The following is a 56,457-nucleotide window of genomic DNA, read 5'->3' as shown; positions in this document are numbered from 1 at the left end:
CCCACCGCGCGTACCTCGGTTTCATGTGGTCCCACCCCGGCAAGCAACTCCTCTTCATGGGACAGGAGTTCGCGCAGGGCGCCGAGTGGTCGGAGGCCTATGGGCCCGACTGGTGGCTGCTGGACCCGTCGTACGGGGCGGAGGCCGAGCACCGTGGCGTGCGCGACCTGGTCCGCGACCTCAACCGGACGTACTCCGCCACCCCGGCCCTGTGGGAACGGGACACCGTGCCCGAGGGCTTCGCCTGGGTGGCCGGCGACGCCGCCGAGGACAACGTGTTCGCGTTCCTGCGGTACGACGCCGACGGCAGCCCGCTGCTCGCGGTGTCCCACTTCTCGCCGGTCGTCCGGCACGACTACCCCATCGGCGTGCCGGACGACGTGGTCGCCTGGGCGGAGGTCCTCAACACGGACGCCGCCCGTTACGGGGGCAGCGGCATCCACCACACGGAACCGCTGAAGCCGGAGGCGACCGGGCACCACGGCCGGCCGGCCTCCCTGCGCGTCACGCTGCCTCCGCTGGCGACGGTCTGGTTCAGGCCGGCGTGACGGACCGCGCGAAGGAGAGCGGCTCGGTGTGCACCAGGCCGAGCCGCTGCGTGGCCCGGGTGAGCGCCACGTAGAGGTCGCCCGTGCCGCGCGGGGAGCCGGACCCGATCAGGTCCGGCTCCGCCACGATCACCGTGTCGAACTCCAGGCCCTTGGCCTGGTGCGGGGCGAGCAGGACGACCGGGGCGGTGAGATCGGGCTCCGTACCGCACGAGGCCTGTGGCAGCGCTTCGGCGAGGGCGGGGAGCAGGGCGGCCGGGGCGACGACGGCCAGTCGTCCGCCCGCCTCCACGGACGCCCGCGCCTGTGCGACCGCGTCCGCGACCGCGCGGGGCAGGTCCTCGGCGGTGGTCTGCCGGGTCCACGGGGGCACGCCGGTGGAACGTACCGAACTCGGCGGCTCGAAGGACGGGTCACTGGCGCGCATGACCTGCGCGGCGAGTTCCATGATCTCGGCGGGGGTGCGGTAGTTGACGCCGAGCCGGGTGTGTTCGTAGCGGTCCCCGACGTACGGGTCGAGGATCTCCTGCCAGGAGCCGCAGCCCGCCGCGTCGCCGGTCTGCGCGGGGTCGCCGACCAGGGTCATCGAGTGGGTGGGGCAGCGGCGCATCAGCAGCCGCCACGCCATCGCGGACAGTTCCTGCGCCTCGTCGACGATGATGTGGCCGAACGCCCAGGTGCGGTCTGCGGCGGCGCGCTGGGCGGCGCTGCGGTGGTCGGCCTCGTCGTGGCGTTCGGCGAACCGTTCGGCGTCGATCAGGTCGTGTGCCGAGAGCACTTCGGACTCCTCGTCGTCGAGGTCCTCGAACTCGTAGGTGCGCGAGCCGTACGACACGTCCAGCACGCCCTGTGCGTACGCGACCCGCTCCTCGTACTCGCGGACGGCGGCCGCGCGGGCCGCGTGGTCGTCCTGGCCGAGCAGTGCGGCGGCTTCGTCGAGGAGAGGCACGTCGGCGGGGGTCCACGCGCCGTCCTCCCGGCGGACCGCCGCGGCGTCCTCGGCGGAGAGCCGGGTGCCGGGGTCGGCGAGGAAGTCGGAGACGAGCTGCTGCGGGGTGAGTTCCGGCCACAGGCCGTCGATCGCCGCGGTCACGTCCGGGTTGGCGGCGATCTCCTTGCCGAGCTGCTCGATGTCGGCGGCGCTGAGGATGTTGCCCTCGGGGATCTCCTCGCCCAGCTCCTCGGCGATGGCCTCGTACGGTTCCCGGCCGATGCGGTCGGCGAGCTGCGCGGTGAGCGCGTCCAGGACGTACCGGCCGAAGTGCGGACGGGCCAGGTTGTGCGGGAGTTTGGTGGTACGGGCCTGGTGGCGGGCGTCCTCGGCGATGGCGCGCTCCAGGTGCAGCGTCCACTGCTCGTGCGGGATCTCCAGCCCGTCGTCCGGGACGGTCTGCTGTTCGCGTACGACGCGGGCCAGCACGTCCGCCATGCCGGCGCGGCCCTTGACCACTGCCGCCTCGGGGGTGTCGGTGCCGGTGGCGGTGACGCCGGGGAAGAGTTCGCCGGTGGTGGCGAGGAGGACGCCGGTTTCACCGAGGGAGGGCAGGACGTCGCCGATGTAGCCGAGGAAGGCCGGGTTGGGGCCGACGATCAGTACGGCGCGGCGGGCGAGCTGCTCGCGGTGGGCATACAGGAGGTAGGCGGCGCGGTGCAGGGCGACGGCGGTCTTGCCGGTGCCGGGGCCGCCCTCGACGACGAGGACGCCGCGGTGCGGGGCGCGGATGATGCGGTCCTGCTCGGCCTGGATGGTCTGCACGATGTCGGCCATCCGGCCGGTGCGGGCGGAGTTCAGGGCGGCGAGCAGCACGGCGTCGCCGCTGGGGTCCTCGTGCCCGGTGCGGGTGGTGTCGCCGAGGTCGAGGATCTCGTCGTGCAGGGCGGTGACGGTGCGGCCCCGGGTGGTGAGGTGGCGGCGGCGGCGCAGGCCCATCGGGGTGTGGCCGGTGGCGAGGTAGAAGGGGCGGGCCACCGGTGCGCGCCAGTCGACGAGCAGCGGGGTGCGCTCCGCGTCGTCGCGGCGGATGCCCGTACGGCCGATGTGGTGGGTGGCGCCGCCTTCCGCGCTGCCGAAGTCGAGGCGGCCGAAGCACAGGCCCGATTCGACCGAGTTCAGCGCGGCCAGCTCGCCGGAGCGTTCCGCCACGGTCACCTCGCGCTCGACACGTGCCTGGAGGCCGTTGCCCCTCTGCGCGAACGACCCCTGCACCAGCTCCTCGGCCTCGCCGCGGAGCTGGTCGAGGCGTGCGTAGAGGCCGTCGATGAACTGCTGTTCCTGCCGCAGTTCCCCGGTTGACAATTCCTCGGTTGACAAGGCTTCCCCCACTGGGCTAGTCTGTGGTCATGGCGCTTCTCCATGGCCTTTTTTGGATGCAGTCATGGAAACGCCCAATATACGCACAGAAATACCCCGGCTGTCAACGCGCCGGGGTATTTCCTTTTCGCCCGGGACACCTCCGGGGCGGCGTTCTCGGGGTCCGGGTCAGGACAGCGACGGCTCCGGGAGCTGCTCGACAAAATCCAGCGGCGGCCCGACGTCCACGTACCGCAGGATCCTGAGTGCCTTGCGGTTCGGGCAGTACACCGTGAACTCCCCTCCCCAGCGGGCCACTTGACGCCGCACCCGGATCAGCAGGGAAAGGCCGCTGCAGTCCAGGAAGGTGACCCCGTGCAGATCGGCCACCGTGCGCGGCGGGCGCGCCACCAGGGCCCGGTCGATGCGGGGCCCGTGGTGGAGGGCGGCGTGGAGGTCCAGTTCGCCGGCGATCCTGAGGACGAGGGAATCGTCCGTCCGCAGCGCTTTCAGTGACGGTCGGGCAATGAGTTCGGGCATGCGTTCCACCCCAGGTGATCGGAGACTGCTGCGCTCTCTGGCGGACTCACCGGGGTCTGGGATGGCCCCCACGAACGTATGCGGTCGGCACTGAGCAGAATCGGTTACCCATGCAGGGTCGGCCCGTACGAGTGAATACCCCTCGGTTCGCTTGACCCGCGGCGCCGGTGGGGGCAGGTGACCCCGAATCCTGCCGGTGCGGCCGGCCCGGCGCTAGGCGCCGGGCCGGCCGCACCCTTGCGGAGGTGCCGCTACTTCCGGCCCGCGCGGCCCGGCAGCAGCAGCGCCACCAGCACCGTGCCCGCACCGAGCACCACCGCCCCGACGAGGCTGGTGTGGGCCACCGCGTCGGAGAAGGCCGAGCCGACCGCGTCGGCCATGTCCCGTGCCCCCTCGGCCAGTTGGCCGGCCTGCGCCTTGAGCTGGGCGGCCCGCTCGGGGGAGGTCGCCTTCGCGGCCTGCCCGGCGAGTGCGTGCGCCTTCTCGCCGATGCCCTGCGCGACCGCGTACCCGGCCCCGACGGAGTCCTGCGCGGTGTCGAGCGCGGAGGCGGGCAGCTTCGTACCGCTCACTCCGTCCGACAGGTGCGAGGAGTACGAACCGGCCAGTACCGAGCCGAGGACCGCGATGCCGAGCGAGCCGCCCAGCTCCAGCGACGTGTCGTTGACCGCGCCGCCCACGCCGAGCTCCGACTCCGGGAAGGCGCCCATGATCGCGTCCGTGCACGGCGAGAGCGCCAGCCCGATGGCCAGGCCGAGGACGACCAGGGACGGGACGAACTCGCCGTACGAGGAAGCGGCGTCGACGCGGGTGAGCAGGGCGAGCGCGACCGTGCCGCCCACCATTCCGGCCGTGACGGTGACCTTCATGCCCAGGCGCGGGGTGAGGAGGCCGGTGAGCGCGGAGCCCACGAAGACCGCTCCGGCCAGCGGCAGCATCCGTACGCCCGTCTCCAGCGCGTTGAAGCCGAGCACGAACTGGAGGTGCTGGGTCAGGAAGTAGAACGCGCCGAAGACCGCCAGGAAGAAGAGCGCGACGGCGAGGTTGGAGCCCGCGAAGCCGCGGTCGAGGAAGCGGCGGACGTCGAGCACGGGACGCGGGTGCCGCAGCTCCCACAGGACGAACAGGAGCAGACCGACGCCCGCGGCGACGGCCGCGCCGATGGCCTTGGCGCCCCAGCCGAAGTGCGGTCCCTCGATGATCGCGTAGATCAGCGCGGCAACCCAGACGACGGACAGCAGCCCGCCGACGTAGTCGATCCGGCCGTGCACGGACGCCTTGGACGGCGGCACGAGGGTGAAGGCGCCGACGATCGCGAGGGCGGCGACGGGCACGTTGATCAAAAAGGTGGACGCCCAGCCATGGTTCTCCAGCAGCGCGCCCGCGACCAGCGGTCCGGCGGCGATGGCGAGCCCGGCGGTGGCGGTCCAGATGACGATCGCCTTGGCGCGTTCGCCGTGCGGGAAGGTCGCGGCGAGGAGGGACAGCGTCGCAGGCATGATCATCGCCGCGCCGACGCCCATCACCGCGCGGGCGGCTATGACACCGTCCGCGCTGCCGACGAGCGACCCGGCCACCGCACCGCCGCCGAAGACGAGCAGCCCCAGGACGAGCGCGCCGCGTCGGCTGTACTTGTCCCCGATCGCACCGAGCAGCAGCATCAGCGCGGCGTACGGGACGGTGTAGCCGTCGACGACCCACTGGAGGTCCGCGCTGTCCAGCCCGAGGTCCTTGGTCATGTCCGGAGCCGCCACGGTGAGGGCGGTGTTCGCCATCACGATGATCAACAGGCTGAGACAGAGGACGAGCAGGGCCCACCAGCGTTTCGGATAGGGCCGGTCCATCTCCTCGACCGGCTGGGTCGCGAACAGACGACGCACGCTTTTCCACCTCTTTGTTCCCACATGGCTTTTCTTTTGCACACCATTGTGCAATTACACAGTTGTGTGCAAGTTACGTGACTGCACAGCTTTGTGCAAAATGGAGGCATGACCACGGGTAGCTCAGGCAACGGCGCCGGCTCAAGCAGGGCGGACGCGAACCGCCGCCGCATCATGGACGTCGCGCTGATGGAACTGCTGCGCGATCCGGACGCGAGCATGGACCAGATCGCACGGGCGGCGGGCGTCGTACGGCGCACGGTGTACGGGCACTTCCCCAGCCGGGAGGCACTGATCGCCGCACTCACCGACGGAGCGGCCGAAGCGGTGATCGCCGCCCACACCGCGGGGCGGGCCGGGGTCGACGACCCGGCGGAGGCGCTGGCCAGGGCGATGCTCGCGGTCTGGGAGATCGCCGACCGCTACCGGCTGCTGGTCGCGATGGCGCAGCGGAGCGTCACGATGGAAGGCATCAAGCAGCGCCTGACGCCGGTGCGGGAGGACTGCGTGGCCCTGCTGCGGCGCGGCCAGCAGGAGGGCGTCTTCGCGTCCCGGGTGCCGGCGGCGGCGCTGGCGTACGTCCACGAACAGTCCCTTTTCGGGCTGATGGAGGCCGTCAACGAAGGCCTCCTCCCGGCGGAGGACGCGGGGCGCGCGGCGGCGGAGACGGCGCTGCGGGCGGCGGGGGTCCGGGAGGAGAGGGTGGGGGAGCTTCTGGGTCTGGTGTTGGGGGGCGGGGGGTAGGGCGGGGGCTGCCCGCGGGGAGCGGGGTTGTGATGCGGGCGCGGGGCAGCCGAGGGGCCGTGGTGCGGGGCAGGTGGGCGCGGGCGCGGGGTGCACGTGGGGGTGGCGGGCGTGGGGTGAGGGGACACCGCCCGGTGGGGGCCGCCCCCTTGCCCGCCCGGTTCCGCCCCCGGGGGGCGGCCCCGCCGCCCAGGGGGCTGACGGGGGGGGTGGAGGGCGGCCCCGCCGCCCAAAAGGGCTACCGGACGTGGGAGCGGGGCCTTCGGCCATGGGGGCCGGCGGCGGGCCGGGGTCAGCTCGTTGACTTGGCGGGGTGCGGTACCGGGTGTTCGGTGGGGTGGTCGTCCGGGTCGGGTCCTTCCTCCGTCAGCGTCTGTTCGTCGAACGGCAGTCTGCCGCCCAGCACCAGTCCCACCCGTTCGCGGTCGATCTCCTTCGTCCACGTCCCCACGAGGACCGTCGCCACCGCGTTCCCCGCGAAGTTCGTCAGCGCCCTGGCCTCGCTCATGAACCGGTCGACGCCGACGATCAGTCCGACCCCGTCCACCAATTCGGGCCGGTGCGACTGGAGGCCGCCGGCCAGCGTGGCCAGCCCGGCACCCGTCACCCCCGCCGCGCCCTTCGAAGCGATGATCATGAAGCCGAGGAGTGCGACCTGCTCGCCGAGGTTGAGCGGGTCCCCCATCGCGTTCGCGATGAACAGCGACGCCATCGTCAGGTAGATCGCCGTGCCGTCCAGGTTGAACGAGTACCCCGTCGGCACCGTGATGCCGACCACCGGCTTGCTGACCCCCAGGTGCTCCATCTTCGCGATCAGCCTCGGCAGGGCCGTCTCCGACGACGAGGTGGACAGGATCAGCAGGAACTCCCGGCCCAGGTACTTGAGGAGCTTGAAGATGTTCATGCCCGTGCACAGCTTCAGGATCGCCCCGAGCACCACGAAGACGAACAGCACGCACGTCACGTAGAAGGCGATCATGATGACGGCGAGGGCCTGCAACGCCTTCGCGCCCGTCTCGCCGACGACCGCCGCGATCGCGCCGAACGCACCCACCGGCGCCGCCCACATCACCATCGCGAGGATCCGGAACACCAGCCGCTGCAGGTGCCCGATGCCGCGCAGCACCGGCTCACCGGACCTGCCCATCGCCTGGAGCGCGAAGCCCACCAGCAGCGCGACGAACAGGGTCTGGAGCACCGAGCCCTCGGTGAACGCGGACACCAGCGTCTTGGGGATGATGCCGAGCAGGAAGTCGGCCGTCCCCTCGCTCGCGCCCTCGGCCTGCTTGGCGCCCGCGCCCTTGTGCGCCTCCAGGTCGAGGTCGGTGCCCGGATGGATCATGTTGCCGACCAGCAGACCGATACCGAGCGCGACCGTGGACATGACCATGAAGTAGCCGAGTGCGAGACCGCCGACAGCACCGACCTTGGCGGCCTTGCGGACCGAGCCGATGCCCAGCACGATCGTGCAGAAGATGATCGGTGAGATCAGCATCTTGATCAGGTTCACGAAGCCGGTGCCGATCGGCTTCAGATCCTTGGCCACGCCCGGGAACGCGAAGCCGACGGCGATGCCGAGGACGACGGCGAGGATGACCGCCAGGTAGAGGTAGTGCGACCGGTCCCGCTTCGTGCGGGCCGACGACGGAGGCCGGGCCGCCCGCTCCGCTTTCGATCCTGTATCCGCTGCGGCCACTGGGAGCCCTCCTCGTCGTCATCGCTGCGCGCACGTCGGCGCACGTCCCGGCGACTATGCACCAGCGCACCTTCCGGCGTTCGCTTTTGGTCGTTGAGTTCACAAAAGGGCCCATGTTGGCGCTCTGGACGTTCCCACGACGGGTGATCTCGTGGGAACGCACCGTAGCCAGGGTCCGCCGCGGGCCCTACCGTGGGCCCGGTGCCCCTGCCCTCTGCCACTCCCGCCCCGGACGCCCCGCCGCCCTTCGACGCCCTCGCCGCACGCCGGCTGCGGGAGGCGCTGGGGATGACGCACGGCCATGTCGCGTACGGGCTGCAGTCGCAGTACGGACTCGACATCGGCCCGGACCTGGTCGCCGCGTGGGAACGCGGACTGCGCACGCCCACCAGTCGCGAGGTGAGCGCGATGGCCGGGGTGCTGTGGTGCTCCCCCGCCGAACTCCTGCTCGCCGCGCGCACATTGCGTGAGCACCGCACGGCGCACGGGCTCGGTGCCGACGACATGGCGCGTCGGGTCGGACTCGGGCTGGACGCCTACCTGAGGATGGAGGAGGCCGGCCGGTGGCGGGGCAACGACCGCCAGACCGCCGCGCTCGTCGCCGAACTCGGTCTGTCCCCCGCCCAGTTCATCACCGCGGCCGGCCGGGAGGAGGAACTCGCCGAACTTCTGCGGAGCGCGGTGACGACACGCTGGCAGGCGTATGTACGCCCCCTCGTCAAGCTGCTTCCGGGGGGCCGGGCCGCGCTCCCGAACCCGCCGGAGGACGTCCTGCTGCGGCTGCACGCCGACTACCAGTCACGGATGGTGGCGACGCTGGGGTGGGGCGGCGGCGTGGGGGACGCGGGCGACGGCGCTGCCGGGCGGGAGTTCCTGAAGAGCATCGTGGAGCGTTTCTGGGAGCGCGCGGAGGCGACTCGCCAGATGTGAGACCGCCGGGCGGACGCGGCACCGTCCCGGTCGTCCGCGGGAAGAGACGACCGCGACTCCTCTCGGGGCGCTAGAAGACCGACTCCGCCTCGTCCATCCGTTCGGCCGGGACCGTCTTCAGCTCGTGGACGCCCTCCGCGAGCGGCACCATCTCGATGTTCGTGCCACGGAGCGCCGTCATCTTGCCGAACTGCCCGGAGTGCGCCGCCTCCACCGCCTGCCAGCCGAACCGGGTCGCGAGGACGCGGTCGTACGCGGTGGGGGTGCCGCCGCGCTGGACGTGGCCGAGGATGACCGGGCGGGCCTCCTTGCCGAGCCGGGCCTCCAGCTCGACGGCGAGCCGGGTGCCGATGCCGGTGAAGCGCTCGTGTCCGAACTGGTCGATGACGCCCTTCTCGTACGGCATGGTGCCCTCGACCGGACGCGCGCCCTCCGCGACGCAGACGACGGCGAACTTCTTGCCGCGCGCGAACCGCTCCTCGACCATCTTGACCAGTGAGTCGACCTCGAAGGGCCGCTCGGGCAGGCAGATGCCGTGGGCTCCGCCGGCCATGCCGGACTCCAGGGCGATCCAGCCCGCGTGCCGGCCCATGACCTCGACGACCATGACGCGCTGGTGCGACTCGGCGGTCGTCTTCAGACGGTCTATGGCCTCGGTCGCGACACCGACGGCGGTGTCGAAGCCGAAGGTGCGGTCGGTGCCGTTGATGTCGTTGTCGATGGTCTTCGGTACGCCCACCACCGGCATGCCCGCCTCGGACAGCATCCGGGCGGCGGTCAGCGTGCCCTCGCCGCCGATCGGGATGAGGACGTCGATGCCGTACTTGGTGGCCAGTTCGGCGCAGTTCTCGGCGGCCTCGCGGAGTCGGTCGCGCTCCAGCCGGGCCGAGCCGAGAATCGTGCCGCCGCGCGCCAGGATGCCGCTGACCGCGTTGAGGTCCAGGGGGCGGTAGTAACCGTCGAGGAGGCCCTTGAAGCCGTCCTCGAACCCGATGACCTCGTCGTTGTGTCCGGCGACGGCGCGATGCACGACCGACCGGATCACTGCGTTCAGCCCGGGACAGTCGCCGCCTGCCGTGAGAACTCCGATACGCATCGTGCTGTGTCTCCTGCTCTTGGTGGTACTTGTGAGCCCGATTTCGATTGTTCCACGATCCGCATGTCACCCGCGCTCACGGATACTCGCAGGTGTCTCGCCCGGGCGGGCGCTCTAACCATGCCCAAAGGTATTGTCAAGGGTGCAAGATCACCCTATCCGTACAAACTCAGCAAATTCACTGCTCACTGCGGCAGGGAGCGGCAGACCGGGTACGAGTCCCGCACGAGCCGCAGTGGTGGACCGACGACGAGACGGAGAGCACGCGTGACACGCAGCGTGTACGTGACCGGCATCGACCGGGGGGACGGCCGCCAGGTCGTCGAGCTGGGAGTCATGGAACTCCTGACCCGCCAGGTGGACCGAGTGGGTGTGTTCCGCCCCCTCGTGCACGACGGCCCCGACCGCCTCTTCGAGTTGCTGCGGGCCCGGTACCGGCTGTCCCAGGATCCGGGGACGGTCTACGGGATGGAGTACGGACCGGCCTCCGCCCTCCAGGCGGAGCGGGGCACCGACGAACTGGTCTCCCAGCTCGTCGACCGCTTCCACCAGGTGGCCCGGGACTACGAGGTGGTGCTCGTCCTCGGCACGGACTTCGCGGACACCCAGCTCCCGGACGAGCTGGCGCTGAACGCGCGGCTGGCCAACGAGTTCGGCGCGTCCGTCATACCCGTGGTCGGCGGCCGGAAGCAGCCGGCCGAGTCGGTGCGCGCCGAGGCGCGCAACGCGTTCCGCGCCTACGCCGGCCTGGGCTGCGACGTACTGACGCTGGTCGTGAACCGGGTCGCCCCCGCCGACCGCGCCGAGATCGCCGAGCGCCTCAACGACAGCCGGCTGCCGGTTCCCGCGTACGTGCTCCCGGACGAGCCCGCGCTGGCGGCGCCGACGGTCGCCCAGATCACCCAGTCGCTGGGCGGAACGGTTCTGCTCGGCGACGACGCGGGTCTCGCGCGCGATGCGCTCGACTTCGTCTTCGGCGGCGCGATGCTGCCGAACTTCCTCAACGCACTGACCCCGGGCTGCCTGGTCGTCACCCCCGGCGACCGCTCGGACCTGGTGGTCGGCTCGCTGGCCGCGCACAGCGCCGGTACGCCGCCCATCGCGGGCGTCCTGCTGACGCTGGACGAGCGGCCCGGCAAGGAGATCCTCACCCTGGCCTCGCGGCTCGCGCCCGGCACGCCGGTGATCTCCGTCCCGGGCAGGTCCTTCCCGACGGCGGGCGAGCTGTTCGCGCTGGAGGGCAAGCTCAACGCCGCGACCCCGCGCAAGGCCGAGACCGCTCTGGGCCTCTTCGAGCGACATGTCGACACGTCGGATCTGCTGGACCGGATGTCGGTGGCCCGCAGCGGACGCGTCACGCCGATGATGTTCGAGCACGAACTGCTGGAACAGGCCCGCTCGGACCGCCGTCGCGTCGTCCTGCCCGAGGGCACCGAGGAACGCGTACTGCGCGCCGCCGACGTGCTCGTGCGCCGCGACGTCTGCGACCTGACCCTCCTCGGCGACGTCGACGTCATCCGCAAGAAGGCAGCCGACCTGGGCGTCGACCTCTCGTCGGCCGAACTCATCGACCCGACCAACTCCGAGCTGCGGCAGCGGTTCGCCGAGCGGTACGCCGGACTGCGCGCGCACAAGGGCGTCACGGTGGAGCTGGCGTACGACGTGGTCGCCGACGTGAACTACTTCGGCACCCTGATGGTCCAGGAGGGCCTGGCGGACGGCATGGTCTCCGGCTCGGTGCACTCCACGGCCGCCACCATCCGCCCCGCCTTCGAGATCATCAAGACCAAACCGGACGCCAAGATCGTCTCCTCGGTCTTCTTCATGTGCCTGGCGGACAAGGTCCTGGTGTACGGCGACTGCGCGGTCAACCCGGACCCGAACGCCGTGCAGCTCGCGGACATCGCGATCCAGTCGGCGGGCACCGCGGCGCAGTTCGGCGTGGACCCGCGGATGGCGATGCTGTCGTACTCCACGGGCACCTCGGGTGCGGGCGCGGACGTCGACAAGGTGCGGGAGGCGACGGAGCTCGTCCGGTCCTCGCGCCCCGACCTGCTGGTCGAGGGGCCGATCCAGTACGACGCGGCGGTGGAGCCCTCGGTGGCCGCGACCAAACTGCCCGGCTCCGCGGTCGCGGGCCAGGCGAGCGTACTGATCTTCCCGGACCTCAACACCGGCAACAACACCTACAAGGCGGTACAGCGCTCGGCGGGTGCGGTCGCCGTCGGCCCGGTCCTCCAGGGCCTGCGCAAACCGGTCAACGACCTGTCCCGCGGCGCGCTCGTCCAGGACATCGTCAACACGGTCGCCATCACCGCCATCCAGGCCCAGTCCCAGAACTCCTGACCGACCCGTGGCACCCCCGCAGCCCCCTCGGGCGGCGGGGCCGCCCCCGGGGCGGAACGGGCCGGCAAGGGGGCGGCCCCCACGCGGAGCGTCCCGCCCCCGCCCCTACGCCCGCCCACCCCGCGACCTCCGCACCCCACCCCGACATCCACCCCCGCACGAGAAGGCCCCCCGTGACCCCCACCCGCATCCTCGTCCTCAACTCCGGCTCCTCCTCCCTCAAGTACCAGCTCCTGGACATGCGCGACCACTCCCGCCTCGCCCTCGGCCTCGTGGAGAAGATCGGCGAGCAGACCTCCGCGCTCACGCACACCCCCCTCCTCGGCGAGGACGCCGGCAAGAAGCGCGTGCACGAGACCCGGTTCGCCGACCACGACGAGGCCCTCCAGGCGGTCGCCCTCGAACTCGCCGCCGACGGTCTCGGCCTGGACTCCCCGGAGCTGGCGGCGATCGGTCACCGGGTCGTGCACGGCGGGCTGAGGTTCAGCGCCCCGACCGTGGTCACGGACGAGGTGCTGGCGGAGATCGAGCGCCTGGTCCCCGTCGCACCGCTGCACAACCCCGCCAACATCACCGGCATCAAGACCGCGCAGGCCCTGCGCCCGGACCTCCCCCAGGTCGCCGTCTTCGACACGGCCTTCCACACGACGATGCCGGAGTACGCCGCCCGCTACGCCATCGACGTCGAGACCGCCGACGCGCACCGCATCCGCCGCTACGGCTTCCACGGCACCTCGCACGCCTTCGTCTCCCGCAGGACGGCCGCGCTGCTCGGCAAGGACCCCTCCGAGGTCAACGTCATCGTCCTGCACCTGGGCAACGGCGCCTCCGCGTCCGCCGTCGCGGGCGGTCGCTGCGTCGACACCTCGATGGGCCTCACCCCGCTCGAAGGCCTCGTCATGGGCACCCGCTCGGGCGACCTCGACCCGGCGGTGATCTTCCACCTGGAGCGGGTGGCCGGAATGTCGAGCGAGGAAATCGACACGCTCCTCAACAAGAAGAGCGGCCTGGTCGGTCTCTGCGGCGAGAACGACATGCGGGAAATCCGCCGCCGTATCGACGAGGGCGACAAGCAGGCCGAACTCGCCTTCGAGATCTACATCCACCGGCTGAAGAAGTACATCGGCGCGTACTCCGCCGTCCTGGGCAAGGTGGACGCGGTGGCCTTCACCGCGGGCGTCGGCGAGAACGCGGCCCCGGTGCGTGAGGCGGCCGTGACAGGCCTGGAGGAGCTGGGTCTGGCGGTGGACGCCACCCTCAATTCCGTACGTTCCGACGAACCCCGGATCATTTCTCCGGAGTACGCGCGGGTTGCCGTGGCCGTTGTACCGACGGATGAGGAACTGGAAATCGCCCACCAGGCGTATGACCTGGTGCGCGAGAGCGACTGAGCGCGTCTGAGCACCCGCGCGCCCATTTGTACATTCCACCAGACGGAATATTCCGCAGCGAAACAAACCGATAGGATCCGCCTTATGCGCCGTTCCAAAATCGTCTGCACCCTTGGCCCCGCCGTCGACTCCCACGAGCAGCTCGTCGCTCTGATCGAAGCCGGCATGAGCGTGGCCCGATTCAACTTCAGCCACGGCACCCACGAGGAGCACCAGGGCCGGTACGACCGCGTCCGCCGGGCCGCCGCCGAGACGGGCCGTGCGGTGGGCGTGCTCGCCGACCTCCAGGGCCCGAAGATCCGCCTGGCGAAGTTCGCCGAGGGCCCCGTCGAGCTCGTCCGCGGCGACGAGTTCACCATCACGGCCGAGGACGTCCCCGGCGACAAGTCCATCTGCGGCACCACGTACAAGGGCCTGCCGGGCGACGTCCAGAAGGGCGACCCGATCCTCATCAACGACGGCAACGTCGAGCTGAAGGTCGTGGCGGTCGAGGGCCCGCGGGTCAGGACGATCGTCATCGAGGGCGGCGTCATCTCCGACCACAAGGGCATCAACCTGCCCGGCGCGGCGGTCAACGTCCCGGCCCTTTCGGAGAAGGACGTCGAGGACCTCCGCTTCGCGCTGCGCATGGGATGCGACCTGGTCGCGCTGTCCTTCGTACGGGACGCGGACGACGTCAAGGACGTGCACAAGGTGATGGACGAGGAGGGCCGCCGGGTCCCCGTCGTCGCCAAGGTGGAGAAGCCGCAGGCCGTCGAGCACATGGAGGGCATCGTCGCGGCCTTCGACGGCGTCATGGTGGCCCGAGGCGACCTGGCCGTGGAGTACCCGCTCGAAAAGGTCCCGATGGTGCAGAAGCGCCTCATCGAGCTGTGCCGCCGCAACGCCAAGCCGGTGATCGTGGCGACCCAGATGATGGAGTCGATGATCACCAACTCGCGCCCGACCCGCGCGGAGGCCTCGGACGTCGCCAACGCGATCCTCGACGGCGCGGACGCGGTCATGCTCTCCGCCGAATCCTCGGTCGGCGCGTACCCCATCGAGACCGTCAAGACGATGTCCAAGATCGTCGTCGCGGCCGAGGAGGAACTCCTCTCCAAGGGCCTCCAGCCCCTGGTGCCCGGCAAGAAGCCGCGCACCCAGGGCGGTTCCGTCGCCCGCGCGGCCTGCGAGATCGCGGACTTCCTGGACGGCAAGGCGCTGGTCGCCTTCACTCAGTCCGGTGACACGGCCCGCCGCCTCTCCCGCTACCGCGCGGCCCAGCCGATCCTCGCCTTCACCACCGACGAGGCCACCCGCAACCAGCTCGCGCTGAGCTGGGGCATCGAGTCCTTCGTGGTTCCGCACGTCGACAACACGGACGCCATGGTCGACCTCGTCGACGCCGAGCTGCTCAAGCTCCAGCGCTACAACAACGGCGACACCATGGTCATCACCGCCGGTTCGCCCCCCGGCATCCCCGGCACCACGAACATGGTCCGGGTCCACCACCTGGGCGGCGAAGAGGCCTCCGCCTGACGGCAGTCGGCGTTCGCGTGCGTACCGGAGCAACACGTACGTGAGCGGCTCGTACGTGAGCACGCGAGGGAAGGGCGGGCCCCGGGTTTCTCCCCGGCGCCCGCCCTTCCCGCATGGTGCGTACGGAACTCAGCCGGCCGCCCGGCCCGTACCCGGGCCCGTGAAGTAGTTGTGCAGGCCGGGGACCGTCAGCGTGCCGCCGAACTGGCCGGCCTGGGTGACCTTGACGTCGGTGAACATGGCGATCGGCACGTTCAGCGGCGGCGGGGTCCGAGGGCTGAAGGTCACCGGGATGAGGCCGAAGAGGTTGCCCTTCAGCTCCTCCGTGTACATCGTCACGGTGCCCCGACGCAGGGTGGAGGTGGAGCCCTTGCGCGCCTGGACGTGCCCCGTGGTGCCCGCCGGGCCGACGGTCATCTGGTGCAGGTCCTTGATGTCCGTCTCCTTCGCGGTGAACTTCAGGACCTTCTTGATCCTGCCGCTCGCCGTGCGGACCTCCACGACGCCCGCGTAGTCCAGACCGCGCAGGGTGAGCATCGAGGTCTCCAGGACCCACGGGTCGTCCGGCAGGTCCGGGATACCCGGCTCCAGCTCGGCTTCCGCGAGCGCCCGGGGGTCGGCGGTGGGGCAGGGGAAGGGGATCGTGCCGTCGGCGTTGGGGGCGAGGTCGGGCTTGCCGTCACCGTCCTGGTCGAAGTCCGCGACCTCGATGCCGAGCTTCGCGGCCGCGTCGCGGATGGCCTTCTCGGTCCTGGCCGCCGCGGCTTCCGCCTCCTGCTTCGCCTTTCCGGCCGCCTCGTCCGCCTTTTCCTCTGCGTCCCTGGCGTCCTTGCCCTTCTTTGCCTCCTCGGCTGCCCCGGCTGCCTCGGGGGTTGCCGCGCCGGACTTGGGGCCGGCGTCCTTAGCGCCCTTCGCCGCGTCCTTGCCGGGGACGGTGCCGCCCGCGTCGGCCGGGGCGCTCGTCGTCGCAGGCGTGGGCACGGCATCGCCGGCCGTGCCGCCCTCGGGGGCAGTCGGTTTCGCGGTGCCCGTCGGGGCGGGAGGCGACGGGCGGGCCGGGGGCTCGTCCTTCTTGGCGCCGAGGCCGTCGAAGAAGTCCTTGATCTTGGGGCCCACGCCGAGCGGGTCGAGGGGGTTGTGGGTCTCCTTCTCGGCGGGGGCCGGCGTGGGGGTGGAGGCGGGTGGGGCGGCCGGGGGCTTGGCCCCTGTGGTGGGACCACCCGACGGAGTCCTGGCGTCCGTGCCGGCGGGGGGCTCGGTGGCGCCCGGAGCCGGAGCGCCCTTGTCCATGCCGGGTTCCCCGTCCGCGCCTGCCTCGGCGCCCTTGTCCGCGCCCGCGTCCTTTCCGGCCTCCGCGTCCGCCTTGCCCCGGGAGTCCGCGCCCTCCGCTTCGGCGCCCCTGTCCGGCGTGCCGTCGCCGTTCTTGTCCGGCTCGTCCGGCTGCGTCACGCACGGGCCCGGGGCGAACGGGTTGGCCGGCTCACCGGCGGCCATCGCCGGCTTCGGTGTCAGGCTCATCCCGACGAACACCGCGGTCGGCATCGCCGCGAGGGCCAGGGCCTTGCCCGCGGGCAGCTGGAACCTGGTCAGCAGCGACTTCTTGGGGGCCGCGTGACGCGGCCCCCCTCTGCGACGGGGCGCCACTCCCCCACCCGCGGCCCCCTGGGCCTCTTCACCCCGCACTGTTCCTCCTGCCATCGGCGTCGACAGACGTATCGGTCGTGTCCGTCCCGCGGGACGGGGGCGGAGCGGGGAGGTGCGTATCGGCCGCGGTTCCCTCGGGCTTCGAGAGGTCGAGCGCCGTCGTCCGCCCGGTTGCCGGAGCGACCGCGGCGGGGTCCGCGGCCGGAGCAGCGGCCGGGGCGGAAGACGCGCCGCCGTATCCGCCCGGCTCCGTACCCGGCGCGACGGCGTAGGGGTGGGCGTCCGTCCTCGCCGGGGCCCACGCGATCGACATCGCGCCTCCCACCATGGAGAGCAGGAAGCCGAACAGGAAGCCGCCGAGGTTCGACACCGGTATGGAGACGAGGGCGAGCAGGATCGAGGCGACGCCCGCGAAGATCCGCACGATGGAGTGGAACCACATCGTGAGGCCCAGCGTGACCAGCAGGACGCCGATGATCAGCGAGCCCGCGCCCGCCGTGGTCGCCATGGTGATCGTGAGCGCGCCCATTTTCACGTCGTTGTAAGGGAAATACATGATTGGGACGCCACCGACGAGGGTGAGGAGTCCCGCCCAGAACGGCCGGACGCCTCGCCAGGCGCGGAAGCGCAGCCGCCAGTAGTGGACATCGCGGCCCTGGCTCGGAACCGTGGTCTCGGCGCTCATGAAAACAGCTCCCTGGAACCGGTGTTGCTGTACAGAAGAGGAGGGAGGAAGGGGAGCGGGCGGGACGCCGCGGCGACGCGCGACGGCATCCCGGCCCGCAACGGGGTGCCTAGTAGCACTCCTTGACGCCCTTGTGCAGACGCAGGTTGAGGCCGCTGAGCTTGAAGGTGCCCGCCGACGTCGCCCAGGCGCGCTGCTTCACCTTGGTCAGCACGGCCGTGTCCGCCTGCTGGGCGAACCCGAACTTGTTCGCCTCGGTCTTGGGCTGGATGCCCGGACCCTTGTCGGCGCTGCCGGCCGCGACGCCGATGTCGATGTTGCTGAACTCGGCGTCGGCGTCGAGCTCGGCGACGTCCAGGTAGATGTTCTCGGCATGCACCGGTGTGCCGCCGGTACCGGCCCTGAGCATCAGGCTGACACTGCCGAAGACCGGGACGTTGGGCGTGACGACCGACTGGCACATGTTCGTGATGTCGGCCGTCTTGAAGCCGGAGACCGCGACCGGGTGCAGGGTCGGCTTGCCGTCGAGGTCGTTGCCCTTGGCGAGGCTGCCGTACTGCACGAAGCCCGTGGCGTCCAGCTTGTCGGCCGTGACCTTGAAGTCCTGGCCGGAGACGCTGAACGAAGCCGCCAGCGCGCCCTGGGCCATGGCGACGCCTATCGCGGCGGTCGCGGCGACGGTCGGCACCATGACGACCGCGAAGCGACGCCATCTGGTTCCACCGCGTACTTGGGAGCTCATGTACTTTCCTCCTTCTCGGACGTACGTCTCCGGTACGGGCAGGGCCCGTTCCGGGAGGGGAGAAGTGCTACGTCCTCGGAGTACGAGAGCCCGCGTCGGCCGTCAGGCGTGAGCCACGTCCGAACCACCGGCGCCCACCCCCGAGCGACAACCACTGGGCCACGCGTTCGCGCAACCTGCTGGACAGGCCCCGCCGCGCGGCGGAGACCCCCCTGTCCGGAGCCGGCACCACTGCTGCCGGCCCACCCGGTGGGGACCCTCGGAACCGTCGCCCCGACTGGCTTCCGGGACGCGTTCGAAGGACCGGGCGTCGCCGATCGTGGTGCATGCACGGGCGTGGGCACAAGGGGTTCGTTACTCACTGGTAACGCCTTGATCACCAGGTCGCTGCCGAGCGGTCTCGCAGGGTGGCGGACGGGTGCGGCCGGTGACCCGGAAAACCGGGTGATTGCCGCAACAAGGCGGACAGAAGGCCGAGTTCCTGTTACTTCAAGTAACAGCGACCGCGATTGCCAAGTTCGGCAAAGCGCGGCCGCGTTTTATCACTGTGTCGCCAAATCACCGCGATGCGGAGGGACATCGCGGATGCGGGAGCGGCGGTACGGGTTCTGTCCCGCCACCGGCCCGGAAGGAGGGCCGGCGGGCGGGCTGCTAGAAGAGCACCCGCGCCAGCGCGGTACGGGCGGCGCTCACCCGCGGGTCGTCGGCGCCGACGACCTCGAAGAGCTCCAGCAGCCGGACCCGCGCCGCGTCCCGGTCGTCCCCTGCCGTCACGCGCACCGTGTCGACGAGGCGGGAGAACGCGTCTTCGACGTGGCCGCCCGCCAGGTCCAGCTCGGCCGCGGCGATCTGCGCGGCCGGATCGGCGGGCCGGTCGGCGGCGTCCTTGCGGGTCTGCTGCGGGTCCAGCTTCGTGACCCGCGCGAGGAGTTCGGCCTGGACGAGACCGGCCTTGGCGTCCGGGTTCGCCGGGTCGTCCGCGAGGACGTTCTTGTACGCCTGGACGGCACCCGCGAAGTCGTTGGCGTTCAGCGCGTCCATGGCCGCGTCGAGCAGCGCGTCGTACGGGCCGACCGGGGCCGGCGTCTCCGCCACGGGACCGTCGGCGACCTGGATACCGGTCAGCCCGAAACGCTCCTCGCCGACCTGGATGAGCTGGTCGAGGGTGGCCCGGACCTGCTCCTCGGGCGCGACGCCCTGGAAGAGCGGCAGGGCCTGGCCCGCCACGACCGCGAACACGGCCGGAACGCCCTGGACGGCGAACTGCTGCCAACAGCATCGGGTTCGTCTCGCCCTCGACCTTGGCGAGGACGAACCGTCCCCGGTACTCCTCGGTGAGACGGGCCAGCTGCTGCGTGAGCTGCTCGCTCTGTTCGGAGCGCCGCGACCAGAAGGCCACGACGACCGGGACCTCGGAGGCGAGCTGGAGTACTTGGGTCTCAAACCGGCTTCGTCGACGTCGAAGACGAGGTGCGAGGCGGGCGCGGCGGGCGCTCCGCCCTGCCGGGCGGCCTCGGCACGCGCCTGCTCCGCCTTCTGCCGGGCCTCGTTGGCCGCTTTCACCGCGGCGAGGTCTACGACGCCGCTCATGGACATGTTCCTAGGCTGCATGCGTACATCCTCCCCCCTCGGCGGCCCGTTCGGAAAAGCGCCCGGAAAGCACCCCGGTTGCCTTCGGGAAGTGCCCGAAAGCAACCGGGAAGTGCCCGAAAGGGCCCTCTGCCCGCACGCGGGTTCTTACGAGGGCCCGAGGGCGGTACTGCTTGGCTGGTGCCGGGTCCCCACCTGGCACCGGTGGTTGTCGCTCGGCCCATGTCCGGGTGACCGGCGCGGGCTTTCGCTACAGGCCGTAGCGTAACTCGACCGGCCGGGCGGACGACAGTGATCCGCCTCACGACCTGCTGCCAGACCCTGCGTACCGGCCGGTATGGTCTCGGTCATGCCGCCTCCCGCCACCCCGCCGCACCCCCGCACCGGACGGCCCCGCAGCGCCGCTGCGGACGCCGCGATCCTGGTCGCGACCCGGGAGGCGCTGGTGGAGCTGGGCTGGCCGAAGCTGACCATGGGCGACGTGGCGCGGCGCGCCGGGGTCGCCAAGACGACCCTGTACCGGCGGTGGGCGCACAAGAGCGAGCTGGTCGTGGACGCGGTCGCGGTCCTCTTCGACGAGCTGGAACTCCCGGACCGGGGAAGCCTGCTGGAGGACGTACAGGGTGTCGTCCTGCAGTTCGCCGCACTCCTGGAGCGCCCCGAGACGAAGACCGCGCTGATGGCGGTGGTCGCCGAGTCCACCCGCGACCCCGCCCTGCGCGAGCGCATCCGCTCGGCGATCGTCGAGCGTCAGAAGCGCCTCGTGCTCCTGGGCCGGGAGCGCGCGCAGGCCCGCGGCGAGCTGCCGTACGAGGAGTCCCCGGTGCAGGCCGCCCGCGACGCGGACCTGATCTTCGACGTGATCGCGGGGGCCGTCGTCCACCGGGCGCTGGTGAGCGCGGAACCGGTGGACGAGGCGTGGGCGCGCAGCTTCACGTCGCTGCTGGTGAGCGGTCTGGGCGGGGGCCGGGGCCGGTAGGCGTCGGACCTGGCAGCGGTCCGGCGCGAAGAGGTGGACGTTCTCCGCTCCTCGCTCGCTGGTCCGCCTCAGCCCGTCCTCCGGGGACGTCTGCGGCTCCCGGCCCGCCCACGCGCGCGCCCTCGTGTTGTCGGACAGCAGCCGCTCCACCTCGCTGCCCGGGGGCCCCAGCCGCGCCGGGCCGACGACGACCTCGGCCTCCCGGCCGGACACGGCGATGAGCGCGGCGGCCAGCCCACCGATCGCGATCTCGCGCCCGGCGCCCAGGTTGACCGTCTCGCCGAACGCCCGGCCGCACGCGGCCATGGCGAGGATGCCGCGCGCGGTGTCGGTGACGTTCTCCATACCGACGGCGTCGGTCTGCACGTACGCACCGGGCGAGGCGTAGCTGCAGGGGACGCCGATCAGGGCGGCGAGGCGGAAGACGGCGTCCGACACCCGGCCCGCGTCGCGCACGTCGCCCGCGAACATCTCGACCTGTGCTTGAGGAAGGCCTTCTCGGCGTGCGGCTTGCAGTGCACGAAGGCCCGGATCCGGCACCCGTCGCCCTCGCGGACACCAGTGTCAACTCCCCCTGCCCGTCTCCGCATTCCCCATTGCGATGTGACTCTTCACCAGCTGCTCCCACCTTCTCCCGCGCCCCGCCATGGCCCCATACTCCGAGTCGGCATCCGCCAGGACGCCCCCGTCGACGACCCGGAGGACTTGCATGCCCGACCGCCCCACCCTCGCCGCAGCCGCCGCCGGGACCTGGAAGCTCGGTGGCGAGCTGTCCGTCCGCCGTCTCGGTTACGGCACCATGCGCCTGCCGCAGATCGGGCCGGCGCTCGACACCGCCTCCGCGCCGCGCGACCGCGACCAGGCCGTCGCCCTGCTGCGCCGTGCCGTCGACCTCGGCGTCAACCACTTCGACACCGCGGCCTTCTACTTCTCCTCCGCGCACTCCGCCAACGAACTGCTCCGCGCGGCCTTCTCGCCGTACGCCGAGGACCTCGTCATCACCACGAAGGTGTGGCCGGCCCGCACCCCCGCCGGGGACTGGCGGTACGCCGAGCCCCATCAGCTCCGTGACCAGGTCGAGGAGAACCTCCGCCAACTCGGCCGCGACCACCTCGACGTCGTCAACCTGCGCGTCCCGCGCAGCAGGTCGACCGGCTCCATCGCCGAGCACTTCGGCGCCCTCGCCGAGCTGCGCGAGGCCGGGCTCGTCCGGCACCTCGGCGTCTCCAACGTCACTTCGGCCCACCTCGCGGAGGCCCGGAGCATCGCGCCGGTGGTCTGCGTGCAGAACCCGTACGGCCCGGGGGCCGCGGCCGAGGACACGGCGCTGCTGCGCAGCTGCGGCGAACAGGGCATCGCGTTCGTCCCCTTCTACGCCATCGCCGGCACGGGCCGCGAGACCGGTGCGACGGGCATCGAGGAGGAGCGGGTCCTGGCGGTCGCCCGCGCCCACGACGCCTCGCCCGCGCAGGTACGTCTGGCCTGGACCCTGCAGCAGGGGCCGCACGTGCTGGCCATCCCGGGGACGGGCGACCCCGCCCACCTGGCGGCGAACGTCGCCGCCGCCTCGCTGCGGCTCACCGCGGAGGAAAGGGCGCTGCTGGAATCGTCCGACGCCGTCCCGGCCTAGCGGGTCCCGCCGCGCCCCGGCCGGTGGTGCGGCTCGGGGCGGGCGGCGAGAACGGCCGACGGGGGTGCGGGCCGCCGGGACGGCCGACAGCGGGGCGGGGGCCGACGGGACGGCCGACCGGGGATACGGCGGCCTCCTGCCAGGTCTGTGTGCTCTGCTTCGCGTTGGCCGTCATACGGCGCAGCGACGCCACGGCCTCAGGAGCGGTTGAGGTCGTGGCGTCGCCCGTGGACCCAACTCCGGTCAGAAGCCCGGGGGTTCGACGTAGACGCCCCACTCGTCCCGCAGCACTCCGCAGATCTCGCCCAGCGTGGCCTCGGCCCGCACCGCCTCCAGCATCGGCTCGATCATGTTGGAGCCGTCGCGGGCCGCGGCCAGCATGGCGTCCAGTGAGGCCCGTACCTTGGCGTCGTCGCGGCGGGCCCTGCGCTCGGCGAGCACCCGCACCTGCTCGGTCTCGACCTCGTGGCTGACCCGCAGGATCTCCAGGTCGCCGGTGACCGAGCCGGTCGCGGTGTTCACGCCGACGACCTTCTTGTCGCCCTTCTCCAGCGCGCGCTGGTACTGGAAGGCGGACTCGGCGATCTCGCCGGTGAACCAGCCGTCCTCGATGCCGCGCAGGATGCCCGAGGTGATCGGACCGATGGGGTGCTGGTTGTCGGGGTGGGCGCGCAGGCCGCGTTCCCGGATCTGGTCGAAGATCTTCTCTGCTTCGGCCTCGATGCGGTCGGTGAGCTGCTCGACGTACCAGGAGCCGCCGAGGGGGTCGGCGACGTTGGCGACGCCGGTCTCCTCCATGAGGACCTGCTGGGTGCGCAGCGCGATCTCGGCCGCCTGCTCGCTCGGCAGGGCGAGGGTCTCGTCGAGGGCGTTGGTGTGCAGGGAGTTCGTGCCGCCGAGGACGGCGGACAGTGCCTCCACGGCCGTGCGGACGACGTTGTTGTACGGCTGCTGCGCGGTGAGCGAGACACCGGCGGTCTGGGTGTGGAAGCGGAGCCACTGCGCCTTGTCCGTCCTGGCGCCGTACACCTCCTTCATCCACCGGGCCCAGATCCGGCGCGCGGCGCGGAACTTGGCGATCTCCTCGAAGAAGTCCAGGTGCGCGTCGAAGAAGAAGGAGAGGCCGGGGGCGAAGACGTCCACGTCCAGGCCGCGGCTCAGGCCCAGCTCCACGTAGCCGAAGCCGTCGGCGAGGGTGTAGGCCAGCTCCTGTGCGGCCGTCGCCCCGGCCTCGCGGATGTGGTAGCCGGAGACGGAGAGCGGCTTGTACGCGGGGATGCCCGCCGCGCAGTGCTCCATCAGGTCGCCGATCAGACGCAGGTGCGGCTCGGGCTGGAAGAGCCACTCCTTCTGGGCGATGTACTCCTTGAAGATGTCCGTCTGGAGCGTGCCGTTGAGGAGGCCGGGGTCGACGCCCTGGCGCTCGGCGGCGACCAGGTACATGCAGAAGACGGGGACGGCCGGGCCGCTGATGGTCATGGAGGTCGTGACGTCGCCCAGGGGGATGTCCCCGAAGAGGACCTCCATGTCCGCGGCCGAGTCGATGGCGACGCCGCAGTGCCCGACCTCGCCGAGAGAGCGGGGGTCGTCGGAGTCGCGGCCCATGAGGGTGGGCATGTCGAAGGCGACGGAGAGGCCGCCGCCGCCGGCGGCGAGGATCATCTTGTAGCGCTCGTTGGTCTGCTCGGCGTTGCCGAAGCCGGCGAACTGGCGGATGGTCCAGGTCCGGCCCCGGTAGCCGGTGGCGTGCAGGCCGCGGGTGAAGGGGTACTCGCCGGGCCAGCCGATCCGCTCGAAGCCCTCGTACGTGTCGCCGGGGCGCGGCCCGTAGACCGGCTCGACCTCGTCGCCGGAGAGGGTGGTGAAGTCGGCGTCTCGCTTGCGGGCCTTGTCGTACCGGGCCTGCCAGCGCTGGCGGCCCTGTTCAATCGCGTCGGCATCCATACGGTCAATTTACTAGGACGTCCTAGTAAAAGTCGATGGACAACCGCCGTACGGTTCGGATCCGTACGGCGGCGGAGTGGGACGCGTTACGGCTTGCTCATGACCGGGCCCTCGTCCTTGACGAGCAGCTTGGCCTCGCGGGTGATCTTGGGCTCGACGAAGAAGCTGGCCACCGGGATGCAGCCGGCCGCGAGCACCCACAGGAGCTTGCCGAAGGGCCACTTCGCCTTGGTGCCGAGATCGAAGGCGAAGATCACGTAGATGATGAAGAGCACACCGTGGATCTGGGAGATCAGCATGGTGTCGCCGGTGTCGAAGCCGTACTTCAGGACGATGGCGACGGTGAACACCAGAAGCCACACGGCGGTGACGTAGGCCATCACCCGATAACGGGTCAGCACGCTCTGTTTCATGCCGTCGAGCGTAACCGGGCAGGCTGGGCGATCTTCCGGCGGGCCAGGCGTGCGCGACGGCCTGCGCGAGGCGCCCGGAAAGGGGACGGGGCCGGGTACGGGACGGGCGCTCAGGCCTCGTCGAAGTCCTTCGCCGCCACCCGCAGCGGCCTCAGCATCGCGAAGATCTCCGCACACTCCTCCGCGTCGTACACCCCGAGCCCGAACTCCATCGCCATCAGGTCCCGGGTCGCCGCCTCGACGACCTCGCGGCCCTTGTCCGTGATGGACGCGAGGGTTCCGCGCCCGTCGTTGGGGTTCGGGCGCTTGTCGACCAGGCCCGACCTGACCAGCCGGTCGACGGTGTTGGTGACCGACGTCGGGTGGACCATCAGCCGCTCCCCGATCTTCGACATCGGCAGCTCGCCCGCCTTGGAGAAGGTCAGCAGGACCAGCGCCTCGTACCGCGCGAAGGTCAGCCCGTACGGCTTGACGACGGCGTCGACCTCGGCGAGCAGGATCTGCTGGGCCCGCATGATCGAGGTGATGGCGGCCATCGACGGCACGGGGCCCCAGCGCTGCTGCCAGAGTTCGTCGGCGCGCGAGATGGGATCGAAGGGGAGGCTGAGCGGCTTCGGCACAGACCGACCCTACCGGTCGGTCACATGCTGGTCAGCTGCGTCTCGCGGTTCGGTACGCGGACTTCCGTGCGTCCCGGGCGGTCGGACATGTCGCTCACCGCCGGGTCGTAGCCCTGTGCGAACTGTGCGTTATGTCAGGATTGGGCGGTTCCGTGTCTGCGCGGCACCAGGGTCCGTTTCCGCCGTGAGCAGTCGTCACTCGTCCCGAGGAGGCTGGATGTCCGGCCGAAGGTTGTCCCGTAAGGCCCACTGCGCGGTGGCCGCGCTCCTGGTGGCCGGCGTCGCCGCGTGCTCGTCGCCGGACACCCCGGCCCCCGCCGAGGAGACCGTCTCCGCACCGTCGGCCCCGGCCCCGGCCCCGGCCTCGCCGTTCTGGGTGGATCCCGACTCCAGCGCAGCCCGGCAGGTCAGGGCGTGGACCGCCCAGGGGCGTACCGAGGACGCGAACACGCTCCGGAAGATCGCCGACCGGCCCGTCGCCAACTGGCCCGCCGGGGACGATCCCGTGCCGGACGTACGGCGCGTCACGGCGGAGGCGGCGAAGGAGGGGCGCACGGTCGTCCTCGTCGCGTACAACATCCCGCACCGCGATTGCGGGCAGCACAGCGCGGGCGGGGCACCGGACGGGAACGCGTACCGGGCGTGGCTGGACTCCTTCGCGCAGGCGATCGGGAACGCCTCCGCCACCGTCGTCCTCGAACCGGACGCCGTCCCGCACATCGTCGACGGCTGCACCCCGCCCGAGCACCACGACGAGCGGACCCAGCTGCTCGCGCAGGCAGTCGAGCGACTGAAGCGGCAGCCGAGGACGAAGGTGTACATCGACGCGGGGAATCCGGCGTGGATCGACGACCCGGGCAAGCTGGTCGGCCCGCTGACGCGGTCCGGCATCGCGCGGGCCGACGGATTCTCGCTGAACGTGTCGAACTTCCAGCGGAACGACGTGGTGAAGGCGTACGGGGCGCAGCTGTCCGGGCTGCTCGGAGGCGCGCACTACCTCGTCGACACGAGCCGGAACGGAGCGGGCCCGCTGCCCGGGGCCCGCGCGGACGCCTGGTGCAATCCGACCGGACGGGCGCTGGGGACCCCGCCCACCGACAGGACCGGCGACCCGCTGCTCGACGCCTACCTGTGGATCAAGCGCCCCGGCGACTCGGACGGCGAGTGCCGGGGCGGCCCCACGGCCGGAACGTGGTGGCCGGACTACGCGCTGGGGCTGGCGCGCAGGTCCTCCTGACGGGTGGCCAGCCGACCCGGGTCTGCCGGGTCCCGCTGTCCGCGAGCCACCGGGGCCAGACCGGTCCCGGTGGCCTGCGATCCCGCGACCGGGCCCCTCGGGCCCGCTGGGCGGCGGCTACTTGACCTGGATCCACTTGGCCTCGGACGGGACTCCGTCCCTGTCCGTGACGAAAAGCATGTACCAGCCGGCCGGGACCAGCGTCCGGTCGGCGGGCACGGTGACCGTCACGCCGTTCCTGTCCTTCTTCAGGACCAGTTCGACCGAGCGCTGCTCGACGTCGGTGGTGTGGGTGACGGCGCTGGGACGCATGAGGCGCGCCTTGACGATGCGGTCGGCGTCCTTGGTCCGGTACGAGGCCCGGGAGGACTGGAACGCGTCGGGGCCCTTCTCCAGGACCGGACGGGCCCTGCCCTTCTCCAGGTAGGGCGGGGTGAAGATCTCCACGCGCTGCTCGAAGGCGCCGAGCTTGGTGTTGTCCTCGTCGCCGTAGAGCGGGTCGGAGCCGAAGGTGGCGATCCGGCCGTCGGGCAGCAGGAGCGCCTCGGAGTGGTAGTTGCGGCCGACGGTGGGTTCGGCCGCGTCCCGGAACGCGTTCGCCTTCGGGTCGTAGAACTGGGCCGTCAGGATGTCGCTGCCGCTCCGGCCCCGGTAGTCGCGGGAGCCGCCGCTGGTGAAGACGGTGTCGTCGGGCAGCAGGACGGAGGACAGGTAGCGGGTCCCCTGGGTGAGCGGCGGGCCGGACGTGAAGGCGGGGTTGTCGGCCTTCAGGTCGGCGATGGCGGTGCGGGCCGTGGCCTTCTCGGACTCGCCGACCCCGCCGCCGCCGAGCACCATCACCTTCTGGTCCTGGGCGGGCGGCAGCAGGACGGACGCGGAGGTCTCCAGCTGGTCGGGGTCGGCCAGGCCGCCGACCTTGGTGAAGGCGTTGGTCTTCACGTCCCACAGGCCGGGGACGCGGCCCTTCTCGGCCGGTCCGTAGCCCGCGTTGGAGCCGGAGTAGAAGAGTTTGCCGCCCTTGGTGAGGAAGAGCGCCGGGTAGGTGGGGAAGTAACGGAAGGGGCCCTTGCTCCACTTCTTGGTCTTCGGGTCGTAGATCTCGTTGTCGCCGGGGACGACGTCGCCGACGTCGTTGAGGCCCGATGCGGCGAGCACCCTGCCGTCTTCGAGGGTGGCGAGCGTCGGATACCAGCGGGCGTCCTTCATGGGTTGTACGGGGACGTACTTCTCGGCCACGGGGTCGAACTCGTACGCCGCCTTGATGCCCTGGAAGTCCTGCTTCTCGGTGGTGATCCGCTGCGCGAGGCCGTAGACGTTGTCGGCGTCCTTCTCCGGCAGGCCCACGATCTCGTACTGGGCCGCCTGGGTGGTGAGCGCCCCCGGGCCCTCCTTCACGGCCTCGACGAACACGCGCGACTCCGCGGCCGTGACCTTGGTCTCCCAGGGCTTCATCTGGCCGGACGAGAAGTAACCGACCTTGAACTCGCGCTTGGCGCGGGGGACGGTGACGTCGAACTTGGACACGTACTCCACCCCGGAGGGCGACCGGAAGCGGGTGCCCTTCTTCAGGGTGACGGCCCTGTCGGGGTTCTCGTTCTTGACCCGCATGCCGCCGCCCGCCCGCGACACCTTGCCGTCCAGCACCTCGTACCGGGCGGTGCCGCCGGCCACCAGGAGCTGCCCGTCGGGGAGCTGGGCGTGCCCGGCGCAGAAGAAGTCCTCCGGGGTGGGGATCTTCTTGAAGGTGTTCTTCTTCGGGTCCCACAGGACGGTGTCGAAGGTGCCGGAGTCGAACTTCTTCTGGTCGTTGCCGGAGCCCGCGATGAGGAGCACCTTGCCGGTGCGGAGGAGGGCGGCGTGGATCGCGTTCACCTTGTACTCGCCGGGGACGTCGAGTTCGGTCCAGGAACCGAACTCCGCCTTGTAGCCGGGCTGGGCGATCTTGTAGGCGTGGTACTTCTCCTCCGCGAAGTCCAGGGCGGCCGGGGCGTTGAGACCCACGAGGAGGACGACGGCGCCGCCGCCGAGGAGGCTGTTCTTCAGCTTCTTGGGCTTCTTCGCGCTGCTCGCCGCCGCGCCGTTCGGGGCGGCGGGGCCGGCCGGCCCGTTCTGCCCCTTCTTCGGCCTGCTGGTCGGGCGGTCTGCCATGTCACTTCCCTCCGGTGGTGGTGGCTCCGACGGCGGCCGGTGAGCCGGTGGCGGTCGGCGCGGTGGTGGCGGCCGGTGCTGTAGTGGCGGCCGGTGCGGTGGAAGCAGCCCGTGCTGTGGTGGCGGCCGTGCCCTCCTGCTCGACCGTCGCGCAGGCCCGCGCGGGCCTCCTGTCGCGCTCGCGTCGGCGGACGGCTCCCGCTGCCGCGTCCTTCCTGCTGTCGCGCTCGGCGTACCTGCTGCACAGCCAGACCGTCACCGGGGCGAGCGTGATGACCAGCGCCAGTACGGCCCAGGTGCGCATCGCGGCGTGCGTGTTCCCGTACTGGACGGACGCCCACAGGGACGCGACCAGGATCGCCGCCCAGAAGAAGTGGATGCGGAACGTCAGCAGCCGGTCGGGGCTGACCTCGCCGCCCTTGGGGGTCACCACGAACTTGCCTCGGCTGCCGACGACCGCCGCGCCCAGCGACTTCAGGTAGATCGGTGCGCAGATCGCGGACATCGCCATGCCGGCCAGGCCGCCGGAGCCCTCGGGCTCGTGCGGCGAGACGTTGTGGCGGCGGTTCCACAGGTAGAGGCCGATCTGCAGGGCGACGGCGTCGCTGTAGAGCATCAGCCAGACCGAGGTGGAGACCTGGGTGCCGGACGCGCCGAACCACAGGAACAGCACGCAGCTCAGAATGCCCAGAAGCCAGTTGACGGCGGTCATGGGGTAGTAGAGGAGCATCAGGCCGTAGTTGAGGAGCCGCCCCGGCGGAACCCGGAAGGGCGCCTTCCACAACTGCTTGAACACCGTCTCGTAGGTGCCCCTGGACCAGCGCATCTGCTGGGTGAAGAAGTCCGTCCAGGACGACGGCCCCTCCCCCACCGCGAGGACGTCGGGGGTGTAGACGGAGCGCCAGAAGTGGCCCGTGCGCGGGTTCTTGCGGCGGTGGATCTCGAAGCCGGTCGCCATGTCCTCGGTGATCGAGTCGTACAGTCCGCCGACCTGGGTCAGCGCGCTGACCCGCACCACGTTGTTCGTACCGACGAACATGGGCGCGCGGTAGCGGTTCCCGGCGCGCTGGATCAGGGCGTGGAAGAGGTACTGCTGCGACTCGGCGGCCTTGGTGACGGCGGCCCGGTAGTTGCCGTACACCTGCGGCCCGACCACGAACGCGATGTCCGGGTCACGGAAGTAACCCAGCATCCGCTCCAGGTAGTTGGGCAGCGGGACGTGATCGGTGTCGACGGACGCGAAGTAGTCGTAGTCCTTGCCGTGCATGGCCAGCCAGGCGTTGTAGTTGCCGTGCTTGGTCTTCGCGCGGTGCGGGCCCTTCTGCTGGTTCCAGTCGGGGACGCCCTTGCGGGTGAAGTGCTTCACCCCCAGTTCGGCGCAGAGTGCCTTCGCCTGGGCGTCGTCGCCCTCGTCGAGGAGCCAGACGTCGAACCGCCCGCGGTGACGGACCTTGACCGCGCCTTCGAGCGTGGCGCGGACCATGGCGAGGGGTTCCTTGCCGGGGACGTACGTCGTCAGGAACGCGACGCGGGTTCCCTTGCGGGCGCGCACCGGGACCGGGTCGCGGGCGACCATCGTGGCGTGCGCGATGGACGCCACGTTCATGAACATGAAGAACATGATCAGAGCGATGGAGCCCAGCATCACGTGGTCGGCGCGGACCAGCCAGGGGTCGGCGTTCTCCCGCTCGGTCCAGTGGGACGGCCACACCAGGTACGCCAGCAGGACCAGCGAGAGGAGCGGCGCGAGCGTCATGAGAAGGACGGCCCGTATTCGGTGGGGCTCCTTCGAGAGCAGACTCGTGTACTGGACCGTGTAGGCACCCTTCCCCGGGTCCGTCAGCGGCCCGGCGAGACGGCTGTGCTTCTCGTAGTCGTAGCCCTCCGGCAACACGCGGCCTCCAAGCTGATCTTGTGAGGCCCATACCCCACGAAAGCCACGAAACGTCAGATATGAGGTCGTGTCGACTCGGGGCGTCCGATGGAGCTACCGCGCCGGGTCGCGTGACGGGATGCGCCGGTCCGACGGGGTGTGGCCGCGTTTCGCCTTGCGCAGCCCCAGCCTGACGGCGTGCTGGGCCACCGGGCCCAGGTCCTCCAGTACGCCGACGAGCCCGGCGAGCTGCTCCAGCGCGTCCAAGGCGCTCGCGGCGCCGACCTCGTCCACGCCCTCGTACAGTTCCAGGCCGATGAAGGCGGCGGCCACCGCGCGGGCGAGGCCCGCCGGGTCGGTGAACTCGGCGATCGGGCTGTGCTCCAGGACCCGGCCGAGCACCTTCTCGATCTCCTCGATCCACAGGTCGAGGCCGGCCGCGGTCGCCGGGGCCAGCCGGGGCTGGGTCTGCGCGCCGGCGAGGAGCTGGCCGAGGAAGGCGACGTGGCCGCCGCGCTTCTCCTCCTCGTGCATGACCCGGCCGAATTCGAGGAGTTCGGCGAGGGTGGTGATCGCGGCGAGGCGCAGCCGGTAGTGGGCGACGCGCTGCTCGGCGCCGTACCGGCAGGCGGCGGCGAGAAGTTCGTCGACCGATCCGAAGTGGTAGAAGACGAGCGCCTGATTGACGCCGGCGGCGGTCGCGATGCTGCGCGCCGACGTCTTGGCGATGCCCTGCTCGGAGAGCGTCCGCAACGCTCCTGCCAGCAGTTTCTCCCTGGTCTCCGTCGCGCTCATGCGCGGGCCTCCTCGCGGATCGGGCGCAGCCCCGGCCGGATGCCGTGCGCTGTCGCGTCCCGGAAGGCGGCCCGGAAGGACCCTTCGTAGCCGAAGAGCGGGCCGAACCGCCGGTTGGTCACCCTGACACGGATCCGGAAGCGCCCTGTCCACTCGTCGTAGGACTCCCTGACCTCGGCGTCGCCGCCGATCAGGTGCGGGACGCGGACGTCGACGGGGCCCTCGCGGAAGCGGTGCTCACCGGAGCGGATCACCAGGCCGCCGTGCGGGTCGGCGGCGAAGTGGAGGTCGCTGGCGAGGTGCTGGTGGGTGCCGAGGTAGTCGAGGACGCAGTCGCGCTCCGGGCTGTGGATCATGGTGGCGTCGAAGCGGCGGGGCCCGCCGCGGAAGTGGAAGGTCCGCACGAAGGTGACGGTCTCGCGGCCGTAGGAGTCGGTGTACGGGACGTTCTCGATGACGAAGGGCACGTGCCGTCCGGCCTCCGGCACCAGGATGTGGCGCTTCGCCCCGAGCCGGAGGAACGGCCGCACGAACCCGGGCCCGTGCCATATCCGGTCCATCACCCCCCGCCCCACGCACGCCTCCCCGCTGTCCAGGCCGACGGAGAAGCGGCGCTGGAGCATGGGGTGCAGCCGGCCGAAGGCGTCGTCGCCCATGGCGGTGCGGAAGACGGAGGCGTGACGGGCGGGACTCATCGGGGCTCCAGGGTGGCGAGGATCGAGGGCGTACGGGGCGGGGCGGACGTGGTGCGCAGACAGCGGCGCGCGGCCGGCGTGCCGGGCAGCGGCGGCAGCAGGACGGCCGCCGCGAGGAGCACCGCCGCGAGGACGGGGGCGCCACCGGCGAGCGCGTCCACGTGGACGGCGAGCGCGGGCCCGCTGCCCGCCAGTACGACCGCGAGGACGGCGACCGCGGTACGCGCGGCCAGCTCGCCCACCGCCCGCCCCAGCAGTCGCGCCGGGCTCGTCCCCCGCTCCAGCCACAGCCGCAGCCGGTCGAAGGACCAGGCGGTCGCCCACCCCATGAGCGGCCGGAACACGAACCGGTCGGCGACCGCCCCGAAGCGGCCCCAGCGCGTCCGGTAGTCGTATCCGGTGGCGAAGCGGATCCCGTCGGCCGTCGGCACGTACCGCCAGTAGCCGCTGCCCTGCGCGAGGAGGGAGAGCGGGTGCGCGGAGGCGAACCGCAGGGCGGAGGTGCGGGTGCCGTCGGGCCGGTGGCGCTCGCCCGCACTGATCCCGGTGCCGGAGACGGTGACGAACGGCAGTACCCGGGTCGCGTACCGGAAGTGCTGCGGCTCGTCGGGCGAGGGGCGCGGCAGGAAGTCGATCTCGGTGAACCGCAGGTCCCAGCGCTGGTGCTGGGCGGGCTCCTGGGTGCGTTGCCAGAGGAGTTCCTGGTCGGCGCGGATCAGCACCTCCACGTACAGCGGCTTCGCCTGCTTCATGGCCACACCCCGGATATCGGCTTCTTTGAGCGACTGCTCAAATGGAAGGTACGCGTTTTTGAGCGACTGCTCAACCCCGGGTACGAGAAAACCCCTGGCCCGCTGACCAGGGGTTGTTCGGCAGACGGCGCGTCAGGAGGACAAATACCGCTCCACCGTCTCGACCTTGGACGTCAGCCCGTCGGTGACGGACGGCCTGATGTCCGCCTTCATCACGACGGACACCCGCGGCGCCCGCGCCTCGACGGCGGCCACGGCGCGCTTGACGACGGCCATGACGTCGTCCCACTCACCCTCGACGGAGGTGAACATGGCGTCCGTACGGTGCGGCAGCCCCGACTCGCGCACCACGCGGACCGCGTCCGCCACGTACTCGCCGACGTCCTCGCCCACGCCCAGCGGTGTCACGGAGAAGGCGAGGATCATGCGGTGACCGTGCCTTCCTTGCGGGCGCGGGCGGCGATCACGGCGTTCTCGGCCTCGTCCTTGAGCCGGCGCTCCGCGAAGAAGCCGCCGGTGGGCAGCACCGACATCACGAAGTAGAAGGCGGCCGTCTTCAGTGACCACTTGGTGCGGTTCCAGGCGTCCGCCCAGAAGAGCACGTACAGCACGAAGAGCAGGCCGTGGACCGCGCCCATCACCGGCACCGCGTTGAAGTCCGTGGTGCGCTTGAGGACCGAGCAGACGAGCAGCAGCAGGAAGGAGACCGCCTCGGGGGCGGAGACCAGGCGGAGTCGGCGGAGGGCGGAAGCGGTCTTGAGATCCACGGAAGGGCAACCTTCGTCGTCGGGAGCGAACAGCAGCGGCGGCGATCTTGTGAACGTATGCACAAGCGTCCCGGACATTGTGGCATCCGGCTTTGCCAACCCTTGGCTCAGGGTCCGGTCGGGGTCGGGCTCCTCCCGAAGGCCCTGGCAGCCGTGGCGCGCGCCCGATACCGTCGGGCCTGTGGCTCAGTTCCGACTCCAAGGCAGCAAGGTGCTCGCCGTCGACATGACCGGGGACGCCGTCAAGGCGAAAAACGGCTCCATGGTGGCGTACGACGGCGAGATCGCCTTCAAGAAGATGTCCGGCGGCGGTGACGGCGTGCGGGGCATGGTGACCCGCCGGCTCACCGGCGAACAGATGACGGTGATGGAGGCGAAGGGGCACGGCACGTGCTTCTTCGCCGACCGCGCCAGCGAGATCAACCTGGTGAACCTCACCGGTGACAAGCTCTACGTCGAGTCCAGCAACCTGCTGTGCACCGACGCCGGGCTGCGCACCGGCACGTCGTTCACCGGGCTGCGCGGCGGGGCGACCGGCAACGGTCTGTTCACCACCACCGTGGAGGGGCACGGCCAGGCCGCCATCCTCTCCGACGGCCAGGCCGTCGTGCTGCGGGTGACTCCGCAGTACCCGCTCCAGGTGGACCCGGGCGCGTACATCGCGCACCTCGGCAACCTCAACCAGTCCTTCCAGTCCGGGGTGAACTTCCGCACCCTCATGGGCGAGGGCTCCGGGGAGGCCTTCCAGATCCGCTTCGAGGGCGACGGTCTGGTGTACGTCCAGCCCAGCGAGCGCAACACCGTCGGGGGCGACGTCTGATGCCGTTCCGCGAGATCAACTCCCGGATGGTCGAGGCGCGGATCGCACCCGGCCAGAAGATGTACAGCCAGCGCGGCGCGATGCTCGCGTACCGGGGCGAGGTGTCCTTCACCCCGAACATCAGCGGCGGTCAGGGCGGCGTCATGTCGATGATCGGCCGCCGGGTGGCCAACGAGTCCACCCCCCTCATGACGGTCGAGGGCAGCGGCACGGTGATGTTCGGGCACGGCGGCCACCACATCCAGGTGATCAACCTCGCCGGGGACACCCTGTACGTGGAGGCCGACCGCCTCCTCGCCTTCGACGGCACCCTCCAGCAGGGCACGATGTTCATGGGCTCGCAGGGCGGGGTGATGGGCATGGTGCGCGGCCAGGTCACCGGGCAGGGCCTCTTCACGACGACCCTGAAGGGTCAGGGCGCGGTCGCGGTCATGGCGCACGGCGGCGTGATCGAGCTGCCGATCACCCCGCAGCGCCCGGTCCACGTGGACCCGCAGGCGTACGTGGCCCACCACGGCGACGTGCGCAACAAGCTGTCGACGGCACTGGGCTGGCGCGACATGGTGGGACGCGGCTCGGGCGAGGCGTTCCAGCTGGAGCTGTCCGGCAGCGGCACGGTGTTCGTACAGGCCTCGGAGGAGAAGCTGTGAGTACCCCTACGGCCGGCGGGCCCACCGTGTTCGACCCGCACACGCTGCCCGCGGACGACAACGTCAACGCGTACACCTTCTGCGTGGAGCTCAAGGGGAGCCAGTGGTTCCTCCAGAAGGGCAAGATGATCGCCTATTACGGGCAGATCGAGTTCAACGGCATCGGGCACGGCCGTTTCGACCGGCTGATGCGCACGTCCTTCCACTCGCCGCTGCACGCGAGCGACTGGGTGGTGGCCGAGGGCAGCGGCAAGATGCTGCTCGCGGACCGCGCCTTCGACGTGAACTCCTTCGACCTGGAGGAGGGGAACCTGACCATCCGGGCGGGCAACCTCCTCGCGTACCAGCCGACCCTCGCACTCAAGCAGTCGATCGTGCCGGGCTTCCTGACCCTGATCGGCACGGGCAAGTTCGTGGCCGCCTCCAACGGGCCGGTCGTCTTCATGGAACCGCCGATCCGCGTCGACCCGCAGGCACTGGTGGGCTGGGCCGACTGCCCCTCCCCCTGCCACCACTACGACCACGGGTACATGGCAGGGGTCCTGGGCGGGCTGCGCGCGATGACCGGCGTCGGCGGGGCCTCCGGCGAGGAGCACCAGTTCGAGTTCGTCGGGGCCGGTACGGTACTGCTCCAGTCGACCGAGCGGCTGATGGCCGAGCAGGCGGTCGGTGCGGTCGGCGGCGGCGCCGGGCAGAACGCCGGGGTGCCGGGCGGCGGCGGGCACGGCGGCTCCCAGGGGTCCGTACCCCGCATGCCGGGCCAACTCGGGGACCTCCAGCGGCGCTTCGGACTGTGAGCGGTAGTCTGCGGAGTGTGATGCGACGGCCGGGCTGTTGCGAGTGCCTCGCATCACACTCCCGGACTCCCCCTTTTGTCCAGCATTCAACTTCTTAGGTAGAATCCCACCATGCCCTCCATGGACAGCTCCTCCGATGAGAATGCCGCCACCCCCTGGCTCAGCGACGCCGAGCAGTGCGCCTGGCGCACCTACCTGGACGCCAGCAAGCTGCTGATGCACCAGCTGGAGAAGGACCTCCAACCGTTCGGGCTGACGAACAACGACTACGAGATCCTCGTCAACCTCTCCGAGTCCGCCGAGAAGCGGATGCGGATGAGCGACCTGGCCTCCGCCACCCTCCAGTCCAAGAGCCGCCTCTCGCACCAGATCACCCGGATGGAGACCGCGGGCCTGGTCCGCCGCGAGAACTGCGAGTCGGACCGTCGCGGCCTGTACGCCGTCCTCACCGACCAGGGCTGCGAGGTGATGCAGAAGGTCGCCCCGCACCACGTGACCTCCGTGCGGCGGCACTTCATCGACATGATGTCGGCGGACGAACTCCTGCACCTGCGCACCGTGCTGGGCCCCATCACCGACGAACTGCGCGGCCGCCGCGGCAAGGCCTAGGCCGAAACGGCTCCGTGGCCGAAACGGCTCCGTCGCGGCAGGACGCGACGGACGCGGCGGTGGTGCCGTGCCGCGGGCGGTCTTCGGAGCCGCCGGACGGGCTGGAGGCAGCTCGGTGCGGCAGGGCGCGGGCGTCAGGCGAGCGGCAGCACGAGGGTGAACACCGCTCCCCCGCCCGCCGCCCGGCCCGCCGTGAGGGTGCCCCCGTGCCGGTGCGCCACGTCCCGGGCGATGGCGAGGCCCAGCCCCGCCCCGCCGTCGTCCCGGCTGCGCGCGTCGTCGAGCCGGACGAACCTCTCGAAGATCCGCTCCCGTTGGGCCTGCGGGACCCCCGCCCCGTCGTCGGCGACCTCCAGGACTGCCCGGCCGCCCTCCTCGCGCAGCGCCACCGTGACCGAACTCTCCGCATGGCGTTGTGCGTTGTCGAGCAGGTTGCCCAGCAGCCGGGCCAGCTGACCGCGCGATCCGGTGACGTGCACCGCCTCCGCGGGCTCCGCCACCACGGGCACCCCTCCGGCACCCTCCCGCCGGCCGGCTTCCGACCGGACGAGGGCGGCCAGGTCCACCCGCGCGGTTCCGGGCTTCTCCCCCGCGTCCAGCCGGGCCAGCAACAGCAGATCGGCCGCGAGGTCCTGGAGCCGCACGGTGTCCTGCACGGCGCCCTCCAGGTCCAGCAACTCCGGGTGCGCGGAGGCCACTTCGAGCTGGGTGCGGAGCGACGCGATGGGGCTGCGCAGCTCGTGCGAGGCGTCCGCGACGAAGCGCCGCTGGCGCTCGACGGAGGCCTCCAGGGCGGCCAGGGTCTCGTTGGTGGTGACGGCGAGCCGGTCCACCTCGTCACGGGTGCCGGGAACGGGAACCCGGCGGGACAGGTCCTCGGAAGCGGTGATCGTCGCCATCTGCCGCCGGATGCCCTCCACGGGAAGCAGCGCGCGCCGGGTGACCAGCCACGTCACCCCGCCCACGACCACCAGGAGCACCGGCAGCCCCAGCAGCATCGCGGACCGGACGGTGCCCACGGCGTCCTTCTCGTCGGTGAGCGGCACCCCCGCGTACACGGTGACCGTGGCCCCGGAGCTGGTGGTGGCCTCGACCGCGGCGAACCGGTAGTCGGCGGTGTCGCCGTCGACGGTGGCGGTACCGGTGGTGAAGCGCGGTTCGTCGCGGGAGACCTCGCCGCGGCCGGAGTCGGCGCGCTCGCCCAGGTCGTCGCCGTCCTCGCCCGGCGGCTGTTCCCCGGGCCGCCGGTCCGGTCGCAGCTGGGTGCTCCCGGTGCCCGAGATCGCCTCCAGCTTGTCGCTCGCGACCACCAACTGCCCTTCTTCCGTCAGGACTTGCACCGGCGTGTCCTCCGGGTCGGGCAGGTCCACGCTGCCGTACGGCACACCCAGCGCGAGCTGCGAGGCGACCTCCTGGGCGGCGACCTCGGCCTGGAGATCGGTCTGGTCGGTGAGCTTCGCGCCGAGTACGAGCAGCACGGCGAGCCCCGCCGCGATCAGCGCGACGGCGACGACGGCGGTGGCCCCGAGGGCGGCCCTGGCCCGTACCGAACGCATCAGACCGCCACCAGCCGGTATCCCGCGCCCCGCACGGTCTGGATGCGTTCGGCGCCCAGCTTGCGGCGCAGTGTGGAGATGTAGACCTCGACGATGTTCGGGTCGCCGTCGTACGCGAAGTCCCAGACGTGCTCCAGCATCTCCGCCTTGCTGACGACGGCCCCGGGCCGCAGCGCGAGCTGTTCCAGCACCGCGAACTCCTTGGCGGTCAGCGGCACTTCCACCTCTCCGCGGTGGACGCGGCGGGCGGCGGTGTCGAGGGTGAGTGCGCCGACGACGAGCAGCGGGGAGGACGCCGCCGCGCTGCCCCGCCGGCGCAGCAGCGCGCGGATGCGGGCGACCAGGACGACGTACGAGAAGGGCTTGGTGAGGTAGTCGTCCGCGCCCGTGTCCAGTCCCTCCGCCTCGTCGTACTCGCCGTCCTTGGCGGTGAGCATCAGGATCGGTACGTCGTTGCCGGCGGCGCGCAGGGCCGAGCACACCCGGTAGCCGTTCATCCCCGGCAGCATGATGTCGAGGATCATCAGGTCGTACGCGTGCTCGCCCGCCAGGTGCAGCCCTTCCAGGCCGTCGTGGACCACGTCCACGGCGAAGCCCTCGGCGGTGAGCCCCTTGGCCAGGGACACCGCGAGCCGCTTCTCGTCCTCCACGATCAACAGGCGCATGGGGACAAGGGTCGCAGGGCGAACCTGAAACGGCCTTCAGGCGCTTTCAGCCGCCGTTCAGCTTCGTGGGTCCACGTTGGTGGACGTACCGAGCAGCGCACGACCTCTGGGAGGAACCCATGAAGCGCAAGACCGTCATCGCCGCCGCTGTCGCCGCCGCACTGGTCACAGGGGGTACGGCGACGGCACTCGGCCTGCCGTCCGACGACAGCGCCTCCGGGCCCGCCGCCACCGCTGTCACCGCCGCCGACGCGACCAGGGCCGCCGAGAAGGCCGCCTCGGCCGTCCCCGGCACCGTGACCGGCCTGGATCTGGAGGACGACGGCCACGAGTGGGACGTCGACGTGTTCGGCAAGGACGGCAAGTGGCACGAGGTCACCCTCGACCCGGCGGGCACGAAGGTGCTCCGGGACCACGTCGAAACCGGCCCGGACACCGACGACCGCGACCGGCACGCGCCGAAGAACGCCCCCGTCACCGTCCAGAGGGCCATGGAGGCCGCTCTCGGGGCGACGCCGGGCCGCGTCACCGAAGCCGGCCTCGAACAGGGCCGCTGGGAGATCGAGATCCAGGACGCCAGGGGTGCCGGGCACGACGTCACCGTGGACGCGAAGACGGGCCGGGCGGCCGTCGTCCCGCAGCAGCAGGACGGCGACGCGTCGGACGAGCGGGCGGACGACGCGTCGGACGAGCGGGCGGCGGACACCGCGGACGCGTCGGACGGCCGGGCGGCGGACAGCACGGACGCATCGGACACCGCGGACGCGCAGGACTCGCCCGGCGCGGACGACTGACGTCAGCCCTCCGTGACCCCCGCCACCAGCTCGTCCGCCGCCGCGTAGGGGTCCAGTTCCCCCGCCACGATCCGGGCGGCAAGAGCGTCCAGCCGCCGGTCCCCGCGCAGGTCCCCGATCCGCTCCCGCAGCGCGGTGACCGCGATCGTCTCCACCTCGTGGGAGGCGCGGGCCACCCGCCGCTCGGCCAGCACCCCCCGTTCCTCCATCCACGCCCGGTGCTTCTCCAGCGCCTCGACGACCTCGTCGACGCCCTCGCCCCGGGCGGCGACCGTCTTGACGATCGGCGGACGCCAGTCGCCGGGGCCCCGGGACTCGCCGAGCCCCAGCATGTGGTTCAGCTCGCGGACCGTGGCGTCCGCCCCGTCCCGGTCCGCCTTGTTGACGACGTACACGTCGCCGATCTCCAGGATTCCGGCCTTCGCCGCCTGGATGCCGTCGCCCATGCCGGGCGCGAGGAGGACCACCGACGTGTCCGCCTGCGAGGCGATCTCGACCTCCGACTGGCCGACGCCGACCGTCTCGACGAGGACCACGTCGAAGCCGGCCGCGTCCAGGACACGGATGGCCTGCGGGGCGGCCCAGGCGAGGCCGCCGAGATGGCCGCGGGTGGCCATCGAGCGGATGTAGACGCCCGGGTCGGACGCGTGGTCGGCCATCCGGATGCGGTCGCCGAGGAGTGCGCCGCCGGAGAAGGGCGAGGACGGGTCGACGGCGAGGACCGCGACCCGTTTGCCCGCCCGCCGGTAGGAGGCGACCAGCGCGGAGGTGGACGTCGACTTGCCGACTCCCGGGGAGCCGGTCAGGCCGACCACGTACGCGTTGCCCGCCAGCGGCGCCAGTGCCGCCATCACCTCGCGGAGCTGCGGGGACGCCCCCTCGACCAGCGAGATCAGCCGGGCCACGGCCCTGGGCCGCCCCTCCCGGGCCTGTTCCACCAGCGTGGGGACGTCCTGCATCGCTCAGCTCCGCTCGATCAACCAGACGGGAAAGGCGTACGGGGGTTACTTCCCCGGTACGCGGACGATCAGCGCGTCGCCCTGACCGCCGCCGCCGCACAGCGCCGCCGCGCCGACGCCGCCGCCGCGCCGCTTCAGCTCAAGGGCGAGGTGCAGCACGACGCGCGCGCCGGACATGCCGATGGGGTGGCCCAGGGCGATGGCGCCACCGTTGACGTTCACCTTTTCCGGGGACACGCCGAGGTCCTTCATTGACTGGACGGCGACCGCCGCGAAGGCCTCGTTGATCTCGATGAGGTCGAGGTCGTCGACGTCCATGCCCTCCTTCTTCAGGGCGTGCCGGATCGCGTTCGACGGCTGCGACTGGAGGGAGTTGTCGGGGCCCGCGACGTTGCCGTGCGCGCCGATCTCGGCGAGCCACTCCAGGCCCAGCTCCTCCGCCTTGGCCTTGCTCATGACGACCACGGCGGCCGCGCCGTCGGAGATCTGGGAGGAGGTGCCGGCCGTGATCGTGCCGTCCTTGGCGAAGGCGGGGCGCAGCTTGCCGAGGGACTCCGCGGTGGTCTCCGGGCGTACGCCCTCGTCCTTGGAGACCAGCACCGGGTCGCCCTTGCGCTGCGGGACCTCGACCGGGGTGATCTCGGCCTCGAAGATCCCGTTCTTGGCGGCGGCGGCCGCGCGCTGGTGGGAGTGGGCGGCGAACTCGTCCTGCGGGGCGCGCTCGATGCCCAGGCGGGTGTTGTGCTTCTCGGTCGACTCGCCCATCGGGATGTTGTCGAAGGAGTCGGTGAGGCCGTCGTACGCCATGGCGTCGAGCATCTCGATGGCGCCGTACTTGTGGCCCTCGCGGGACTTCGGCAGCAGGTGCGGGGCGTTGGTCATGGACTCCTGGCCGCCGGCCACCACGATGTCGAACTCGCCGGCGCGGATCAGCTGGTCGGCGAGGGCGATGGCGTCCAGCCCGGAGAGGCACACCTTGTTGACGGTGAGCGCGGGCACGTTCATCGGGATGCCGGCCTTGACGGCGGCCTGGCGGGCGGGAATCTGGCCCGCTCCGGCCGTGAGCACCTGGCCCATGATCACGTACTGGACCTGGTCGCCGCCGATGCCCGCACGCTCGACGGCCGCCTTGATCGCGAAGCCGCCGAGGTCGGCTCCGGAGAAGGACTTCAGGGATCCGAGCAGGCGGCCCATGGGAGTACGGGCGCCCGCGACGATGACGGAGGTGGTTCCGGGAGTTCCAGGCATGAAGCTCGGCCCCTAGGAGGTTGGGAGTGAACGAGGGTTTACCTGAATGTACTGACGCGGTACGCGCACGTCATCGGCCATCGGGTGTGACGGCGCGCACGTTGCGTAACCGCCCTCCCGCACGCTGCACTTGACCCATGCTGACGCGAATCGACCACATCGGAATTGCCTGCCACGACCTCGACAGGACCGTCGAGTTCTACCGCGCCACCTACGGATTCGAGGTCCACCACACCGAGGTCAACGAGGAGCAGGGTGTCCGCGAGGCCATGATCAGGGTCAACGGGGCCTCCGACGGCGGCGCCACCTACCTCCAGCTCCTGGAGCCCACCCGCCCCGACTCCGCCGTCGGCAAGTGGCTCGCGAAGAACGGCGAGGGCGTCCACCACATCGCCTTCGGAACCGCGGACGTCGACGGGGACGCGGACGACATCCGCGGAAAGGGTGTGCGAGTGCTGTACGACGAGCCCCGGATCGGCTCCATGGGTTCGCGCATCACGTTCCTGCACCCGAAGGACTGCCACGGCGTACTGACCGAACTGGTCACGTCCGCCCCGGCGCCCGCGGAGGCCTCCGAGTAGGAGCACTGACCCATCCCCGACCCGGCCGGTAGAGTGGGCCGTTCCGGGCCGGGGCCGGGATCGGGGCCTGCGAGTTGTGGCCCGCTGTTGATCTGACACCATTCCCCCGGGGGCCCGCCTGCTGACAGGGTGGGGCCGGACGGCAAGACGTACGACGGCGTACGGCGAAAAGACGTACGACGACAGTGACGTACGACAAGAGAGTCACGACGAAAACGTTGCGACCAGGGGACGGATGGGACCGCGCAGTGCGGGGCTACGAAAGCCAGGAGAGCCCTCAGCGGGCTGAATCCGACCATCTCTCGCGGTTCGAGGCCGAGATGGACCGGCTGAAGACCGAGCGGGAGAAGGCGGTCCAGCATGCCGAGGACCTCGGCTACCAGGTCGAGGTGTTGCGCGCCAAGCTCCACGAGGCGCGCCGCAACCTCGCGTCCCGTCCCGCCTACGACGCGGCGGACATCGGGTACCAGGCCGAGCAGTTGCTCCGCAACGCCCAGATCCAGGCGGACCAGCTCCGCACCGACGCCGAACGCGAGCTGCGGGACGCCCGCGCCCAGACGCAGCGCATTCTCCAGGAGCACGCCGAGCACCAGGCGCGCCTGCAGGCCGAGTTGCACCAGGAGGCGGTCACCCGCCGCCAGCGGCTCGACCAGGAACTCGCCGAACGCCGGCAGACCGTCGAGTCGCACGTCAACGAGAACGTGGCGTGGGCCGAGCAGCTCCGGGCCCGTACCGAGGCACAGGCCCGCCGGCTGATCGAGGAGTCCCGCGCCGAGGCCGAGCAGGCCCTGTCCGCCGCCCGCGCGGAGGCCACCCGGGTCGCCGAGGAGGCCCGCCAGCGGCTGGGCGCCGACGCGGAGGCCGCCCGCAGCGAGGCCGAGTCGATCCTGCTGCGCGCCCGCAAGGACGCCGAGCGCCTGCTGAACGCCGCGTCCACGCAGGCGCAGGAGGCCACCAGCCACGCCGAGCAGCTCCGGACGACCACGACCACCGAGTCCGACCGGGCCCGTAAGCAGGCCGCCGAACTGTCCCGGGCCGCCGAGGCGCGGATGCAGGAGGCGGAGACGGCGCTGCGCGAGGCGCGGCTGGAGTCGGAGAAGGTCCTCGCCGACGCGAAGGAGGCCGCCGCCAAGCAGCTGGCCGGCGCCGAGTCCGTCAACGAGCAGCGCACCCGTACGGCCAGGACGGAGATCGCCCGCCTGGTCGGCGAGGCGACGAAGGACTCCGAGGCGCTGAGGGCGGAGGCCGAGCAGGCGCTCGCCGACGCCCGCGCGGAGGCCGAGCGGATGGTCACCGAGGCCGCCGACAAGGCCCGTACCGCCGCCGCCGAGGACTCCGCCGCGCAGCTCGCCAAGGCCGCCCGGACGGCGGAGGAGGTCCTGACCAAGGCGTCCGAGGACGCCCGGGAGACCACCCGCAAGGCCGCCGAGGAGGCGGAGCGGATCCGCCGCGAGGCGGAGGCCGAGGCCGAGCGGCTGCGCGGGGACGCCGCCGAGCAGGCCGACGAGCTCAAGGGCGCCGCCAAGGACGACACCAAGGAGTACCGGGCCAAGACGGTCGAGCTCCAGGAGGAGGCCAGGCGGCTGCGCGGCGAGGCCGAACAGCTGCGCTCGGAGGCCGTCGCCGAGGGCGAGCGGATCCGTGGCGAGGCCCGGCGGGAGGCCGTCCAGCAGATCGAGGAGGCGGCCCGTACCGCCGAGGAACTGCTGACCAAGGCGCGCACGGACGCCGAGGAGCTGCGGGCGGCCGCCGGTACGGACGGCGAGCGGGTCCGCACCGAGGCCACCGAGCGGGCGAACGCCCTGCGCAGGCAGGCCGAGGAGACCCTGGAGCGCACCCGCGCCGAGGCCGAGCAGCTGCGGGCGGAGGCCGAGGAGCAGTCGGAACGTACGAAGGCGGAGGCCGAGCAGTCCGTACGGACGCTGCGCGAGGACGCCGACCGTGCCATCGCCGCGCGTCGGGCGGAGGCGGACGGGGAACTGGAGCGGCTGCGCGCCGAGGCCGAGCAGCGGCTCGCGTCGTCCGAGGAGGCGCTGGCCGGCGCCCGGGACGAGGCCGGGCGGATCCGGCGCGAGGCGGGCGAGGAGTCCGAGCGGCTGCGCGCCGAGGCCGCCGAGCGGGCCAGGCTCCTTCAGGCGCAGGCCGAGGAGGAGGCGGAGCGGGTACGCGCCGAGGCCGCGTCGGACGCCTCGCAGTCCCGTGCGGAGGGCGAAGCGGTCGCGGCGCGGCTGCGCGACGAGGCGTCCGCGGAGGCCGAGCGGCTCAAGGCGGAGGCGCAGGAGAAGGCCGACCGGGTGCGCGCGGAGGCGGCTGCCGCCGCCGAGCGGGTGTCGTCGGAGGCCGCGGAGACGCTGGCCGCCGCGCAGGAGGAGGCGGTACGGCGGCGGCGCGAGGCGTCCGAGACGCTGGAGGGTGCCCGCGCAGAGGCCGAGCAGGAGCGCGCCCAGGCACGTGAGCAGAGCGAGGAGCTGCTGGCGTCCGCGCGCAAGCGGGTCGAGGACGCGCAGGCCGAGGCGCAGCGCCTGGTGGAGGACGCGGACCGGCGGGCCTCGGAGCTGGTGTCGACGGCCGAGCAGACCGCCCAGCAGGTGCGGGACGCGGTGGCCGGGCTCCAGGAGCAGACCGAGGAGGAGATCGCGGGGCTGCGCAGTGCCGCCGAGCACGCGGCGCAGCGCACCACGGCGGAGGCCCAGGAAGAGGCGGACCGGGTCCGCGCCGACGCGCACGCCGAGCGGGAACGGGCGAGCGAGGACGCGAGCCGGCTGCGCGCCCGTACCCAGGAGGAGACGGAGGCGGCGAAGGCCCTCGCCGACCGCACGGTGGGCGACGCCATCGCCGAGGCGGAGCGGCTCAGGGCGGACTCCCAGGAACGCGCCCAGCAGCTCCGTACCGAGGCGTCCGACGCGCTGGCGGCGGCCGAGGAGGCGGCGGCGAAGTCGCGTGCGGAGGCCCGCGAGGACGCCAACCGCATCCGCAACGAGGCGGCCGCGCAGGCGGACCTGCTGATCGGCGAGGCCCGTACGGAGGCCGAGCGCATCGGTACGGAGGCCGCGGAGGTACGGACGAAGGCCGGCGAGGACGCCGCGCGCGCCCTCGCCGAGGCGACCGCCGAGGCCGAGCGCATCGCCGCGCAGGCGAACGCCACCCTCGGCACCGCCGAGCAGGACGCCCGGCGGCTGCGGACCGAGGCCGAGCAGGTCAGGGCGGACGGCGAGGCGGAGGCGGAGCGGCTGCGGGCGGCTGCCCGCGCGGACGGCGAGCAGGTGCTCGACGAGGCGCGCAAGGCGGCCGACAAACGGCGCAGTCACGCCGCGGAGCAGGCCGACAAGCTCATCCGGGAGGCGTCCGGCGAGGCGGAGAAGCTGGTGGCGGACGCCACCGCCAAGTCCGAGGAACTGCTGTCCGCGGCGACGGACGAGGCCGAGCGGCTGCGCGCGGAGGCCGCCGACACGGTGGGCTCCGCCCAGCAGGCCGCCGAGCGCATCCGCAGCGAGGCCGCCAGGCATCGCGAGGAGTCCGACGCGGCGGCCGAGCAGGTGCGCAACGAGGCGCGCGCCGAGGCGGACCGGCTGCTGGACGAGGCCCGCTCGGCCGCAGCCAAGCGGCGCGCGGACGCGGCCGAGCAGGCGGACACGCTCGTCGCGAAGGCCCAGGAGGAGGCGCTGCTGGCGGCGACCCGGGCCGAGGAGCAGGCCGACACGATGGTCGGCGCGGCCCGCAAGGAGGCCGAGCGGCTGGTCGCGGAGTCGAAGGTCGAGGGCAACTCCCTGGTGGAGCGGGCCCGTACGGACGCCGACGAACTGCTGGTCGGGGCGCGCCGGGACGCCACCGCCATAAGGGAGCGGGCGGAGGAGCTGCGGACCCGTCTGGAGAGCGAGATCGAGGAGCTGCACGAGCGTGCGCGCCGCGAGACCGCCGAGCAGATGAAGACCGCGGGCGAGCGCGTCGACAAGCTGATGAAGGCGGCCACCGACCAGCAGGCGGAGGCCGAGGCGAAGGCCAAGGCGATGGTGTCCGAGGCGAGTTCGGAGGCCGGCAAGGTCCGGATCGCGGCGGTCAAGAAGGCCGAGCAGCTGCTCAAGGAGGCCGAGCAGAAGAAGGCCGAACTCGTCCGCGAGGCGACGAAGTTGCGGGACGAGGCGAAGGCCGAGGCGGAGCGCACGGTCGCCGAGGGCAAGCGCGAGCTGGACGTCCTGGTGCGCAGGCGCGAGGACATTCAGACAGAGATCTCCCGTGTCCAGGACGTACTTGAGGCGTTGGAATCATTCGAGGCACCGTCCGGGGGCGGCAAGCCGGCCGGCGGCTCGGGTGCGGGCGGTGTCAAGGCCGGTGCGGCGGCGGGCGGAACCCGGTCGGGTGGCAAGTCTTCGGACGGGTAGGAACCGGTCGGCGATGGTCACAAGTGATCACCGTTGGTAAGGACGCGGTGGTGATTGAACTGTGATTACCGGCCATGTTTCAACCGAGTTTGACGAGGTGTTCATCCGTGCGAGTGGCAAGCGGTCTGCTGGTTAGCCACTCAAAAGAGGTGTCATTCTCCAGATCAAAACCGCATTGGCTCGATGACACGCCCATTGGGCCCCTAGGATTCCCCCTATCACCTCACCGGTCTCATTCGACAGGAACCCCATGAGCGACACTTCCGCCTCCCCCTACGGCTTCGAGCAGGTGCGACGTGGTTACGACCGCGGTCAGGTGGACGACCGCATCGCCAAGCTGCTCGCCGACCGTGACAGTGCCCTCGCCCGCATCACCTCACTGGAGAAGCGCATCGAGGAGCTCCACCTCGAAACGCAGAACGCCCAGGCGCAGGTCAACGATGCCGAGCCGTCGTACGCGGGCCTCGGCGCCCGTGTGGAGAAGATCCTCCGTCTCGCCGAGGAGGAGGCGAAGGACCTGCGTGAGGAGGCCCGTCGCGCCGCCGAGCAGCACCGCGAGCTGGCCGAGTCGGCCGCCCAGCAGGTGCGCAACGACGCCGAGTCGTTCGCCGCCGAGCGCAAGTCGAAGGCGGAGGACGAGGGCGTCCGCATCGTCGAGAAGGCCAAGGGCGACGCCAGCACGCTCCGCTCCGAGGCGCAGAAGGACGCGCAGTCGAAGCGCGAGGAGGCCGACGCGCTCTTCGAGGAGACCCGCGCCAAGGCCGCCCAGGCCGCGGCCGACTTCGAGACCAACCTGGCCAAGCGCCGCGAGCAGTCCGAGCGTGACCTGGCCTCGCGGCAGGCGAAGGCGGAGAAGCGTCTCGCGGAGATCGAGCACCGGGCGGAGCAGCTGCGCCTGGAGGCCGAGAAGCTGCGTACGGACGCGGAGCGCCGGGCACGTCAGACGGTGGAGACCGCGCAGCGCCAGGCCGAGGACATCGTGGCCGACGCCAACGCCAAGGCCGACCGGATCCGCAGCGAGTCCGAGCGCGAGCTGGCGGCGCTCACCAACCGCCGCGACTCCATCAACGCACAGCTCACCAACGTCCGCGAGATGCTGGCGACGCTGACCGGTGCGGCCGTGGCCGCCGCGGGCGCCCCGGCGGACGACGAGCCGATCTCCCGCGGGGTCCCGGCCCAGCAGTCCCGCTAGCACCACCGCCCCGTACGTCCCGTGCGGCACCGAAGCCCCTCGCCACTCCCCAGTGGCGGGGGGCTTTGTCCGCATCTAGCGTGGCGGGCATGATCGAGGTATCGGGCCTGACGAAGCGGTACGGCGAGAAGGTCGCCGTGCACGGCCTCAGCTTCCACGTGAGTCCGGGCATCGTGACCGGCTTCCTCGGTCCCAACGGGGCGGGCAAGTCCACGACGATGCGGATGATGCTGGACCTGGACCACCCGACCACGGGCCGGGTACGGATCGACGGCAAGCGCTACGCGGAGCTGAGAGAGCCCCTGAAGTACGTGGGGGCACTGCTGGACGCGAAGGCCCTGCACGGCGGCAGGAGCGCGTACCACCACCTTCTGTGCCTGGCCCAGAGCAACGGCATCCCGGCCTCCCGGGTCGGCGAGGTGCTGGACGTCGTCGGACTGACCGCGGTCGCCAACAAGCGGTCCAAGAACTTCTCGCTCGGCATGGGCCAGCGGCTCGGCATCGCGGCGGCGCTGCTCGGTGACCCCGAGATCCTGATGTTCGACGAGCCGGTCAACGGGCTCGACCCCGAGGGCATCCACTGGATCCGCAATCTCATGAAGTCCCTCGCCGCGCAGGGGCGTACGGTCTTCGTCTCCTCGCACCTGATGAGCGAGATGGCGCTGACCGCCGACCACCTGGTGGTGATCGGGCAGGGGCGGCTGCTGGCGGACACGTCCATGGCGGAGTTCATCCGCACCAACTCGCGGTCGTACGTGCGCCTGCGCAGCCCGCAGCAGGAGCAGTTGCTCGACGTGCTGCACCGGGCCGGGATCACCGCGGTGACCGCCGGCCACGGTGCCCTCGAAGTGGACGGCGTCGGCGCCGAGGAGCTCGGCGAGCTGGCCGCGCGGCACCAGATCGTCCTGCACGAGCTGAGTCCGCAGCAGGCGTCCCTGGAGGAGGCGTTCATGCAGCTCACCGCGGAGTCGGTCGAGTACCACGCACACGCGCAGCCGACGGAATGGCGGACCTGAGATGCACGCCGGATACGTATGGAAGTCCGAATGGACCAAGATCAGATCGGTCCGGTCCACCGGGACGACGCTCGCACTCGCCGCGGTGTTCACCATCGGTCTCGGATTCCTTATCAGCGCGCTGTCCAAGAACGAGTTCGCCAAGATGGACGCGCACGAACTCCGGTTCGCCGATCCGACGTTCATCAGTTTCGTGGGGACGAGCCTCGGCCAGCTCGCAATGATCGTTTTCGGTGTGATGGTGGTCGGCGGCGAATACAGCACCGGGATGATCCGCACTTCACTGGCGGCCGTGCCGCGCCGCGGTCTTTTCCTCTTCAGCAAGATCGCCGTGGCGACGCTGCTCGCGTTCGTGGTCGCCCTCGTCACCAGCTTCGTAACGTTCTTCGTGGGACAGGCGGCGCTCGGCCCGTACAAGGCCTCGCTCGGCGACCCGGGCGTACTGCGCGCGGTGATCGGCGCGGCGCTCTACATGACGCTGATCGCGGTGTTCGCGATGGGGGTCACGACGGTCCTGCGCTCGCCGATGCTCTCGCTCGGCATCCTGATGCCGCTCTTCTTCCTGCTGACGCCGATCCTGGGCAACGTTCCGGCAACCCGCAAGGTCGCCCAGTACCTCCCCGACCAGGCCGGCGGCAAGGTCATGCAGGTCGTCGCCCCCGAGGGGGACATCGCCCCGTACGGACCCTGGGGCGGGTTCGGAATCATGGTGCTGTGGGTGCTGGCCGCACTGTGCTGCGGCTGGCTGGTGCTGAAGAAGCGGGACGCCTGAGACCGCACCCCGCATATCCGAACCTGTGTTCTTGGCCGGAACCCCCTTCCCCTGGTTAAGCTCTGACTGCTTACGGGGGCTCACAGGATCACCGCACGTGACCGTGCCCCGACGATCTGTCGATGGGGCTGCAGAATGATCGAGGCAGTCGGCCTGACCAAGCGCTACGGCGCCAAAACGGCCGTGTACAACCTTTCCTTCCAGGTACGACCGGGGACCGTGACCGGGTTCCTGGGGCCCAACGGCTCCGGGAAGTCGACCACCATGCGCATGATCCTCGGACTCGACCGGCCGACCGCCGGCCACGTCACGATCGGCGGCCACCCGTTCCGGGAGCTGCCCAACGCTCCGCGTCAGGTCGGTGCCCTGCTCGACGCCAAGGCCGTGCACGGCGGCCGCAGCGCCCGCAACCATCTCCTGTCGCTGGCCCAGCTCTCCGGCATCCCGGCCTCCCGGGTCGACGAGGTGCTCGGTGTCGTCGGTCTCCAGGACGTCGCGAAGCGGCGCTCCAGCGGCTTCTCGCTGGGCATGGGGCAGCGGCTGGGGATCGCCGCCGCCCTGCTGGGCGACCCGCAGGTGCTGCTCTTCGACGAGCCGGTCAACGGGCTCGACCCCGAAGGCATCCTCTGGGTCCGCAACCTGATGAAGATGCTCGCCTCCGAAGGGCGCACCGTCTTCGTCTCCTCGCACCTGATGAGCGAGATGGCACTCACCGCCGAACACCTGATCGTGATCGGTCGCGGGCAGTTGCTGTCCGACATGAGCGTCCGCGACTTCATCGCCGCGAACTCGGCCGGTTTCGCCCGGGTCCGCACCCCGCAGACCGAGCCGCAGCAGCGGGAGAAGCTGACCACCGTACTCACCGAGGCGGGCGGCCGGGTCATGTCCGAGCCCGACGGCGCCCTGCGCGTCACCGGGCTCGCGCTGCCGCAGATCTCCGACCTCGCCCACGAGGCGGACGTACGGCTGTGGGAACTGGCCCCGCACCAGGCGTCACTGGAGGAGGCGTACATGCAGATGACGCAGGCCGCCGTCGACTACCGCTCCACCGACGACCAGCTCGCGGGCTTCCAGCAGGGCCCGCAGGGCGCCCTGCCGGGACAGCTGCCGCCCGGGAGCGCCCCCGGCGCGCCCGGCGTCCCCCAGGGGCCGCCGCAGCTCGGCTGGTACGCCCCGCCGCCGCCCCAGCCGGGGCAGCCGCACCCCGGAGTGCGCGGTTCCGTACCGGCCCCGCCCGCCCCCGTACCGGCGGACCAGAACCCGTACGCGCAGCAGGCCCCGGAAGCCGCACCGGCCGCGCCCCCGGCACCGGCTCCCGCCGGGCCGGCCGGCCCCGGCCTCACCAAGAACGACGACTCCACCCCCGGCAGCGACACCCCCGAGGACGCCCGATGACGACACCCTCGACCCCGGCCCCGTACCAGCAGCACCCCGGTGTCCCGGGCTATGTCTCGCCGGTTCCGCTGCGCCGCGCGACGCTCCTGGACGCCCTCGCCTCCGAGTGGACCAAGATCCGGTCCGTCCGGTCCACGATCTGGACGCTCGGGGTGATGGTCGTGCTCGTCGTCGGTTTCGGCGCGCTGATCGCCCTCGCCCTGCGCAGCGTCGACCTCCCGGAGGGGGAGTCGCCGGTCTCGCTCGGCTTCGTCGGCGTCCTGCTCGGCATCATTCCGGTGATCACCCTCGGCGTGATGACCATCGCCTCCGAGTACGGCACCGGCATGATCCGCACGACGCTGACCGCGTGCCCCAGCCGGGCACGCGTGCTGGCGGCGAAGGGGATCGTCTTCTTCCTGCTCACCTTCGCGATCACCCTGGTCGCCACCGCGCTGGTCTCCGCCGCGATCTCCGGCATCCTGGGCGGCAGCACCGCGGGGAGCGTCTGGCTGGGCGCGACCGTCGGTGTCAGCGCGTACGTCGCGCTGCTCGGGCTGCTCGCACTGGGCGTCGGCTCGCTCGTCCGGCACTCGGCGGGCGCGATCACCATCATGATCGGCGTCGTGCTGCTGCCGCTGGTGATGGCGCTGTTCATGATGTCCGAGGGGCTGCGCGACGTGCAGCAGTTCCTGCTGGAGTACTCGATCCCCAGCCAGCTCGCCATCTTCTACGGGACCCCGATGGGGGAGGACGGCCCGACCGGCTGGGAGTCCCTGGGCCTCATGGGGGCGCTGGTCGCCCTCGTTCTGGGCCTGGCCTTCCTCGTCCAGCACAAGCGGGACGTCTAGGCCGGCCGGTTCCGCTAGTAGCGGGGCGCGTTGCGGGACCGCTGCACCTTCGTGGTGCGGCGGTCCTTCGCGTTCCAGCAGGCCTTGTGCCAGTGCCGGCGGTCGTCGACGCCGCCGTAGTCGGGCCAGGCCACCACGTGCGGGACGCCGGAGGGGATCTCCTGGTCGCAGCCGGGACAGCGGTAGCGCTTGCCCTGCGCACTCGCCCCGCTCACCTGTCGTACGAGCCACTCCTCGCCCTGCCACGACTCGGAACGCTGGAGTCCGTACCGGTCCGGGAACTCCGCGGAGCCACCGCCGCCCCCGGTGTTCGTGGTCGGACTCGTCCCGCCTCTGGGGCGGTTGCGGCGCGGGGACACGTAGCACCTCATGGGGCCGTACGGACTGTTTTCCCACAGCCTAGGGCCATCCGGCAGGGGTACACGTACCACTGAGGGAGTCCCTGCGGTACTCCTGGTGCACGAGTAGCCGGAAAATCACAAGAACTTGGCCCGGGCCCGTGCCTTTGGCACTTGTCAGCCGTTATTGCCAGTGGGGGATCGCCGATTCACGAAGCCTAAGGAGGCAGAGGGCGATGCACATTGGAGCTTTTGTACTGGCAGCGCAGTTCCCGGGTCAGGGACAGGCGGAAGCCCTGCACCGGGCGCTCCGGACGGCGGACGTCGCCGAGGAGGCGGGTCTCGACTCGGTCTGGCTGGCCGAGCACCACTTCGTGCCGTACGGGGTCTGCCCGTCGGCCGTGACGCTGGCCGCCGTGATGCTGGGCCGCACGCGCCGGATCCGGGTGGGCACGGCGGTGACCGTGCTGCCGACCGCGCACCCGGTGAACGTGGCGGAGCAGGCGGCCCTGTTGCACCTCACCTCCGGCGGGCGTTTCTCGCTCGGGGTGGGGCGCGGCGGGCCGTGGGTGGACCTGGAGGTCTTCGGCAGCTCGCTGAAGGCGTACGAGGAGGGCTTCCCCGAATCGCTCGACCTGCTGCTGCGCTGGCTGCGCGAGCCGCGGGTGGGCGCGGACGGCGAGCGGTACCGGTTCCGTGAAGTGGCCGTCGTTCCGCGGCCGGACGAGCAGTGGGAGGGCGTGCCGGGGCCCGAGGTCGTCGTCGCGTGCACGTCACCCAGGAGTGTGAAGCTCGCCGCCGAGCGGGGGCTGCCCATGCTGCTCGGGATGCACTGCGGGGACGAGGACAAGGCGGAGATGACCGCCCTGTGGCGCCGGCACGCACGCGCCTCCGGCCGCAGCACCGAGGAGATCGCGACCGTCGCGCACGTGTCGGCCGGGGTCGCGCAGATCGCCGACACCGTCGAGGACGCCTGCGAGACGCTCGGCAAGGCCATGCCGGGCTGGCTGAAGCAGGGCCTGGACGCCCACGTCACGGTCGACGGACGGCGCCGCGCGATGCGCGATCCGGTGGCGTACACGGAGAAGCTGTGCGGCCTGCACCCGGTGGGCACGGCGCAGTTGGCGGCGGACCGGCTGGCGGCGACCTCGGAGCGGACCGGCATCACCCGCTTCGCGCTGCTCACCGAGGGGTCGGGCGACCTCGCCTGCACGGAGGAGAACGTACGGCGGCTGGGCTCGGAGGTCCGGGAACTGCTGTCCTGAGCGCGCTGCGTCGGGAGCGGTGCGGAGGGCTGCCGCCCCTGCATCTGTCACACCTCCCGCGATACGGGAGCGGCAGCCTCGGACGTCAGCAGTCCCGCAGTCCCGGCGACTGGTTGAGCAGCTGGCCGCGGATCGAAGTGAAGCGGGCGAGCCGCTCGTCGACCGAGGAGTCCAGCGGGAACACCGCGACACGGTGGCAGTTCTGGAATGCGAGACGTACTCCGAAGTGACGCTCCAACGAACCGCGGATGGCGTCACTCGCCAGGGCGCGCAGCAGCTGGCCACGGGCCTGCTCGTCCGGCGGCGGCGTCTGGTTGTCGGCGAACTGTCCACCGTCGACCTTCAGCTGTGCCACCAGAGAGCTGATCATCTCCCATGCGAAGGGCAGGGAGGTCCGGACGCAGTCGACGAATTCCGCTTCGTCGACCTCGCCTCGCTCGGCCTGTTCCAACAGAGCCGGTGAGACGTCGAGCGACATGGGTTCTCCTCTCGCGACCCCGCACCGAGACGGGGTCTTCCGGGCAGGGCAGGAGAGCCGCGACGCAGCGTGCACGCACGGCGACCTCCTGCATCCACGTTAAGGGCGGCACCCCTGCCGCAACAGGGGATTGCGCATACAACCGGCCATTGACGGATGGTCCCGCGGACCCTGCGAACGGGGTCTTACAGGGCGAATCGCGCCCACCCCGCCTCGTCGAGTAGCGTTGCGCCCCATGCGTCTCGTCATCGCCCGCTGCTCCGTCGACTACGCGGGCAGGCTCACCGCCCATCTGCCCTCCGCCCCCCGTCTGATCCTGGTGAAGGCGGACGGCAGCGTCTCCATTCACGCGGACGACAGGGCGTACAAGCCGCTCAACTGGATGTCCCCGCCGTGCACGCTCAAGGAGGGCACGGGCGACGACGCCGGTGTCTGGACCGTGATCAACAAGGCGGGCGAGAAACTGATCATCACGATGGAGGAAGTCCTGCACGATTCGTCCTACGAGCTGGGCATTGATCCCGGTCTCATCAAGGACGGCGTGGAAGCACACCTTCAGGAGCTGCTCGCGGACCGCATCGACACCCTCGGCGAGGGCTACACCCTGATCCGCCGCGAGTACATGACGGCGATCGGCCCGGTCGACATCCTGTGCCGCGACAAGGACGGGGCGACGGTGGCCGTCGAACTGAAGCGGCGCGGTGACATCGACGGCGTCGAGCAGCTCACCCGCTACCTCGAACTCCTCAACCGTGACCCGCATCTGGCCCCGGTGACCGGTGTCTTCGCCGCGCAGGAGATCAAGCCGCAGGCCCGCGTGCTGGCGACCGACCGGGGCATCCGCTGCCTGGTCCTGGACTACAACGCGATGCGCGGCATCGAGGACGACAAACTGCGGCTGTTCTAGCCCCCGCCGGGGGGCGTCGCGACACCCCACCCACAACCGCCTGTGGCGGCCCACCTGTTGCTCAGGGGGGCCGCCACAGTCATGTGCGGGTGGTGCGAGCTGTGCGGGCCGTACGAGGCGTGCGGGCCGTACGAGGGCGTGCGGGGCCCGGCGGTCGCGCGGACCGTGCCGGGTCCCGGTGCGCGGCGGGCCAAAACCCTAGGCGGGTTCGGTGTCCGTCGGCGCGGGTGCGCTGACCGTGAAGCCCGGGGAGGAGGGCGGCGGCTGGTCGTCCGCCGGCGGGGGCCTGTCCGGCGAGGTCGGCGGAGGTTTGTCGTCGGCCGGCGGGGGCTTGTCCGGGGACGTCGGCGGGTCCGGCTTCGGGGGCGTCGGGTCCGGGTCCGGAGACGTCGGCGGCTTCGTCGGCGGGTCGGTGGGCGGCTGCGGGGTGGGGTCGGGCGGCGTCGTGGGCGGCTTGGTCGTCGGCGGCTTGCTGCCCGGCGGCGTACCCCCCGGCGGCTTGCTCCCCGGGTCGGTCGGCGTGGTGGTCGCTCCGCCACCGCCCGGCTCGCCGGACCCGGTGGCGTCCGGATCCGGGGTCCCGGTGTTCTTCCCGCGGCTGGTGGAGGCGGCGTCCGGCAGGCCCGGCAGCCCGGGGTCACCGGCACCGCTGTCCGTGGCTCCGCCGCCGCCGGAGCGGCTGCCCTCGGAGCCCTCCGCCTTGTCGGCGTCCAGGCCGCCCTTGCCGGAATCCAGGTTGGCGGACTGCTCCGGGGTGACCTTGCCGCTCTCGCCGCCCAGCCCGTTGCCGGTGGCGCCGAGGGTGACCACGGTGCCCAGTACGGCCACCAGCAGGGCGCCGGCCCCGGCCGCGACCACGTTGCGCCGGGCCCCGTGGAGCATGGCGCGCCGCGACGGGGGCCGTCCCCGGTTCGCCGGCCCGGTCCTGGTCACCAACGGCTCGCGGGAGTCCGGGAATTCGTTGAGCACCGCCGGCGTGGGCACCCCGGCGGGGGGTGAGGCCGACTCCTCGTACCGTGCGGCCGGTATCTCCTCGCCGGCCGACGCCCGCTCGGTGAAGGGGTCGTACGGCGTGTCGAAGGGCGACCTCGGCAACGCGACCGCACCGGCGCCCGCCAGGCCCCCGCCGGACATCAGCACGGGCCCGGGAGCGTCCCCGCTGCGGTCCGTGACCAGGGCGAGCGCACGCCGGGCGGCGACGGCGCCCCGCTTGTCGGCGAGCGCACCCCGCAGCCCGATCGACGTCTCCAACTCGGCGCGCGCACGGTCGAGCCGGTCGCCGCAGAGCGCGAGGACCCCCAGCTCGTGGTGGAAGTACGCCTCCTCCGCGACCTCTCCGGCGAGCCGGGACGCCTCCGCGCCGGTGCGCAGGGCCCGCTCCCAGGCCCCCCACTGCATGCCCGCCGCAAAGGCGGGGGCGGCGGTACGGGCGAGCACCACGGCGGCGCCCGGATGCCGGTCCTCCGTCCCCGGTACGAGGGCCGAGAGCGCGGCGAGCACCGCGTCCGCCTCGGCGGAGATCCGCTCCGAGCCGACCGAGGGGTGCCCGGCCCACCAGGTGTAGTGCTGGGCCGCGTTGAGCGCGTGCTCCTCCGCGTCCTCGGCGTATCCGGCGCCCTCCAGCTGGGCGGCGACCCCGGGGGCCAGCCGGTGGCGCGCACCGGCCGCGGAGAGCAGCCCGCAGCCGAGGAGTTCACCGAGCGCGGCGTCCGC

The 56,457-nt window shown here is 71.6% G+C and carries 48 protein-coding genes and 2 pseudogenes (2 of these 50 only partly in view); 23 read left to right on the top strand and 27 right to left on the bottom strand.

Annotation, left to right across the window (positions count from 1 at the left end; translation table 11 throughout):
- On the top strand, positions 1-548 hold the end of the coding sequence (gene glgB, locus HNQ79_RS20525; RefSeq protein WP_229923686.1) for a 1,4-alpha-glucan branching enzyme. It extends 2,113 nt beyond the left edge of the window; only the last 548 of its 2,661 coding nucleotides appear in the window; the start codon falls outside the window, past its left edge; its stop codon occupies positions 546-548.
- Here the strand turns inward: glgB and HNQ79_RS20520 are convergent.
- The 3 genes from HNQ79_RS20520 to HNQ79_RS20510 form a co-directional block, all read right to left on the bottom strand.
- Positions 535-2,829 (bottom strand): HelD family protein, encoded by a 2,295-nt coding sequence (locus HNQ79_RS20520; RefSeq protein WP_185033240.1) that lies wholly within the window; start codon positions 2,827-2,829, stop codon positions 535-537. The two genes, glgB and HNQ79_RS20520, sit on opposite strands and share 14 nt — an antisense overlap.
- Positions 2,830-3,027: 198 nt before the next feature.
- Positions 3,028-3,378 (bottom strand): STAS domain-containing protein, encoded by a 351-nt coding sequence (locus tag HNQ79_RS20515; protein WP_185033128.1) that lies wholly within the window; start codon positions 3,376-3,378, stop codon positions 3,028-3,030.
- A 251-nt stretch (positions 3,379-3,629) separates the two neighbouring features.
- Positions 3,630-5,222: an MFS transporter gene (locus tag HNQ79_RS20510; protein ID WP_185033236.1), complete on the bottom strand. Its 1,593-nt coding sequence runs from the start codon at positions 5,220-5,222 to the stop codon at positions 3,630-3,632.
- Positions 5,223-5,366: 144 nt separating this feature from the next.
- Between HNQ79_RS20510 and HNQ79_RS20505 the strand changes: the two genes are divergently transcribed.
- Complete coding sequence (locus tag HNQ79_RS20505; protein ID WP_185033126.1) at positions 5,367-6,002, top strand: TetR/AcrR family transcriptional regulator; 636 nt, start codon at positions 5,367-5,369, stop codon at positions 6,000-6,002.
- Between the two features lie 292 nt (positions 6,003-6,294).
- Here the strand turns inward: HNQ79_RS20505 and HNQ79_RS20500 are convergent, their stop codons facing one another.
- The gene (locus tag HNQ79_RS20500; protein ID WP_185033124.1) at positions 6,295-7,698 is read right to left on the bottom strand and encodes a cation:dicarboxylate symporter family transporter; all 1,404 of its coding nucleotides are present in this window, start codon (positions 7,696-7,698) and stop codon (positions 6,295-6,297) included.
- Positions 7,699-7,905: 207 nt separating this feature from the next.
- Here HNQ79_RS20500 and HNQ79_RS20495 point away from each other — a divergent pair, with 207 nt between their 5' ends.
- Positions 7,906-8,628 (top strand): helix-turn-helix domain-containing protein, encoded by a 723-nt coding sequence (locus HNQ79_RS20495; protein WP_185033234.1) that lies wholly within the window; start codon positions 7,906-7,908, stop codon positions 8,626-8,628.
- A gap of 70 nt (positions 8,629-8,698) precedes the next feature.
- Here HNQ79_RS20495 and HNQ79_RS20490 read toward each other — a convergent pair whose 3' ends face one another.
- On the bottom strand, positions 8,699-9,724 hold the full coding sequence (locus HNQ79_RS20490) for an ATP-dependent 6-phosphofructokinase (protein ID WP_185033123.1): 1,026 nt from the start codon (positions 9,722-9,724) through the stop codon (positions 8,699-8,701).
- 267 nt (positions 9,725-9,991) lie between these two features.
- On the opposite strand from HNQ79_RS20490, the gene pta reads away from it, so the two are divergent.
- The 3 genes from pta (at position 9,992) to pyk (ending at position 14,979) form a co-directional block, all read left to right on the top strand.
- Positions 9,992-12,070, top strand: a complete 2,079-nt coding sequence (pta, locus tag HNQ79_RS20485; RefSeq protein WP_185033121.1) for a phosphate acetyltransferase — start codon at positions 9,992-9,994, stop codon at positions 12,068-12,070.
- A 173-nt stretch (positions 12,071-12,243) separates the two neighbouring features.
- Entirely contained in the window at positions 12,244-13,461 is a 1,218-nt protein-coding gene (locus tag HNQ79_RS20480) for an acetate kinase (RefSeq protein ID WP_185033119.1), read from the top strand.
- A gap of 84 nt (positions 13,462-13,545) precedes the next feature.
- Positions 13,546-14,979: a pyruvate kinase gene (gene pyk, locus HNQ79_RS20475; RefSeq protein WP_185033117.1), complete on the top strand. Its 1,434-nt coding sequence runs from the start codon at positions 13,546-13,548 to the stop codon at positions 14,977-14,979.
- A 129-nt stretch (positions 14,980-15,108) separates the two neighbouring features.
- Here the strand turns inward: pyk and HNQ79_RS20470 are convergent, their stop codons facing one another.
- The 4 genes and pseudogenes from HNQ79_RS20470 to HNQ79_RS20455 form a co-directional block, all read right to left on the bottom strand.
- Positions 15,109-16,662, bottom strand: coding sequence for a hypothetical protein (locus HNQ79_RS20470; protein ID WP_185033115.1), 1,554 nt, complete (start codon positions 16,660-16,662; stop codon positions 15,109-15,111).
- Positions 16,652-17,308, bottom strand: coding sequence for a DUF6114 domain-containing protein (locus tag HNQ79_RS20465; protein ID WP_185033113.1), 657 nt, complete (start codon positions 17,306-17,308; stop codon positions 16,652-16,654). The genes HNQ79_RS20470 and HNQ79_RS20465 overlap by 11 nt, the downstream gene beginning before the upstream one ends.
- A 109-nt stretch (positions 17,309-17,417) precedes the next feature.
- Positions 17,418-18,050 carry a DUF6230 family protein gene (locus HNQ79_RS20460; protein ID WP_185033111.1) on the bottom strand — a complete coding sequence of 211 codons (633 nt, stop codon included), beginning with the start codon at positions 18,048-18,050 and terminating at the stop codon, positions 17,418-17,420.
- 651 nt (positions 18,051-18,701) lie between these two features.
- Positions 18,702-19,661 (bottom strand): annotated as a pseudogene (locus HNQ79_RS20455) (co-chaperone YbbN).
- 328 nt (positions 19,662-19,989) lie between these two features.
- Here HNQ79_RS20455 and HNQ79_RS20450 point away from each other — a divergent pair.
- Entirely contained in the window at positions 19,990-20,619 is a 630-nt protein-coding gene (locus HNQ79_RS20450; RefSeq protein ID WP_185033109.1) for a TetR/AcrR family transcriptional regulator, read from the top strand.
- Positions 20,620-20,625: 6 nt separating this feature from the next.
- On the opposite strand, the pseudogene HNQ79_RS33840 reads toward HNQ79_RS20450, so the two are convergent.
- Positions 20,626-21,161 (bottom strand): annotated as a pseudogene (locus HNQ79_RS33840) (hypothetical protein); the annotation flags it as partial.
- Positions 21,162-21,328: 167 nt separating this feature from the next.
- Between HNQ79_RS33840 and HNQ79_RS20445 the strand changes: the two are divergent.
- Entirely contained in the window at positions 21,329-22,249 is a 921-nt protein-coding gene (locus HNQ79_RS20445; protein ID WP_185033107.1) for an aldo/keto reductase, read from the top strand.
- Positions 22,250-22,492: 243 nt separating this feature from the next.
- Here the strand turns inward: HNQ79_RS20445 and icmA are convergent, their stop codons facing one another.
- The 3 genes from icmA to HNQ79_RS20430 all read right to left on the bottom strand — a co-directional run bounded on the left by icmA (position 22,493) and on the right by HNQ79_RS20430 (position 25,226).
- The gene (gene icmA, locus HNQ79_RS20440) at positions 22,493-24,193 is read right to left on the bottom strand and encodes a coenzyme B12-dependent isobutyryl-CoA mutase large subunit (protein WP_185033105.1); all 1,701 of its coding nucleotides are present in this window, start codon (positions 24,191-24,193) and stop codon (positions 22,493-22,495) included.
- 86 nt (positions 24,194-24,279) lie between these two features.
- Positions 24,280-24,606 carry a DUF3817 domain-containing protein gene (locus HNQ79_RS20435; RefSeq protein ID WP_185033103.1) on the bottom strand — a complete coding sequence of 109 codons (327 nt, stop codon included), beginning with the start codon at positions 24,604-24,606 and terminating at the stop codon, positions 24,280-24,282.
- 110 nt (positions 24,607-24,716) lie between these two features.
- Complete coding sequence (locus HNQ79_RS20430) at positions 24,717-25,226, bottom strand: MarR family winged helix-turn-helix transcriptional regulator (protein WP_185033101.1); 510 nt, start codon at positions 25,224-25,226, stop codon at positions 24,717-24,719.
- A gap of 217 nt (positions 25,227-25,443) precedes the next feature.
- Here HNQ79_RS20430 and HNQ79_RS20425 point away from each other — a divergent pair, with 217 nt between their 5' ends.
- Positions 25,444-26,463: a glycoside hydrolase family 6 protein gene (locus HNQ79_RS20425; RefSeq protein ID WP_185033099.1), complete on the top strand. Its 1,020-nt coding sequence runs from the start codon at positions 25,444-25,446 to the stop codon at positions 26,461-26,463.
- 117 nt (positions 26,464-26,580) lie between these two features.
- Here the strand turns inward: HNQ79_RS20425 and glxA are convergent, their stop codons facing one another.
- The 7 genes from glxA to HNQ79_RS20390 all read right to left on the bottom strand — a co-directional run bounded on the left by glxA (position 26,581) and on the right by HNQ79_RS20390 (position 33,493).
- Entirely contained in the window at positions 26,581-28,611 is a 2,031-nt protein-coding gene (glxA, locus tag HNQ79_RS20420; RefSeq protein WP_185033097.1) for a radical copper oxidase GlxA, read from the bottom strand.
- 1 nt (position 28,612) lies between these two features.
- Positions 28,613-30,505, bottom strand: a complete 1,893-nt coding sequence (locus HNQ79_RS20415) for a glycosyltransferase family 2 protein (RefSeq protein ID WP_185033095.1) — start codon at positions 30,503-30,505, stop codon at positions 28,613-28,615.
- A 93-nt stretch (positions 30,506-30,598) separates the two neighbouring features.
- Complete coding sequence (locus tag HNQ79_RS20410) at positions 30,599-31,279, bottom strand: TetR/AcrR family transcriptional regulator (protein WP_185033093.1); 681 nt, start codon at positions 31,277-31,279, stop codon at positions 30,599-30,601.
- Positions 31,276-31,974 carry a DUF4166 domain-containing protein gene (locus tag HNQ79_RS20405; protein ID WP_185033092.1) on the bottom strand — a complete coding sequence of 233 codons (699 nt, stop codon included), beginning with the start codon at positions 31,972-31,974 and terminating at the stop codon, positions 31,276-31,278. Before HNQ79_RS20405 ends, HNQ79_RS20410 begins: the two co-directional genes overlap by 4 nt.
- On the bottom strand, positions 31,971-32,726 hold the full coding sequence (locus HNQ79_RS20400; protein ID WP_185033090.1) for a hypothetical protein: 756 nt from the start codon (positions 32,724-32,726) through the stop codon (positions 31,971-31,973). Before HNQ79_RS20400 ends, HNQ79_RS20405 begins: the two co-directional genes overlap by 4 nt.
- A 132-nt stretch (positions 32,727-32,858) precedes the next feature.
- Positions 32,859-33,152, bottom strand: a complete 294-nt coding sequence (locus tag HNQ79_RS20395; RefSeq protein WP_185033088.1) for an MTH1187 family thiamine-binding protein — start codon at positions 33,150-33,152, stop codon at positions 32,859-32,861.
- Entirely contained in the window at positions 33,149-33,493 is a 345-nt protein-coding gene (locus HNQ79_RS20390; protein ID WP_185033086.1) for a DUF3817 domain-containing protein, read from the bottom strand. The genes HNQ79_RS20395 and HNQ79_RS20390 overlap by 4 nt, the downstream gene beginning before the upstream one ends.
- A 181-nt stretch (positions 33,494-33,674) precedes the next feature.
- Here HNQ79_RS20390 and HNQ79_RS20385 point away from each other — a divergent pair, with 181 nt between their 5' ends.
- From HNQ79_RS20385 to HNQ79_RS20370, 4 genes are all read left to right on the top strand, one after another.
- Positions 33,675-34,313 carry an AIM24 family protein gene (locus HNQ79_RS20385; RefSeq protein WP_185033084.1) on the top strand — a complete coding sequence of 213 codons (639 nt, stop codon included), beginning with the start codon at positions 33,675-33,677 and terminating at the stop codon, positions 34,311-34,313.
- Complete coding sequence (locus tag HNQ79_RS20380) at positions 34,313-34,963, top strand: AIM24 family protein (protein WP_185033082.1); 651 nt, start codon at positions 34,313-34,315, stop codon at positions 34,961-34,963. The genes HNQ79_RS20385 and HNQ79_RS20380 overlap by 1 nt, the downstream gene beginning before the upstream one ends.
- A complete protein-coding gene (locus HNQ79_RS20375; protein ID WP_229923687.1) occupies positions 34,960-35,760 on the top strand; it encodes an AIM24 family protein in 801 nt (266 codons plus the stop codon). The genes HNQ79_RS20380 and HNQ79_RS20375 overlap by 4 nt, the downstream gene beginning before the upstream one ends.
- A gap of 120 nt (positions 35,761-35,880) precedes the next feature.
- On the top strand, positions 35,881-36,369 hold the full coding sequence (locus HNQ79_RS20370; RefSeq protein ID WP_373312624.1) for a MarR family winged helix-turn-helix transcriptional regulator: 489 nt from the start codon (positions 35,881-35,883) through the stop codon (positions 36,367-36,369).
- 134 nt (positions 36,370-36,503) lie between these two features.
- Here HNQ79_RS20370 and HNQ79_RS20365 read toward each other — a convergent pair whose 3' ends face one another.
- Together HNQ79_RS20365 and HNQ79_RS20360 are read right to left on the bottom strand one after the other, a co-directional pair.
- A complete protein-coding gene (locus HNQ79_RS20365) occupies positions 36,504-37,925 on the bottom strand; it encodes a sensor histidine kinase (RefSeq protein WP_185033078.1) in 1,422 nt (473 codons plus the stop codon).
- Positions 37,925-38,590, bottom strand: a complete 666-nt coding sequence (locus HNQ79_RS20360) for a response regulator transcription factor (protein WP_185033076.1) — start codon at positions 38,588-38,590, stop codon at positions 37,925-37,927. The genes HNQ79_RS20365 and HNQ79_RS20360 overlap by 1 nt, the downstream gene beginning before the upstream one ends.
- Positions 38,591-38,709: 119 nt before the next feature.
- On the opposite strand from HNQ79_RS20360, the gene HNQ79_RS20355 reads away from it, so the two are divergent.
- Complete coding sequence (locus HNQ79_RS20355) at positions 38,710-39,384, top strand: PepSY domain-containing protein (protein ID WP_185033074.1); 675 nt, start codon at positions 38,710-38,712, stop codon at positions 39,382-39,384.
- A 2-nt stretch (positions 39,385-39,386) separates the two neighbouring features.
- On the opposite strand, the gene meaB is transcribed toward HNQ79_RS20355, so the two are convergent.
- Together meaB and HNQ79_RS20345 are read right to left on the bottom strand one after the other, a co-directional pair.
- Positions 39,387-40,343, bottom strand: coding sequence for a methylmalonyl Co-A mutase-associated GTPase MeaB (meaB, locus tag HNQ79_RS20350; protein WP_185033072.1), 957 nt, complete (start codon positions 40,341-40,343; stop codon positions 39,387-39,389).
- A 45-nt stretch (positions 40,344-40,388) separates the two neighbouring features.
- Positions 40,389-41,591, bottom strand: a complete 1,203-nt coding sequence (locus HNQ79_RS20345; protein ID WP_185033070.1) for an acetyl-CoA C-acetyltransferase — start codon at positions 41,589-41,591, stop codon at positions 40,389-40,391.
- Positions 41,592-41,728: 137 nt separating this feature from the next.
- Here HNQ79_RS20345 and mce point away from each other — a divergent pair, with 137 nt between their 5' ends.
- The 7 genes from mce (at position 41,729) to HNQ79_RS20310 (ending at position 51,756) form a co-directional block, all read left to right on the top strand.
- Complete coding sequence (mce, locus tag HNQ79_RS20340; RefSeq protein ID WP_185033068.1) at positions 41,729-42,172, top strand: methylmalonyl-CoA epimerase; 444 nt, start codon at positions 41,729-41,731, stop codon at positions 42,170-42,172.
- 248 nt (positions 42,173-42,420) lie between these two features.
- On the top strand, positions 42,421-46,551 hold the full coding sequence (scy, locus tag HNQ79_RS20335) for a polarized growth protein Scy (RefSeq protein ID WP_185033066.1): 4,131 nt from the start codon (positions 42,421-42,423) through the stop codon (positions 46,549-46,551).
- A gap of 250 nt (positions 46,552-46,801) precedes the next feature.
- Positions 46,802-47,743 (top strand): coiled-coil domain-containing protein, encoded by a 942-nt coding sequence (locus HNQ79_RS20330; RefSeq protein WP_185033064.1) that lies wholly within the window; start codon positions 46,802-46,804, stop codon positions 47,741-47,743.
- Positions 47,744-47,832: 89 nt separating this feature from the next.
- Entirely contained in the window at positions 47,833-48,759 is a 927-nt protein-coding gene (locus HNQ79_RS20325; RefSeq protein ID WP_185033062.1) for an ABC transporter ATP-binding protein, read from the top strand.
- Between the two features lies 1 nt (position 48,760).
- Positions 48,761-49,531 (top strand): ABC transporter permease, encoded by a 771-nt coding sequence (locus HNQ79_RS20320; protein ID WP_185033060.1) that lies wholly within the window; start codon positions 48,761-48,763, stop codon positions 49,529-49,531.
- 135 nt (positions 49,532-49,666) lie between these two features.
- Positions 49,667-50,926, top strand: a complete 1,260-nt coding sequence (locus HNQ79_RS20315; RefSeq protein ID WP_185033058.1) for an ABC transporter ATP-binding protein — start codon at positions 49,667-49,669, stop codon at positions 50,924-50,926.
- The gene (locus HNQ79_RS20310; RefSeq protein ID WP_185033056.1) at positions 50,923-51,756 is read left to right on the top strand and encodes an ABC transporter permease; all 834 of its coding nucleotides are present in this window, start codon (positions 50,923-50,925) and stop codon (positions 51,754-51,756) included. Before HNQ79_RS20315 ends, HNQ79_RS20310 begins: the two co-directional genes overlap by 4 nt.
- Positions 51,757-51,770: 14 nt before the next feature.
- Here HNQ79_RS20310 and HNQ79_RS20305 read toward each other — a convergent pair whose 3' ends face one another.
- Positions 51,771-52,115, bottom strand: a complete 345-nt coding sequence (locus HNQ79_RS20305; protein ID WP_185033230.1) for an Rv1322 family protein — start codon at positions 52,113-52,115, stop codon at positions 51,771-51,773.
- 215 nt (positions 52,116-52,330) lie between these two features.
- Between HNQ79_RS20305 and HNQ79_RS20300 the strand changes: the two genes are divergently transcribed.
- Positions 52,331-53,359, top strand: coding sequence for an LLM class flavin-dependent oxidoreductase (locus HNQ79_RS20300; protein WP_185033055.1), 1,029 nt, complete (start codon positions 52,331-52,333; stop codon positions 53,357-53,359).
- Between the two features lie 85 nt (positions 53,360-53,444).
- On the opposite strand, the gene HNQ79_RS20295 is transcribed toward HNQ79_RS20300, so the two are convergent.
- Complete coding sequence (locus HNQ79_RS20295) at positions 53,445-53,837, bottom strand: SCO5389 family protein (RefSeq protein WP_185033053.1); 393 nt, start codon at positions 53,835-53,837, stop codon at positions 53,445-53,447.
- Positions 53,838-54,072: 235 nt separating this feature from the next.
- Between HNQ79_RS20295 and nucS the strand changes: the two genes are divergently transcribed.
- Positions 54,073-54,744 (top strand): endonuclease NucS, encoded by a 672-nt coding sequence (gene nucS, locus HNQ79_RS20290; protein ID WP_185033051.1) that lies wholly within the window; start codon positions 54,073-54,075, stop codon positions 54,742-54,744.
- A 198-nt stretch (positions 54,745-54,942) separates the two neighbouring features.
- Here the strand turns inward: nucS and HNQ79_RS20285 are convergent, their stop codons facing one another.
- Positions 54,943-56,457, bottom strand: the 3' portion of a protein-coding gene (locus tag HNQ79_RS20285) for an ATP-binding protein (protein WP_229923688.1). Its footprint extends 1,161 nt past the window's final position; only the last 1,515 of its 2,676 coding nucleotides appear in the window; its start codon lies beyond the right edge, outside the window — the gene reads right to left on this strand; it ends in the stop codon at positions 54,943-54,945.

This window comes from Streptomyces candidus, assembly GCF_014207445.1.
In the GTDB taxonomy this organism is placed as follows: domain Bacteria; phylum Actinomycetota; class Actinomycetes; order Streptomycetales; family Streptomycetaceae; genus Streptomyces; species Streptomyces candidus.
Note: the sequence above shows the minus strand (reverse complement) of the source record. Positions and strands in the feature narration are given on the sequence as shown.

What these genes read in the sequence shown, in the direction of transcription:
- HNQ79_RS20315 (WP_185033058.1), top strand. Translation starts at nt 49,667, where the DNA reads ATGATCGAGGCAGTCGGCCTGACCAAGCGCTACGGCGCCAAAACGGCC.
- HNQ79_RS20450 (WP_185033109.1), top strand. Translation starts at nt 19,990, where the DNA reads ATGCCGCCTCCCGCCACCCCGCCGCACCCCCGCACCGGACGGCCCCGC.
- HNQ79_RS20330 (WP_185033064.1), top strand. Translation starts at nt 46,802, where the DNA reads ATGAGCGACACTTCCGCCTCCCCCTACGGCTTCGAGCAGGTGCGACGT.
- pyk (WP_185033117.1), top strand. Translation starts at nt 13,546, where the DNA reads ATGCGCCGTTCCAAAATCGTCTGCACCCTTGGCCCCGCCGTCGACTCC.
- HNQ79_RS20515 (WP_185033128.1), bottom strand. Translation starts at nt 3,378, where the DNA reads ATGCCCGAACTCATTGCCCGACCGTCACTGAAAGCGCTGCGGACGGAC.
- HNQ79_RS20425 (WP_185033099.1), top strand. Translation starts at nt 25,444, where the DNA reads ATGTCCGGCCGAAGGTTGTCCCGTAAGGCCCACTGCGCGGTGGCCGCG.
- icmA (WP_185033105.1), bottom strand. Translation starts at nt 24,193, where the DNA reads ATGGATGCCGACGCGATTGAACAGGGCCGCCAGCGCTGGCAGGCCCGG.
- HNQ79_RS20505 (WP_185033126.1), top strand. Translation starts at nt 5,367, where the DNA reads ATGACCACGGGTAGCTCAGGCAACGGCGCCGGCTCAAGCAGGGCGGAC.
- mce (WP_185033068.1), top strand. Translation starts at nt 41,729, where the DNA reads ATGCTGACGCGAATCGACCACATCGGAATTGCCTGCCACGACCTCGAC.
- HNQ79_RS20355 (WP_185033074.1), top strand. Translation starts at nt 38,710, where the DNA reads ATGAAGCGCAAGACCGTCATCGCCGCCGCTGTCGCCGCCGCACTGGTC.
- HNQ79_RS20435 (WP_185033103.1), bottom strand. Translation starts at nt 24,606, where the DNA reads ATGAAACAGAGCGTGCTGACCCGTTATCGGGTGATGGCCTACGTCACC.
- meaB (WP_185033072.1), bottom strand. Translation starts at nt 40,343, where the DNA reads ATGCAGGACGTCCCCACGCTGGTGGAACAGGCCCGGGAGGGGCGGCCC.
- HNQ79_RS20310 (WP_185033056.1), top strand. Translation starts at nt 50,923, where the DNA reads ATGACGACACCCTCGACCCCGGCCCCGTACCAGCAGCACCCCGGTGTC.
- HNQ79_RS20325 (WP_185033062.1), top strand. Translation starts at nt 47,833, where the DNA reads ATGATCGAGGTATCGGGCCTGACGAAGCGGTACGGCGAGAAGGTCGCC.
- HNQ79_RS20380 (WP_185033082.1), top strand. Translation starts at nt 34,313, where the DNA reads ATGCCGTTCCGCGAGATCAACTCCCGGATGGTCGAGGCGCGGATCGCA.
- HNQ79_RS20345 (WP_185033070.1), bottom strand. Translation starts at nt 41,591, where the DNA reads ATGCCTGGAACTCCCGGAACCACCTCCGTCATCGTCGCGGGCGCCCGT.
- HNQ79_RS20405 (WP_185033092.1), bottom strand. Translation starts at nt 31,974, where the DNA reads ATGAGTCCCGCCCGTCACGCCTCCGTCTTCCGCACCGCCATGGGCGAC.
- HNQ79_RS20295 (WP_185033053.1), bottom strand. Translation starts at nt 53,837, where the DNA reads ATGTCGCTCGACGTCTCACCGGCTCTGTTGGAACAGGCCGAGCGAGGC.
- HNQ79_RS20490 (WP_185033123.1), bottom strand. Translation starts at nt 9,724, where the DNA reads ATGCGTATCGGAGTTCTCACGGCAGGCGGCGACTGTCCCGGGCTGAAC.
- HNQ79_RS20365 (WP_185033078.1), bottom strand. Translation starts at nt 37,925, where the DNA reads ATGCGTTCGGTACGGGCCAGGGCCGCCCTCGGGGCCACCGCCGTCGTC.
- HNQ79_RS20400 (WP_185033090.1), bottom strand. Translation starts at nt 32,726, where the DNA reads ATGAAGCAGGCGAAGCCGCTGTACGTGGAGGTGCTGATCCGCGCCGAC.
- HNQ79_RS20510 (WP_185033236.1), bottom strand. Translation starts at nt 5,222, where the DNA reads ATGGACCGGCCCTATCCGAAACGCTGGTGGGCCCTGCTCGTCCTCTGT.
- glxA (WP_185033097.1), bottom strand. Translation starts at nt 28,611, where the DNA reads ATGGCAGACCGCCCGACCAGCAGGCCGAAGAAGGGGCAGAACGGGCCG.
- HNQ79_RS20410 (WP_185033093.1), bottom strand. Translation starts at nt 31,279, where the DNA reads ATGAGCGCGACGGAGACCAGGGAGAAACTGCTGGCAGGAGCGTTGCGG.
- HNQ79_RS20465 (WP_185033113.1), bottom strand. Translation starts at nt 17,308, where the DNA reads ATGAGCGCCGAGACCACGGTTCCGAGCCAGGGCCGCGATGTCCACTAC.
- HNQ79_RS20360 (WP_185033076.1), bottom strand. Translation starts at nt 38,590, where the DNA reads ATGCGCCTGTTGATCGTGGAGGACGAGAAGCGGCTCGCGGTGTCCCTG.
- HNQ79_RS20460 (WP_185033111.1), bottom strand. Translation starts at nt 18,050, where the DNA reads ATGAGCTCCCAAGTACGCGGTGGAACCAGATGGCGTCGCTTCGCGGTC.
- nucS (WP_185033051.1), top strand. Translation starts at nt 54,073, where the DNA reads ATGCGTCTCGTCATCGCCCGCTGCTCCGTCGACTACGCGGGCAGGCTC.
- HNQ79_RS20320 (WP_185033060.1), top strand. Translation starts at nt 48,761, where the DNA reads ATGCACGCCGGATACGTATGGAAGTCCGAATGGACCAAGATCAGATCG.
- HNQ79_RS20445 (WP_185033107.1), top strand. Translation starts at nt 21,329, where the DNA reads ATGCCCGACCGCCCCACCCTCGCCGCAGCCGCCGCCGGGACCTGGAAG.
- HNQ79_RS20300 (WP_185033055.1), top strand. Translation starts at nt 52,331, where the DNA reads ATGCACATTGGAGCTTTTGTACTGGCAGCGCAGTTCCCGGGTCAGGGA.
- HNQ79_RS20370 (WP_373312624.1), top strand. Translation starts at nt 35,881, where the DNA reads ATGGACAGCTCCTCCGATGAGAATGCCGCCACCCCCTGGCTCAGCGAC.
- HNQ79_RS20395 (WP_185033088.1), bottom strand. Translation starts at nt 33,152, where the DNA reads ATGATCCTCGCCTTCTCCGTGACACCGCTGGGCGTGGGCGAGGACGTC.